General features: G+C 44.5%; 49 protein-coding genes, 3 tRNA genes, 3 rRNA genes and 1 pseudogene (1 of these 56 running past the window's edge). 44 read left to right on the top strand and 12 right to left on the bottom strand.

Going from position 1 to position 57671, the window contains the following annotated elements:
* The 8 genes from AB8613_RS05755 to AB8613_RS05720 all read left to right on the top strand — a co-directional run.
* Positions 1-667: ribosomal RNA gene (locus AB8613_RS05755) — 16S ribosomal RNA — on the top strand; it begins 888 nt to the left of the window's first position.
* A 76-nt stretch (positions 668-743) separates the two neighbouring features.
* Positions 744-819, top strand: a tRNA-Ala gene (locus AB8613_RS05750).
* A 357-nt stretch (positions 820-1176) separates the two neighbouring features.
* A 23S ribosomal RNA gene (locus AB8613_RS05745) occupies positions 1177-4070 on the top strand.
* Between the two features lie 131 nt (positions 4071-4201).
* Positions 4202-4317, top strand: a 5S ribosomal RNA gene (rrf, locus tag AB8613_RS05740).
* Together the 16S, 23S and 5S rRNA genes with 3 tRNA genes alongside form the textbook arrangement of a ribosomal RNA operon.
* Before the next feature lie 80 nt (positions 4318-4397).
* Positions 4398-4474, top strand: a tRNA-Asp gene (locus AB8613_RS05735).
* Positions 4475-4509: 35 nt separating this feature from the next.
* Positions 4510-4586: transfer RNA gene (locus AB8613_RS05730), tRNA-Trp, on the top strand.
* A gap of 439 nt (positions 4587-5025) precedes the next feature.
* Entirely contained in the window at positions 5026-5865 is an 840-nt protein-coding gene (gene mepA / locus AB8613_RS05725) for a penicillin-insensitive murein endopeptidase (RefSeq protein WP_372384639.1), read from the top strand.
* A 274-nt stretch (positions 5866-6139) separates the two neighbouring features.
* Positions 6140-6448 carry a hypothetical protein gene (locus tag AB8613_RS05720; RefSeq protein ID WP_060983276.1) on the top strand — a complete coding sequence of 103 codons (309 nt, stop codon included), beginning with the start codon at positions 6140-6142 and terminating at the stop codon, positions 6446-6448.
* 41 nt (positions 6449-6489) lie between these two features.
* Here the strand turns inward: AB8613_RS05720 and AB8613_RS05715 are convergent, their stop codons facing one another.
* The 3 genes from AB8613_RS05715 to rdgC form a co-directional block, all read right to left on the bottom strand.
* A complete protein-coding gene (locus AB8613_RS05715; RefSeq protein WP_004740368.1) occupies positions 6490-6744 on the bottom strand; it encodes a YfhL family 4Fe-4S dicluster ferredoxin in 255 nt (84 codons plus the stop codon).
* Positions 6745-6776: 32 nt separating this feature from the next.
* Entirely contained in the window at positions 6777-8180 is a 1404-nt protein-coding gene (gene yegQ, locus AB8613_RS05710; protein ID WP_285954972.1) for a tRNA 5-hydroxyuridine modification protein YegQ, read from the bottom strand.
* Between the two features lie 204 nt (positions 8181-8384).
* Positions 8385-9299 (bottom strand): recombination-associated protein RdgC, encoded by a 915-nt coding sequence (gene rdgC / locus AB8613_RS05705; RefSeq protein WP_017062534.1) that lies wholly within the window; start codon positions 9297-9299, stop codon positions 8385-8387.
* A 193-nt stretch (positions 9300-9492) separates the two neighbouring features.
* Between rdgC and phoB the strand changes: the two genes are divergently transcribed.
* The 3 genes and pseudogenes from phoB (at position 9493) to AB8613_RS05690 (ending at position 12487) form a co-directional block, all read left to right on the top strand.
* Positions 9493-10182 (top strand): phosphate regulon transcriptional regulator PhoB, encoded by a 690-nt coding sequence (gene phoB, locus AB8613_RS05700; RefSeq protein WP_372384638.1) that lies wholly within the window; start codon positions 9493-9495, stop codon positions 10180-10182.
* A 33-nt stretch (positions 10183-10215) separates the two neighbouring features.
* Positions 10216-11513 (top strand): annotated as a pseudogene (phoR, locus tag AB8613_RS05695) (phosphate regulon sensor histidine kinase PhoR).
* Positions 11510-12487 (top strand): PstS family phosphate ABC transporter substrate-binding protein, encoded by a 978-nt coding sequence (locus AB8613_RS05690; protein ID WP_372384637.1) that lies wholly within the window; start codon positions 11510-11512, stop codon positions 12485-12487. Before phoR ends, AB8613_RS05690 begins: the two are co-directional and overlap by 4 nt.
* Positions 12488-12565: 78 nt before the next feature.
* Here AB8613_RS05690 and ppx read toward each other — a convergent pair whose 3' ends face one another.
* Positions 12566-14077 carry an exopolyphosphatase gene (gene ppx / locus AB8613_RS05685; protein ID WP_372384636.1) on the bottom strand — a complete coding sequence of 504 codons (1512 nt, stop codon included), beginning with the start codon at positions 14075-14077 and terminating at the stop codon, positions 12566-12568.
* On the bottom strand, positions 14068-16164 hold the full coding sequence (gene ppk1 / locus AB8613_RS05680) for a polyphosphate kinase 1 (protein WP_146537670.1): 2097 nt from the start codon (positions 16162-16164) through the stop codon (positions 14068-14070). The genes ppx and ppk1 overlap by 10 nt, the downstream gene beginning before the upstream one ends.
* A gap of 200 nt (positions 16165-16364) precedes the next feature.
* Here ppk1 and AB8613_RS05675 point away from each other — a divergent pair, with 200 nt between their 5' ends.
* The 4 genes from AB8613_RS05675 (at position 16365) to phoU (ending at position 21993) form a co-directional block, all read left to right on the top strand.
* Complete coding sequence (locus tag AB8613_RS05675) at positions 16365-18581, top strand: ABC transporter permease subunit (RefSeq protein ID WP_372384635.1); 2217 nt, start codon at positions 16365-16367, stop codon at positions 18579-18581.
* A gap of 110 nt (positions 18582-18691) precedes the next feature.
* The gene (gene pstA / locus AB8613_RS05670; RefSeq protein ID WP_146537671.1) at positions 18692-20401 is read left to right on the top strand and encodes a phosphate ABC transporter permease PstA; all 1710 of its coding nucleotides are present in this window, start codon (positions 18692-18694) and stop codon (positions 20399-20401) included.
* Positions 20402-21220, top strand: a complete 819-nt coding sequence (gene pstB / locus AB8613_RS05665) for a phosphate ABC transporter ATP-binding protein PstB (RefSeq protein ID WP_146489663.1) — start codon at positions 20402-20404, stop codon at positions 21218-21220. It abuts the gene before it with no gap.
* 74 nt (positions 21221-21294) lie between these two features.
* A complete protein-coding gene (gene phoU / locus AB8613_RS05660) occupies positions 21295-21993 on the top strand; it encodes a phosphate signaling complex protein PhoU (protein ID WP_146489664.1) in 699 nt (232 codons plus the stop codon).
* Between the two features lie 8 nt (positions 21994-22001).
* On the opposite strand, the gene AB8613_RS05655 is transcribed toward phoU, so the two are convergent.
* A complete protein-coding gene (locus tag AB8613_RS05655; RefSeq protein ID WP_372384801.1) occupies positions 22002-22493 on the bottom strand; it encodes a hypothetical protein in 492 nt (163 codons plus the stop codon).
* 375 nt (positions 22494-22868) lie between these two features.
* On the opposite strand from AB8613_RS05655, the gene AB8613_RS05650 reads away from it, so the two are divergent.
* Positions 22869-23564: a hypothetical protein gene (locus tag AB8613_RS05650; RefSeq protein WP_285954976.1), complete on the top strand. Its 696-nt coding sequence runs from the start codon at positions 22869-22871 to the stop codon at positions 23562-23564.
* Between the two features lie 91 nt (positions 23565-23655).
* Here the strand turns inward: AB8613_RS05650 and AB8613_RS05645 are convergent, their stop codons facing one another.
* The 4 genes from AB8613_RS05645 to AB8613_RS05630 all read right to left on the bottom strand — a co-directional run bounded on the left by AB8613_RS05645 (position 23656) and on the right by AB8613_RS05630 (position 27036).
* Positions 23656-24213 carry a porin family protein gene (locus AB8613_RS05645; protein WP_327784205.1) on the bottom strand — a complete coding sequence of 186 codons (558 nt, stop codon included), beginning with the start codon at positions 24211-24213 and terminating at the stop codon, positions 23656-23658.
* Positions 24214-24327: 114 nt separating this feature from the next.
* Complete coding sequence (locus tag AB8613_RS05640) at positions 24328-25266, bottom strand: LysR family transcriptional regulator (protein ID WP_372384634.1); 939 nt, start codon at positions 25264-25266, stop codon at positions 24328-24330.
* Positions 25267-25359: 93 nt separating this feature from the next.
* Positions 25360-26112, bottom strand: a complete 753-nt coding sequence (locus AB8613_RS05635) for a copper homeostasis protein CutC (protein WP_146489705.1) — start codon at positions 26110-26112, stop codon at positions 25360-25362.
* A 315-nt stretch (positions 26113-26427) separates the two neighbouring features.
* A complete protein-coding gene (locus AB8613_RS05630; RefSeq protein WP_004740353.1) occupies positions 26428-27036 on the bottom strand; it encodes a peroxiredoxin C in 609 nt (202 codons plus the stop codon).
* A 210-nt stretch (positions 27037-27246) separates the two neighbouring features.
* Between AB8613_RS05630 and AB8613_RS05625 the strand changes: the two genes are divergently transcribed.
* Positions 27247-28152 (top strand): hydrogen peroxide-inducible genes activator, encoded by a 906-nt coding sequence (locus AB8613_RS05625; RefSeq protein WP_146489667.1) that lies wholly within the window; start codon positions 27247-27249, stop codon positions 28150-28152.
* Positions 28153-28222: 70 nt separating this feature from the next.
* On the opposite strand, the gene AB8613_RS05620 is transcribed toward AB8613_RS05625, so the two are convergent.
* Entirely contained in the window at positions 28223-28669 is a 447-nt protein-coding gene (locus AB8613_RS05620) for a CBS domain-containing protein (protein WP_017070674.1), read from the bottom strand.
* Between the two features lie 335 nt (positions 28670-29004).
* On the opposite strand from AB8613_RS05620, the gene queA reads away from it, so the two are divergent.
* The 5 genes from queA (at position 29005) to secF (ending at position 34668) form a co-directional block, all read left to right on the top strand.
* A complete protein-coding gene (gene queA / locus AB8613_RS05615) occupies positions 29005-30057 on the top strand; it encodes a tRNA preQ1(34) S-adenosylmethionine ribosyltransferase-isomerase QueA (protein ID WP_285954980.1) in 1053 nt (350 codons plus the stop codon).
* 194 nt (positions 30058-30251) lie between these two features.
* Complete coding sequence (gene tgt, locus AB8613_RS05610) at positions 30252-31388, top strand: tRNA guanosine(34) transglycosylase Tgt (protein WP_017056177.1); 1137 nt, start codon at positions 30252-30254, stop codon at positions 31386-31388.
* Positions 31389-31499: 111 nt separating this feature from the next.
* Positions 31500-31829 carry a preprotein translocase subunit YajC gene (gene yajC, locus AB8613_RS05605; RefSeq protein ID WP_010440492.1) on the top strand — a complete coding sequence of 110 codons (330 nt, stop codon included), beginning with the start codon at positions 31500-31502 and terminating at the stop codon, positions 31827-31829.
* Between the two features lie 20 nt (positions 31830-31849).
* Complete coding sequence (secD, locus tag AB8613_RS05600; protein WP_081090147.1) at positions 31850-33706, top strand: protein translocase subunit SecD; 1857 nt, start codon at positions 31850-31852, stop codon at positions 33704-33706.
* Positions 33707-33720: 14 nt separating this feature from the next.
* Positions 33721-34668 carry a protein translocase subunit SecF gene (secF, locus tag AB8613_RS05595; RefSeq protein WP_372384633.1) on the top strand — a complete coding sequence of 316 codons (948 nt, stop codon included), beginning with the start codon at positions 33721-33723 and terminating at the stop codon, positions 34666-34668.
* Positions 34669-34926: 258 nt separating this feature from the next.
* Here the strand turns inward: secF and suhB are convergent, their stop codons facing one another.
* Complete coding sequence (suhB, locus tag AB8613_RS05590; RefSeq protein ID WP_017062836.1) at positions 34927-35730, bottom strand: inositol-1-monophosphatase; 804 nt, start codon at positions 35728-35730, stop codon at positions 34927-34929.
* Positions 35731-35911: 181 nt separating this feature from the next.
* Between suhB and trmJ the strand changes: the two genes are divergently transcribed.
* The 22 genes from trmJ (at position 35912) to urtA (ending at position 57527) form a co-directional block, all read left to right on the top strand.
* Complete coding sequence (trmJ, locus tag AB8613_RS05585) at positions 35912-36640, top strand: tRNA (cytosine(32)/uridine(32)-2'-O)-methyltransferase TrmJ (protein ID WP_123301608.1); 729 nt, start codon at positions 35912-35914, stop codon at positions 36638-36640.
* Positions 36641-36756: 116 nt separating this feature from the next.
* On the top strand, positions 36757-37278 hold the full coding sequence (gene iscR, locus AB8613_RS05580) for a Fe-S cluster assembly transcriptional regulator IscR (protein WP_010440512.1): 522 nt from the start codon (positions 36757-36759) through the stop codon (positions 37276-37278).
* A gap of 27 nt (positions 37279-37305) precedes the next feature.
* The gene (locus AB8613_RS05575) at positions 37306-38520 is read left to right on the top strand and encodes an IscS subfamily cysteine desulfurase (RefSeq protein ID WP_327784199.1); all 1215 of its coding nucleotides are present in this window, start codon (positions 37306-37308) and stop codon (positions 38518-38520) included.
* 33 nt (positions 38521-38553) lie between these two features.
* Positions 38554-38931: a Fe-S cluster assembly scaffold IscU gene (iscU, locus tag AB8613_RS05570; RefSeq protein ID WP_004735094.1), complete on the top strand. Its 378-nt coding sequence runs from the start codon at positions 38554-38556 to the stop codon at positions 38929-38931.
* Between the two features lie 98 nt (positions 38932-39029).
* A complete protein-coding gene (gene iscA / locus AB8613_RS05565) occupies positions 39030-39353 on the top strand; it encodes an iron-sulfur cluster assembly protein IscA (RefSeq protein ID WP_010440519.1) in 324 nt (107 codons plus the stop codon).
* Between the two features lie 84 nt (positions 39354-39437).
* Entirely contained in the window at positions 39438-39953 is a 516-nt protein-coding gene (gene hscB, locus AB8613_RS05560) for a co-chaperone HscB (RefSeq protein WP_146489672.1), read from the top strand.
* A gap of 22 nt (positions 39954-39975) precedes the next feature.
* On the top strand, positions 39976-41826 hold the full coding sequence (hscA, locus tag AB8613_RS05555; RefSeq protein WP_372384632.1) for a Fe-S protein assembly chaperone HscA: 1851 nt from the start codon (positions 39976-39978) through the stop codon (positions 41824-41826).
* A gap of 20 nt (positions 41827-41846) precedes the next feature.
* Positions 41847-42185: an ISC system 2Fe-2S type ferredoxin gene (fdx, locus tag AB8613_RS05550; protein ID WP_017629863.1), complete on the top strand. Its 339-nt coding sequence runs from the start codon at positions 41847-41849 to the stop codon at positions 42183-42185.
* Between the two features lie 117 nt (positions 42186-42302).
* Positions 42303-42503, top strand: a complete 201-nt coding sequence (gene iscX, locus AB8613_RS05545; protein WP_004740335.1) for a Fe-S cluster assembly protein IscX — start codon at positions 42303-42305, stop codon at positions 42501-42503.
* 206 nt (positions 42504-42709) lie between these two features.
* Entirely contained in the window at positions 42710-44005 is a 1296-nt protein-coding gene (gene pepB, locus AB8613_RS05540) for an aminopeptidase PepB (RefSeq protein ID WP_146489674.1), read from the top strand.
* A gap of 106 nt (positions 44006-44111) precedes the next feature.
* Positions 44112-44546 (top strand): nucleoside-diphosphate kinase, encoded by a 435-nt coding sequence (gene ndk / locus AB8613_RS05535; protein ID WP_016797173.1) that lies wholly within the window; start codon positions 44112-44114, stop codon positions 44544-44546.
* 291 nt (positions 44547-44837) lie between these two features.
* Positions 44838-45980: a bifunctional tRNA (adenosine(37)-C2)-methyltransferase TrmG/ribosomal RNA large subunit methyltransferase RlmN gene (locus AB8613_RS05530; RefSeq protein WP_060983298.1), complete on the top strand. Its 1143-nt coding sequence runs from the start codon at positions 44838-44840 to the stop codon at positions 45978-45980.
* A gap of 444 nt (positions 45981-46424) precedes the next feature.
* Positions 46425-47381 carry a cytoskeleton protein RodZ gene (gene rodZ, locus AB8613_RS05525; RefSeq protein ID WP_372384631.1) on the top strand — a complete coding sequence of 319 codons (957 nt, stop codon included), beginning with the start codon at positions 46425-46427 and terminating at the stop codon, positions 47379-47381.
* Between the two features lie 7 nt (positions 47382-47388).
* Positions 47389-48510, top strand: a complete 1122-nt coding sequence (gene ispG / locus AB8613_RS05520) for a flavodoxin-dependent (E)-4-hydroxy-3-methylbut-2-enyl-diphosphate synthase (protein WP_048658835.1) — start codon at positions 47389-47391, stop codon at positions 48508-48510.
* A gap of 70 nt (positions 48511-48580) precedes the next feature.
* A complete protein-coding gene (hisS, locus tag AB8613_RS05515) occupies positions 48581-49849 on the top strand; it encodes a histidine--tRNA ligase (RefSeq protein ID WP_017062514.1) in 1269 nt (422 codons plus the stop codon).
* Positions 49850-49928: 79 nt separating this feature from the next.
* Positions 49929-50543, top strand: coding sequence for a YfgM family protein (locus AB8613_RS05510; protein WP_061019465.1), 615 nt, complete (start codon positions 49929-49931; stop codon positions 50541-50543).
* 10 nt (positions 50544-50553) lie between these two features.
* Positions 50554-51714, top strand: a complete 1161-nt coding sequence (gene bamB, locus AB8613_RS05505; protein WP_060983301.1) for an outer membrane protein assembly factor BamB — start codon at positions 50554-50556, stop codon at positions 51712-51714.
* A 158-nt stretch (positions 51715-51872) separates the two neighbouring features.
* Entirely contained in the window at positions 51873-53354 is a 1482-nt protein-coding gene (gene der, locus AB8613_RS05500) for a ribosome biogenesis GTPase Der (RefSeq protein WP_017062511.1), read from the top strand.
* A gap of 133 nt (positions 53355-53487) precedes the next feature.
* A complete protein-coding gene (locus AB8613_RS05495; RefSeq protein ID WP_372384630.1) occupies positions 53488-54390 on the top strand; it encodes an alanyl-tRNA editing protein in 903 nt (300 codons plus the stop codon).
* A gap of 289 nt (positions 54391-54679) precedes the next feature.
* Positions 54680-55681: a sensor domain-containing diguanylate cyclase gene (locus tag AB8613_RS05490; RefSeq protein WP_372384629.1), complete on the top strand. Its 1002-nt coding sequence runs from the start codon at positions 54680-54682 to the stop codon at positions 55679-55681.
* A 36-nt stretch (positions 55682-55717) separates the two neighbouring features.
* Positions 55718-55945, top strand: a complete 228-nt coding sequence (locus AB8613_RS05485) for a zinc ribbon domain-containing protein (RefSeq protein WP_372384628.1) — start codon at positions 55718-55720, stop codon at positions 55943-55945.
* A gap of 295 nt (positions 55946-56240) precedes the next feature.
* Positions 56241-57527, top strand: coding sequence for an urea ABC transporter substrate-binding protein (urtA, locus tag AB8613_RS05480; protein ID WP_372384627.1), 1287 nt, complete (start codon positions 56241-56243; stop codon positions 57525-57527).
* The last annotated feature ends 144 nt before the right edge of the window (positions 57528-57671 follow it).

Here is a 57671-nt window from a genome sequence, read left to right as displayed (position 1 = left end):
CCGCCTGGGGAGTACGGTCGCAAGATTAAAACTCAAATGAATTGACGGGGGCCCGCACAAGCGGTGGAGCATGTGGTTTAATTCGATGCAACGCGAAGAACCTTACCTACTCTTGACATCCAGAGAAGCCAGCGGAGACGCAGGTGTGCCTTCGGGAGCTCTGAGACAGGTGCTGCATGGCTGTCGTCAGCTCGTGTTGTGAAATGTTGGGTTAAGTCCCGCAACGAGCGCAACCCTTATCCTTGTTTGCCAGCGAGTAATGTCGGGAACTCCAGGGAGACTGCCGGTGATAAACCGGAGGAAGGTGGGGACGACGTCAAGTCATCATGGCCCTTACGAGTAGGGCTACACACGTGCTACAATGGCGCATACAGAGGGCAGCAAGCTAGCGATAGTGAGCGAATCCCAAAAAGTGCGTCGTAGTCCGGATTGGAGTCTGCAACTCGACTCCATGAAGTCGGAATCGCTAGTAATCGTAGATCAGAATGCTACGGTGAATACGTTCCCGGGCCTTGTACACACCGCCCGTCACACCATGGGAGTGGGCTGCAAAAGAAGTGGGTAGTTTAACCTTTCGGGGAGGACGCTCACCACTTTGTGGTTCATGACTGGGGTGAAGTCGTAACAAGGTAGCCCTAGGGGAACCTGGGGCTGGATCACCTCCTTATACGAAGATATTCACGATAAGTGTCCACACAGATTGATGGTTTAATAAGTTAAGAGTAGGAAATACTTTTCCAGATGGGGCTATAGCTCAGCTGGGAGAGCGCCTCGCTGGCAGCGAGGAGGTCTGCGGTTCGATCCCGCATAGCTCCACCATCTTTAAGTGTTCTTCCTTAAGAATCTTTAAAAATGGTTATTTCTTTAATTAGAAAAATCTAGCTCTTTAACAATTTGGAAAGCTGACTGATTGATTACTTACGAGTAATTCAATCAAATTTAAAAGTTCTCAATGTTTATCTGCTCTTATTTAATAAGAACGGTATAAACACAACAAACACATTCAAGTGTCTTGTATTCGAATCAATGTCTACATTGATTCACAATTGAGTCCGGCAAACAGTCATCGAGAATTAACCCTTCTTGATGACAACCAAAAACCTTGGTTAGTTGCCATACGCTTATTTGTCTTCACTTTTTAAAGTGAAAGCAAATAGAAACCCTTTCGGGTTGTATGGTTAAGTGACTAAGCGTACACGGTGGATGCCTTGGCAGTCAGAGGCGATGAAAGGCGTAATAACTTGCGATAAGCCCAGATTAGGTAGTAATAACCTTTTGAGTCTGGGATTCCTGAATGGGGAAACCCACTTACATAAGTAAGTATCCTGTTGTGAATACATAGCAACAGGAGGCAAACCGGGGGAACTGAAACATCTAAGTACCCCGAGGAAGAGAAATCAACCGAGATTCCGAAAGTAGCGGCGAGCGAAATTGGATTAGCCCTTAAGCTTTTAATGAGACAGATGAAGGCTCTGGAAAGTGCCGCAATAAAGGGTGATAGCCCCGTAATCGACATCTCATCATCAGTGAAAACGAGTAGGGCGGGACACGTGATATCCTGTCTGAATATGGGGGGACCATCCTCCAAGGCTAAATACTACTGACTGACCGATAGTGAACCAGTACCGTGAGGGAAAGGCGAAAAGAACCCCTGTGAGGGGAGTGAAATAGAACCTGAAACCGTGTACGTACAAGCAGTAGGAGCACCTTCGTGGTGTGACTGCGTACCTTTTGTATAATGGGTCAGCGACTTAATTTTAGTAGCAAGGTTAACCGTTTAGGGGAGCCGTAGGGAAACCGAGTCTTAACTGGGCGTACAGTTGCTAGGATTAGACCCGAAACCAGGTGATCTAGCCATGGGCAGGTTGAAGGTTGAGTAACATCAACTGGAGGACCGAACCGACTAATGTTGAAAAATTAGCGGATGACTTGTGGCTAGGGGTGAAAGGCCAATCAAACCTGGAGATAGCTGGTTCTCCCCGAAAGCTATTTAGGTAGCGCCTCGGACGAATACTACTGGGGGTAGAGCACTGTTAAGGCTAGGGGGTCATCCCGACTTACCAACCCTTTGCAAACTCCGAATACCAGTAAGTACTATCCGGGAGACACACGGCGGGTGCTAACGTCCGTCGTGGAGAGGGAAACAACCCAGACCGCCAGCTAAGGTCCCAAAGTATAGCTAAGTGGGAAACGATGTGGGAAGGCTCAGACAGCCAGGATGTTGGCTTAGAAGCAGCCATCATTTAAAGAAAGCGTAATAGCTCACTGGTCGAGTCGGCCTGCGCGGAAGATGTAACGGGGCTAAGCTATACACCGAAGCTGCGGCTACGTACCTTAGGGTATGTGGGGTAGGGGAGCGTTCTGTAAGCCGTTGAAGGTGGTCTGTAAGGGCTGCTGGAGGTATCAGAAGTGCGAATGCTGACATGAGTAACGATAAAGGGAGTGAAAAACTCCCTCGCCGGAAGACCAAGGGTTCCTGTCCAACGTTAATCGGGGCAGGGTAAGTCGACTCCTAAGGCGAGGCCGAAAGGCGTAGTCGATGGGAAACAGGTTAATATTCCTGTACTTCTTACAATTGCGATGGGGGGACGGAGAAGGCTAGGTGGGCCTGGCGACGGTTGTCCAGGTTCAAGTACGTAGGCGGGTGGTTTAGGTAAATCCGGACCGCTACTAACGCTGAGATACGATGTCGAGCTACTACGGTAGTGAAGTCATTGATGCCATGCTTCCAGGAAAAGCCTCTAAGCTTCAGATTGTAAGGAATCGTACCCCAAACCGACACAGGTGGTCGGGTAGAGAATACCAAGGCGCTTGAGAGAACTCGGGTGAAGGAACTAGGCAAAATGGTACCGTAACTTCGGGAGAAGGTACGCTCTTATCAGTGAAGTCCCTTGCGGATGGAGCAGACGAGAGTCGCAGATACCAGGTGGCTGCAACTGTTTATTAAAAACACAGCACTGTGCAAAATCGTAAGATGACGTATACGGTGTGACGCCTGCCCGGTGCCGGAAGGTTAATTGATGGGGTTAGACTTCGGTCGAAGCTCTTGATCGAAGCCCCGGTAAACGGCGGCCGTAACTATAACGGTCCTAAGGTAGCGAAATTCCTTGTCGGGTAAGTTCCGACCTGCACGAATGGCGTAATGATGGCCACGCTGTCTCCACCCGAGACTCAGTGAAATTGAAATCGCTGTGAAGATGCAGTGTACCCGCGGCTAGACGGAAAGACCCCGTGAACCTTTACTACAGCTTGGCACTGAACATTGAACCTACATGTGTAGGATAGGTGGGAGACTTTGAAACCGCGTCGCTAGATGTGGTGGAGTCGTCCTTGAAATACCACCCTTGTAGTTTTGATGTTCTAACGTTGGTCCCTGAATCGGGATTACGGACAGTGCCTGGTGGGTAGTTTGACTGGGGCGGTCTCCTCCCAAAGAGTAACGGAGGAGCACGAAGGTGGGCTAAACACGGTTGGACATCGTGTGGTTAGTGCAATGGCATAAGCCCGCTTGACTGCGAGAATGACAATTCGAGCAGGTGCGAAAGCAGGTCATAGTGATCCGGTGGTTCTGAATGGAAGGGCCATCGCTCAACGGATAAAAGGTACTCCGGGGATAACAGGCTGATACCGCCCAAGAGTTCATATCGACGGCGGTGTTTGGCACCTCGATGTCGGCTCATCACATCCTGGGGCTGAAGTCGGTCCCAAGGGTATGGCTGTTCGCCATTTAAAGTGGTACGCGAGCTGGGTTTAGAACGTCGTGAGACAGTTCGGTCCCTATCTGCCGTGGGCGTTGGAAAATTGAAAGGGGCTGCTCCTAGTACGAGAGGACCGGAGTGGACGAACCTCTGGTGTTCGGGTTGTCATGCCAATGGCATTGCCCGGTAGCTAAGTTCGGAATCGATAACCGCTGAAAGCATCTAAGCGGGAAGCGAGCCTTGAGATGAGTTTTCCCTGACGCTATAAGCGTCCTAAAGGGTTGTCGTAGACTACGACGTTGATAGGCAGGGTGTGTAAGTGCTGCGAGGCATTGAGCTAACCTGTACTAATTGCCCGTGAGGCTTAACCATACAACACCCAAGGGGTTTTGTGGACTCAAAGACAGACCTTGAATGAGTTTGAAGAGAATAACTTTTAGATAAGCTTTCCAGATTATTTTGCCTTCAGCTTTTTAAAAAGCTGAAAGTAAAAGCAAAATTTGCTTGGCGACCATAGCATTGTGGACCCACCTGATTCCATGCCGAACTCAGAAGTGAAACACAATAGCGCCGATGGTAGTGTGGGGCTTCCCCATGTGAGAGTAGGACATCGCCAGGCTCCAAATTTATTTTCACTTTTCAAAAGTGAAGACAAAAGTGTTATGAACGACTTGTCAGCGACGACAAGTAGTCCACTGCGGAGTGGTAGTTCAGTTGGTTAGAATACCGGCCTGTCACGCCGGGGGTCGCGGGTTCGAGTCCCGTCCACTCCGCCACTTATTCAGAGTTTCAGCTCTTTAAAACTGAAAATAGGGGTGTAGCTCCAATTGGCAGAGCAGCGGATTCCAAATCCGCGTGTTGGGAGTTCGAATCTCTCCACCCCTGCCATATTTAAGGCTCTAGCAGAAATGCTAGAGCCTTTTTGCTTTCTGAATCTAATATACGCAATTAGCAAAGCAGCGGATTCCCCGACTTACCAAAACAGCGCGTGTTGGGAGTTCGAATCTCTCCACCCCTGCCATATACGAAGCCTCAGCAGAAATGCTGAGGCTTTTTTGCATTTGTTGCTTCTACTAAGCAATGTTGGGAGCTGGATCGCCAGCCCGGTCGAATCTCCGGAGTGCCGGCTCAGTCTCCCCTGCTATATTTAAGGCTCTAGACTTGCGCGCCCCGGCAGAAATGCTCGAGCCTTTTGCTTTCTATGATTTGAACATTACCCTCTCTCCAAATGAAAATCCCTCTTTATCTTCAAAATATCATCCTCGATATGCACCTATTTCCTAATGACGACTAGTATGAAAATAGAGATCATTTATTTGGAATTGTTATGAGGTTATTTTGTACATCAGCTCTTATCTTTTGTTCGTTTTACGTATCGGCAACCCCATGGGAAAAAGAAAAGAGCCCGACAAGAAATTCAACCTCATCTATCGGTAGTTACGCTAATGGCTGTCTAGACGGTGCGCAGGCTTTGCCAATTGACGGTCAAGGTTACCAAGTGATTCGTCCTCAGAGAGAGCGCTACTATGGACATACAGAGGCCATTCAGTTTATTGAAAGGCTAGGTGTGACCGCGAGCGAACAGCTCAACACTAATTTATTGGTTGGTGATATTTCTCTACCTCGAGGAGGGCGCTTTTCGTCTGGTCATTCAAGCCACCAGACTGGCTTGGATATTGATATATGGTTAAGGCTCACCGATAAGAGGCTGTCCGAAAATGAACTCGCTGTTCCTAAGCCAATCAGCGTTGTCGATCTCACCAACTACAAATTGCGTAAATCGAATTGGACTGATGATCACTTCCAAGTCATTCGCTATGCCGCGAAAGATGAAAAAGTGGTACGTATTTTTGTTCATCCAGTGATTAAGCAAACCCTTTGTGAACAAGAAAGCTCTGACGCTAATGATAGAGCTTGGTTAGGCAAAATAAGGCCTTGGTGGGGGCATCATTCACATTTTCACGTTCGTTTAAAGTGTCCTGAAGGCAGTTCAAATTGTATAGCTCAAGTAAACCCTCCTCAAGGTGATGGCTGTGGAGATGAACTTGCCAGTTGGGCTCCAAAGACCATTCCAGTTCCACCTCCCCCAAAAGTAGCGAAAAATAAGAAAAAGAAAAAAGTTAAAGTGATGCCAAGTCAGTGTTTGGCCTTGATATCGAATAAGTAATCCTGTTAATCGAGGCTTTTTACAGTGGTACAGCCACTGGTTTTCTCGACTCTAAAACTGGAGAAATATCACACTTTTGTCTAGTGTTTATAAACACGAGATTAAGAACATCGTTTGATATTAATAAAACTAATAACGCTATCAGCAAGGGCGATGACGAATTTGACACGGCTTGGTCAAGGGTGGAGTGTTTTTGGGGTGAAAGATGCGGCTTATATGCAGTATGTAAAATCAGAGTCTGATACCCGTAGATAGATAATTCAAGGATAAGACTATGACTATGATTTGTGCAAAGGAATTTTCAGGATGGTTAAGACATAGGTTCAACGCTGAAAGTTCGGGTATTTCTATTTCGAGGGATGACATCACTCAATTGACGGGCAGACAACGTTTAGACCCTAGCTTCGTAAATGATGTGCACTATGAATTGATGCAGTATGGAATGGCATTTGTGACAGATACCAGCAGGGAAAACTTTTATCTTGTTCCTGTATCTCAGTCGATAAACTGGCGAGAGAGACTCGAGTACCAATTTGAAAAAGAGCTCTTCTGCAATATTTACCCAATCGAAAAATCAGGTTAAAAAAAAGGTTCAACTTATGGTTAAGTTGAACCTTTCTTCTTTTAGGTCAAGCCTTGAATGATAACAAACTTCTCTAGTAGCTCATCTTCAGTTTCAATATGGTTTGGATCAGTGATGATGCACTTGGTAATTGGGCATACAGACTGACACGTTGGCTTCTCATAGTGACCTTTACATTCAGTACATAAATCTGGGTCGATTTCGAAAATGCTGTCACCCATAGTTATTGCGCCGTTTGGGCATTCAGGGTCACACATATCGCAGTTTATGCACTTGTCAGTGATTAACAGAGCCATTGCTTTCTTCTCAGTTGAGTTTCTAAGTAAAGTTACTTACCTGAAGCGTTACGTGTATCTTGGCCTTCGCTCAAGTTACGCATCAGTAAGCCATACTCTAAGTCTAGATCTGCTGGTACCGGAATAAAGACAAAGTGACCGTTACCTTTTGCGTCTTCGACAGCTTCAGATTTACGGTTTTCCATAACTTCCAGTTTGAAAACAACGTTACCTTTCGGTGTCATCATTTCTAAGCTGTCACCAACTAGGAATTTATTCTTCACTTCTACTTCCGCTAGGTCACCGCGGCGCTTACCTGTGAATTCACCAACAAACTGTTGAGTGTCAGAGATAGAGTAACCGTACTCGTAGTTTTGGTAAGTGTCGTGAGTATGGCGACGTAGGAAGCCTTCAGTGTAGCCGCGGTGCGCTAGGCTCTCTAGTGTACCCATTAGGCTTTCATCAAATGGCTTGCCTGCTACGGCGTCATCGATAGCTTTACGGTAAACCTGTGCTGTACGAGCACAGTAGTAGAAAGACTTAGTACGGCCTTCGATTTTCAGTGAGTGAACACCCATCTTCGTTAGACGCTCAACGTGCTGGATTGCACGAAGGTCTTTTGAGTTCATGATGTAAGTACCATGCTCATCTTCAAACGCAGCCATTTTCTCTTCAGGCTTGTGTGACTCTGAAAGTAGAACCACTTCATCTGTTGGTTTACCTAGACCTAGTGTGTTGTCTGGACGTTCGTCTTGAACTTCAACATCCTGAATCTCAACACCAGTAGGGTTTGCTTCAACGATTTGACCGTTTTCGTCTTCTTTTGCCGCTTCTGTTTTGTATTCCCAACGACAAGCGTTAGTGCAAGTACCTTGGTTAGGATCGCGCTTGTTCATGTAACCAGAAAGTAGACAACGACCAGAGTACGCCATGCAAAGTGCACCGTGAACAAAGATTTCTAGTTCTGTTTCAGGACAGTGTTCGCGGATCTCTTCGATCTCTTCAAGTGATAGCTCACGAGATAGGATGACACGCTCAACGCCTTGTGTTGCCCAGAATTTTACCGTTGCCCAGTTTACAGCGTTAGCTTGAACTGAAAGGTGGATAGGCATTTCAGGGAATGCTTCACGAACCATCATAATAAGACCAGGATCAGACATGATAAGAGCGTCTGGGCCCATATCAACAACTGGCTTAAGGTCGCGAATGAAAGTTTTTAGTTTAGAGTTGTGTGGCTGAATGTTACATACAACATATAACTTTTTGCCTTGAGCATGAGCTTCATCGATACCGATTTGTAGATTTTCGTGGTTGAACTCATTGTTACGAACGCGAAGGCTGTAACGTGGCTGACCCGCGTAAACTGCATCTGCGCCGTAGGCGAATGCGTAACGCATGTTTTTAAGGCTTCCTGCCGGTGATAATAGTTCAGGTACAAATGGTTTTTGTGTAGTCATTGCTTCGTTCTCTAATCTGATCTCAAGTCAGGTTGATACCACCAAGTGATATCAAAGGGGCGAAAATTTTACGCTAAAATGAGTTTGGTTGATAGCCCTAAAGATAGCAATGATATTAAGAAGAGAGTGAAGGGATAAATATACAGCGGGAAATGTAGGGAAAATAAGCTCAGGCACGGTGCACCTGAGCTTTGAAGTTACTTATTAAGCGTTTGGTTGAGTTAAGCCACCTAGTGATTCGAACAGGTTCGGAAGGAACACGCTGAACTCACCACATAGCAATGAGAAATCTGCATCAAAGCGTGCAGCTTGGTCCTCACGAGGAATATCGTCGTTTTCGTCTTTTAGTTCATCACTGAATTTTAGGCGTTTGATACTGCCATCTTCTGCAAGAATGAATTCAATACGGTCTTGCCAGTTGATAAGAAGTTTCGTCACCATCTTATTGGCTTCGATGTGGTTCTTAATTTCATCCGCTTCTAGTTCTTGTTTCTTAACTCGAACAATACCGCCGTCTTCTTGGATAGACTTTAGCTCTGCTTCATCAAGCATAGTGATACCTTGAGGCGTATCGCCTGACTTAACCCATTCAGTTAACGTTGTTTCAATCGCTTGCTCTGGAATCGCAGGAACAACCGGTAGGCTGCCCATTGTCTTACGTAGCAATGCCAATACATCTTCTGCTTTTTTATAGCTGCTCGCATCAACTACGATAAAGCCTTCTTTTGGCATGATCAGCGCGTAAGTGAAGTTGCTGCGGCTGAATGCGCGAGGAAGTAGATCAATGATGATGTCTTCTTTTAGGCTGTCTTTCTCTTTCTTTTTCAGAGGTGTGCCAGACTCTGCCTCAAGCGTTTCTACTTTTGCGTTCAATGATTCTTTGATCACAGAAGCCGGTAGCATTTTCTCTTCTTTCTTTGCACAGATTAGAATGCGGTTTTCTGATACGTGCGTCATCATATCGCCATGTCGACCCATTGCGTGTACCCAACCAAATTTCTGTTTGTCTTGGCTACCACAAGGAGTAAAACGGAATTCTTCAAGTTGTTTCTCTAGCTGATCTGCGTTGAAATCAATATCACGGTTGAAGCGATAGACTAGGCAATTTTTAAACCACATAATTTTTCTCATACCTTTTTAGAAGTGCTTCATGATATGAGATCTAATTCGATTTGTCCTTAGCTCTGTATCAAAAGTTATAAAGTGAAATGTTTGAGACAGTTATATGAAAATTTGTTTTCAAAGGTCACAAAAGTGTCATAATTAACTCAGATAATGCAATGCGTTGATTAAATACAAAGGCTATTCAATTATGTCGAGAAGGATTCTGGTTGTTGAAGATGAAGCACCTATTCGTGAGATGCTGTGTTTCGTGCTTGAACAAAAAGGCTACCAAGCAGTAGAGGCTGAAGATTACGATGCAGCGGTAAACAAGCTATGTGAACCTTTCCCAGATCTAGTATTACTAGATTGGATGCTACCTGGTGGTAGCGGGATAAACTTTATCAAGCACATGAAGCGTGAAGAGTTAACTCGCAACATCCCAGTGGTGATGCTGACGGCTCGTGGCGAAGAGGAAGATAAGGTTCGTGGTTTAGAAGTGGGTGCTGATGACTACATTACCAAACCATTTTCACCCAAAGAGCTCGTCGCTCGTCTGAAAGCGGTTATCCGCCGTGTAACACCAACGGCATTGGAAGATGTGATTGATGTTCAAGGTCTTAAATTAGACCCAGTATCACACCGCGTTACCGCAAGCGAAGGTCCAGTTGATATGGGGCCAACAGAATTCAAAATGCTGCATTTCTTTATGACGCACCAAGAGCGTGTATACAGTCGAGAGCAGCTGCTTAACAACGTTTGGGGTACTAACGTTTACGTTGAAGACCGCACGGTTGATGTACATATTCGACGCCTGCGTAAAGCGCTTGAATCTGCAGGTCACGATAAGCTAATCCAAACGGTTCGTGGCGCTGGCTACCGTTTTTCTACAAAGGCTTAATGTGGCTTCGCTGCCCAGTTTACGGAGTCCTGAATGGTTGAAAAGTTAACCTGGAAAAAGCTGGCTTGGGAGCTGGCTTTTTTTACGCACCATGGGTTTTAGTCGGATGGATATTCGGTTATCTACCTTGGTTACTGCTGGCTGCTACGGTATTGCAGCTCGGCTGGCATCTACACAACCAAATGCGTTTGTCCGCGTGGTTGTGGGATGAGAAGCGTCTAACACCACCTTCAGGCTCTGGAAACTGGGAATCTTTGTTTAACGGTATTTACCGTATGCAGCAGAGACAGCGTCGCAAACGTAAAGAACTGACCAACCTTATTCGCCGTTTCCGCAACGGTGCAGAATCCCTTCCCGATGCCGTTGTGGTATTTCGTGGCGAAGGCAATATCGTTTGGTGTAACAAACTGGCTCAGTATTTGTTGGGCTTTCGTTGGCCAGACGATTCTGGACAACCGATCTCGAATTTGATCCGCACTCCAGATTTTATTAAGTACCTGAATAAGCAAGATTTCTCTGAGCCATTAGAGATGCCTTCTCCACTGAATGTGGAGCGTATGCTCGAACTGCGTATTGTGCCGTATACTGAGGGTGAACACCTGATGGTGGTGCGTGATGTCACTCAGCTTAAGCAGTTGGAGGGCATGCGTCGTAACTTCTTCGCTAACGTATCTCATGAGCTACGTACTCCAATGACCGTACTTCAGGGCTACCTTGAAATGACGGAAGATCCAGATATGATCGTTGGGCCTATGTGGCCTAAAGCTCATGGTGTGATGACCGAGCAATTGAATCGCATGAACAGTCTGGTTAATCAACTACTCACGCTTTCTAAAATTGAAGCTGCGCCAATGCATGAGCTCGATGAAGTGGTCAACGTTCCGGCGATGCTTGAGGTTCTTGAAAAAGAGGCTGCAAGCCTAAGTGGTGAGCGTGAGCATAAGCTGGAATTTGATATCGATAAGAGCCTACGAGTTTTAGCTGATGAAGATCAACTGAGGAGTGCGATATCTAACTTGGTGTACAACGCAGTGAAATACACACCACCGGGCGCTACGGTTAAGGTACGTTGGTATCAGACTAGTCAAGGTGCCTGCTTAGACGTGTCAGATACGGGAGATGGTATTGAACCTCAGCATTTACATCGACTCACAGAGCGTTTCTATCGTGTAGATAAAGCCCGTTCACGTGATACTGGTGGTAGTGGTCTTGGATTAGCTATTGTGAAACATGCGCTTAGTCACCATGACTCACATTTAGAAATTCAAAGTGAAGTGGGTGTCGGTAGCCGCTTCTACTTCACGCTTCCAAATCGATTGACTGTGTCATGATTTCTCTCATACGCAGGGTGCGTTTCCCCGTCAGTTCATTGTTAGCGTTGGCTTTGGTTAACTCTGTCCATGCAGAACAAGGTGTCGATTCTCTTCCTGATTATTCTAAGGTTCCAGGCATTTCCGGGAGTTTATTGTCGGTAGGTTCGGATACCTTGGCAGGCATGACAACGCTATGGGTGGAAGAGTTCAAGTCTTACTACCCGAATGTAAATGCTCAAGTCCAAGCATCTGGCTCTTCTACCGCTCCTCCAGCCTTAACCGAAGGTACTGCTCACTTAGGGCCAATGAGCCGACCGATGCGCCTAAGAGAAGTCGAAGCATTCGAAAGAGAGCATGGTTATAAGCCGACGGCACTGCGAGTTGCTATCGATGCCATTGGCATTTTTGTGCATCGTGATAACCCTATTGAAGGGCTCAATTTTCGCCAAATTGACGGTATATTTTCAGAGACACTGCGTTGCGGTGCAACGAAACAGCTAACCGATTGGCAAGATTTAGGAGTCGATCAGCCATGGGCAAAACATCGATTCCAACTGTTTGGTCGTAACTCCGTTTCGGGAACCTACGGCTATTTCAAACAAAACGCCTTATGCGGTGGTGACTTTAAGAACCGAGTCAATGAACAGCCAGGTTCTGCATCGGTTGTACAGTCGGTCGCTTCATCAATCAGCGGGATTGGCTATTCGGGTATTGGCTATCGAGTGGCTGGCGTTAAGTTAATTCCTATTACCGAGCATGGTTATGATTATGTAGAGCCGACTCGAGCGAATATCTTGAGTGGTGATTACCCTCTATCACGCTTTCTTTATGTATACGTGAACAAACACCCAGATAAACCGCTTTCTCCTGTTGAGAGAGAGTTCCTCACTTTTGTGTTCTCAAAGCAAGGGCAAGAACTGGTAGAGAAAGATGGCTATTTAGCGATACCGTCTGAGTTCGCAGAGCAAGAGTTGGCAAAAGTCGGGCTCTGATTGAGGCTACTACAAACTTAGAAAAGAAACATATGAACAGCTTGCGATGCCGCAGGCTGTTTTTATTTTGATGGTTCGTTATTTTAGCTTCAACAACCATCCAGCATTTTGCCAACGTCGTTGCTCTTCTCTGAGTTCACAATCAAGCAGTTGGTTATGGGCCAACCAATCGCTGTTAGATCCTTTCAATTCCCAGTTATCCTGTTGTTTTATAGTTAGCGATACGTCTGGGGCCTGTGCTTGATTTCGCTGACGGTTGAGTAAGATAGCGAGTCTCAATACACGAATCAGCAGGGTGATTTGTTGCAGGGTAAACAGAGAAAGTTCCGGCAAATCTTGTAGCTTGAGCGCTTTTCTTTGATAGCGAACCAATGTTGATATAAGACGTTGTTGCTCAGTATTAAAGCCTGGCATTGTCGTGTGCTTAAGTAGATAAGCCGAATGGCGATGATAGTCTTGGAATGCAATACTTTGTCCTACCTCATGAAGTAATGCAGCCCAGCTAAGCAGATCATACAGCTCATTAGTGACCGCCGTTGTCACTTGAGGTTGTATTTGTTTCAGCAATGAAAGAGCGAGTTCTTTCACTTTCTTGCCATGAATTACGTCTACATGGTATCGAGAGATGAGCGTTTCGGCAGTTCTTGTTCGAACACCTATATCTTTAAATCGATCCTCCATGTCATAAAGAACGCCTTCTCTCAGGGCTCCATCAGAAACATGTAACTCTTTGATGTCTAGCGTATCCATGGCTGCTGAAAGAATGGTAACGCCAGCAGCAAACACTGGCTTTCTCTCATCACTTAAACCTGAAAGATTTAAGGTTTTGGATGATGAAAATTCACATAAGTGATTCTTTAAATAGGACAGGCGTTGGGGCGTAATGAGGCCATCGGTAAACCCTAAGCCAATGAGTACCTCTTTTATTGATTTAGCCGTCCCTGATGAGCCAAAGGCGATTTCCCAAGGGGCTTTTGTATATTCTTCAATTAATGGCATCAATAGACGAGTAGCCGCGGTATTAGCATCTGAGAAGTGTTTTGAGGTTAGCCCTCCGTCAGCAAAGAAACGTTGAGTGAAACTGACGCATCCCATAGGTAAACTGCGCATAATTAAGGGAGTAAAACCTTGTCCTGCGACGAGTTCGGTACTCCCTCCACCAATATCAATAACCAATTTAGATTCTGAGGCGGTTTGAGTGTGTTCTACGCCGTTATAGATTATTCGAGCTTCTTCTTGACCGGAAATGATCTCGATTGGAAAAGGGAACAATGGTTTAGCTTGTTCTAAGAAGTCTTTAGCGTTTTTGGCTTTTCTTAGAGTATGAGTCGCAACAACTCTGACATCATCAAGTTCAAAATCTGCTAGTCGCTCTGCGAATACTTTAAGGCATTCTAGGCCTCGCTCGATAGCGCTTTCGGATAGGAAGTTACGTTCATCCAATCCATTACCTAATCTCACTTTCTGTTTGTGTCTGCTGACTAATTGCAGGTGTTGATCGAATACTCGGGCAACTACCATGTGAAAGCTGTTCGAGCCCAAGTCTATAGCGGCAATACATCGAGAATGTCTGTTATCAATTAGCGGCATGATTTCTTCTCTTGTTTGTACTTCTTGCGAGCAAGTTTCTCCATACGTTTAATATAGTGGTAAGTGGAGAGTTGTGACGTCGGGTAATCAAGTGGGTTAGCTGGTGGTTGTATGTAAGGGTTGCTCATCGATTGGTCTAACACTCGAGCTTTGTTACTGTCATCGAAATGAAACTCGGTGATATCGATAATGGTTTGCTTGATCTTTGGATCTAAAATTGGGGCTGCAACTTCGATGCGGTGATCAAAGTTTCGTGTCATCCAGTCAGCAGAGGAGATATAGACTTTCGGCTTTCCAGCGTTACTAAATATCATCACTCTCGGGTGTTCGAGAAAACGATCGACCACACTGACAATCTCAATATGGTCACTGATGTTGGGTATGCTAGGGACAAGAGAGCACATGCCGCGAATGACCATTCTCACTTTTACATTGGCTTGGCTGGCCTGATAGAGTTTTTCAATGATCTCTCGATCAACCAAGTTGTTGAGTTTTAGAGTGATGCTTGCGGGCTTACCTTCTATCGAATTTTGTATTTCATTATCTATCAACTGGTAGAGGCGTTTTCTTGTATTCTTTGGTGACACAATCAGTTGTTTGAACTGTGACTTTTGATAAGGGTTTTCAATATATTTAAAGACTTGTCTCACCTCTTGAGTCAAATCTTCATTCGCAGTGAGCAGAGAAAAATCGGTATACACGCGCGCTGTAACTTCATGAAAGTTACCGGTGCCAATATGGGTATAATACTCTGTATGCTTGCCTTCTTTTCGTTTAATGAGCAGCAGCTTGGAGTGAATTTTTAAGCTCGGGATGCCATGGATGACTTTTACACCCGCTTCTTGAAGTTTCTTGGTCCATTGAATATTGGCTTGCTCGTCAAAGCGGGCTTGCAGCTCGACAACCACGGTGACCTTTTTACCATTGTGCGCAGCGTCGATGATCGAGCTGAGGAGTTTTGAGCCTTCCGCAACACGGTAAACATTTATTTTGATGGAGGTTACCTTGGGATCAAAGGAAGCCTGCCTAACAAGTTCAGTGATGTGATTAAAGGTGTGATAAGGGTAATGGAGTAAGATGTCACGCGCTTTGATTGCTTCGAAATAGTTTGGGTAGTGGTTGAAATGCGCGCACTTAATCGCGGGTAGTGGGCGATTAACTAAATCACGTCGGTTAAGGCTTGGGAACTCAGAGAAATGTTTGAAATTATGATAACGACCACCAGCAATGACACTATCATAGTCAGACAATTTAAGCCTGATTTGTAAGAAGTTGAGCATTTCAGCTGGCATTTCTGATTCATAGATCAGACGTATCGGCAGTGCCGTTAAGCGCTGTTCTAAACCTAAAGACATCGATTCTAATAGGTTATTTTCATTGTCCTCTTGAAGGTCATAATCGGCATCACGCGTCATTTTTATCGCAAAACAACGCAATGAGTCATACTCAAAGAATCCTTTAAGCAAGTCACCCAAACAAAATCGAACTATATTATCTAACAAGATCAAAGTCATACGCTGCGAACCCGAAGCTTCCGGTAGCTTTACAAATCGAGGGAGTTCCTCTGATGGGATTTCGAGTAAGACATATTGAGAAGATGCCTCATGCCCGATGTCGATGGCTAAGTAGCTTTGTTCGTCTTTGAGAATATTGAGTAACTGGCTATCTTCGTTCAAGAGAAACGGAGTTAAGTGTGGTAGCACTTTTTTCTTAAAGTACTTTTTGATCCAGTCACTTTGCTCTTCGCTGATTTGCTGTTCGTTGACCAGAAAAATACGATTGCGCGCTAGTTCCAACAATAGGTCGTTATACAGGTCATGGAATTGAGCATCGAGCTTGCTCGCTTTACTCTGCATTTTAGTCAGTAAAGTTTTCGGCGAGTTGGAGAGTAGCTGTGGATCTTGAAGTAAGATCTTTCGCTTCACATCAGCAAATCGAACTTTGTAAAACTCATCGAGGTTTTTCGAGTAAATACCTAAAAAACGAACTCTTTCGATTAATGGTACTGACTTGTCTGCCGCTTCTTGGAGCACTCTTTCGTTGAACGATAACCAGCTAAGTTCTTTTGTGACATAGTCTTTTTCCATCGAGATGAGAATCCTTGAGTACTGGCTATAGAGCTGATTACTTTAATTTAGAATAGCAAAATGCACAAAATCTATGATCTTACTTTAAGAAATATGGCTAACAAACTTGTTATTAGTTTCAGTTGTTTAACGTAACTTGTAATATAATTGTCATCTAAGGTACATATTATGTCAGTAGCTAAAAAAAGGTAGATAAACAGATGGCTTCAGCCCAATTTTCATTGAAAGAGCGCGACAAAAAAAGATGGTTGAAAGATCGTCTCGTCCGTTTTTCGGTGACATGTGGTGCGGTCAGTGTTCTCGCTGCTCTGGTATTGATCTTTGTTTACTTGGCGATGGTCATTTTACCTGTGTTTTCTGACACTGGTTTAGATACTGACCAAGCCGTGAAGACCGTTGCCGTAGAAAAGCCTATCGTCTTATCAGTTGACGAATATGGTCAGCATGCATTTACTATCGAAAAATCCGGTTTGGTACAGTTTTGGGATTTAGAGGCCCAAAATACACACTCTTACTTTGAGCGTAATGTTGTAGCCAACCCAGTCGCCTTTTCTCGAAATACCCCATCTGAAAACTGGTTTGCTTTTGCCGACAGCGCTAGCAACCTTACTCTTTTCTATCCTGAGTATAGTGCGCCTGTGCTGAAAAAGGGCAGCGAAGCCGAACCTAAAATTGAGCAAATCGATCTCCCTGAACCATTTTTAAATGATGAATCCTCAAACGGGGCAACGATCGACAAATTTGCGTTCTCAAAAAATGGACGCGGTATTACGGTTGCTGCTCAGTTAAGTGACCAGCGAGTCTTGGTTAAGTGGTATCAGAGCGACCTTACTGGTCAGTATGTTTTTCAGCAGAGCCAATGGCTGTCGGATAAATTGGGCTTGCAGCAGCAACTGCTCGTCACACCTGATGGGCAAACTTTATATCTCCGAGCACAATCGGATTTGGTTGTTTTAAAACTATCAGATAACGGCTTTGGTGTTCGTGAAGTGATTGACCTTAGCTTAAACGATGCGAAGCATTCCGTAAAAAGCATCGATTTACTGTCTGGGGCATACTCGTTGTTGGTCACGCATGAGGACGGACAGGTTTCTCAGTGGTTCGATGTACTCAAAGATGAAAAGCGTAGTCTGACCCATATTCGAGATTTCCAACTTGCCGAACAAGTGCAATTTATCCTGCCCGATACTTATAGAAAGGGCTTTTACAGCTTCTATAAAAACGGCACATTACAAAGCCATTATACAACCAGTGAAAAGCTGTCGTTGTTTGAACGAGCGTTTGATAAGTCACCACAATTAGCCGCTATGTCTGCCAATGAACTGCATCTGGCGACGTTGATTGATGGCACTATCAGTGTGGCTAAAGTCGACAATGAATACCCACAAATATCATTCTCATCACTTTGGCAAAAGGTCTGGTATGAAAGTTACCCTGAGCCACAATACGTTTGGCAATCAACGTCGGCGAACGATGACTTTGAAGAGAAATTCAGTTTAGTACCTATCACGTTCGGTACCATTAAGGCCGCTCTGTTTGCGATGATGTTTGCCGTGCCGGTTGCTGTGCTCGGAGCCATTTACACTGCCTACTTCATGTCTCCACGAATGCGAAGAGTGGTTAAGCCTTCGATAGAGCTGATGGAAGCACTTCCGACCGTGATCATCGGATTTTTGGCCGGGCTTTGGTTTGCACCAATTGTTGAAACGCATTTAACTGCAGTCTTCTCATTAATAGTTTTATTACCACTAAGCACATTATTTACGGGGCTTGTTTGGTACTGCTTACCTAAAATAGTGACGAGTCGCTTCTCTAATGGCTGGCATGCTTTAATATTGATACCGGTATTGATGATTACAGTGGTCGCTGTGTTTGCTGGTGGAAACAGCATCGAAGCCTTGTTGTTTGGTGGTGATATTCGTACTTTTTTGGCTAGTTATGGCATCGATTTTGATCAACGTAATGCGCTGGTGGTTGGCTTTGCTATGGGCTTTGCGGTTATCCCGACAATCTTCACTATCGCCGAAGACGCTATTTTCTCTGTACCTAAACACCTATCAGATGGTTCATTGGCGTTGGGCGCAACAGCGTGGCAAACCCTTATTTATGTAGTGTTATTGACGGCTAGTCCGGGTATCTTTTCAGCCATCATGATGGGGTTAGGACGAGCGGTTGGCGAAACAATGATCGTCTTGATGGCTACAGGTAACACACCTATTCTCGATTGGAATATTTTGGAAGGGATGAGAACGCTATCAGCAACGATTGCAGTTGAACTGCCTGAATCAGAAGTTGGCGGTTCTCACTTCCGCTTATTGTTCTTAGCAGCATTGTTGCTGTTTATTTTCACGTTTGCGGTGAACTCAGTTGCAGAGTGGGTTAGACAAAGACTGAGAGATAAATATCGTGCGCTGTAGTTTTAAAGATTTACTTCAATATGCATCAATGACTGTTAGCTGTTTGACTAGCCTACCTCGTGGCATTTGCTGTTCCTTGAGTCCGCTCGTCAAGAGTAAGGTAGATCGTGATGAATAAATTTAAGTCATTAATACTTTGGTTTAGATCGGGCTCTCCGTGGATATGGCTAACGGGTGGGGCGGTGAGCATCAGTATGCTTTCTGTCCTTGGTCTCATGCTGTTGATTGGCTGGAAGGGCCTAACCTATTTTTGGCCAGCTCCTTTATACCAATGGCAAGTTGATTCCAAAGACTTATCGTTAGTGGTCGACCTTGACGAAACCGTATCAAAACAAGATTTATTGATTGGTCAGTTATATGAACGAAAGTACATTCCGATAGAGCAAGTTCCACAAGTCCATGACCTTCTGTCGCCTCAAAATTTGTCGACAGGGCTAATACAGCGCTTAAGCATCAAAGTCGCGAACAGAGAGCTGTACTCTGCGGACTTTGTTTCGATTCTGGATGTTAACTTACGTGAACCAACCACTCCACTTGATTGGGTTGTGATTGAACGAAGTCGAGGTGGTTATTTCTTTGGTAAGCCAGTGGGTTTTAAAACCGCTTCTGGCACATTTGATTCGAACATAGACCAAAAGCTCGAACAAGGTTTAGCGTTTGCCGATACGTTACGTAAAGAAACGTCGCGTGTTGTAAATCAAGAAATTCGCAATATCAGCTGGCAATTGGAAAACTTGCGTTTAGAAAAGCGTAAGCTTGAACTTAATGAATCAGTGAGCGATGAATATCTTAAAACCTATACTCAAACTAGACTGGAATTAAACCGCCAATTAGGTGAGGCTGAAGCAAAGCTCGAGCACTTGAGAACGCAGCTTAATGTAGAAAGCTTACTCGTTGAGGATATGACAGGAAAAGTGGTTGAAATTTCGCTCAGTCACATTCTGGATTATTGGTACCCGAATAATATGTCCTATCTTGAAAAGGTTGGGCATTGGGGCAAACAAGTTTGGAAGTTCTTATCTGAGAACCCACGAGACTCAAACTCTGAAGGCGGTGTGTTTCCTGCGATTTTCGGCACCGTGTTGCTGGTTATTCTTATGTCGATCGTAGTGATGCCTCTTGGCGTAGTTGCTGCAATATATCTTCATGAATATGCAAAAAACAATGCCCTGACGCGCTTGATTCGTATTGCCGTGATTAACTTGGCGGGTGTCCCTTCGATTGTATACGGCGTTTTTGGTTTAGGCTTTTTTGTATATACCATTGGTGGCTCGATTGACACGCTGTTTTATGCTGAGCGATTACCTGCTCCGACATTTGGTACCCCAGGCCTATTATGGTCTGCTCTAACCTTAGCGGTATTGACGCTTCCAGTAGTTATCGTAACCACCGAAGAGGGCCTAACGCGGATTCCTAGCTCTGTGAGGCACGGTTCATTAGCGCTAGGTGCGACTCAATTTGAGACGCTTTGGCGTATTGTTTTACCGATGGCAAGTCCTGCTATTATCACGGGTTTAATTTTGGCAATCGCGAGAGCCGCAGGGGAAGTGGCTCCACTAATGCTGGTGGGTGTTGTGAAATTAGCTTCAAGCTTGCCAGTAGATGGTCAGTTTCCATATCTACATTTAGACAGAAAGTTCATGCATTTAGGCTTTCATATCTATGATGTTGGGTTTCAAACCTCTAATATCGAAGCAGCACGACCTTTAGTGTATGCCACTTCATTTTTATTGGTTACGGTGATTGTTGGATTGAATTTAACAGCCATCAATATCCGTAATAACTTGCGTGAAAAATACCGAACCTTAGGACAAGATTAAATGTTCTCGATTAATGAAACCTTGGGTTACCAAGCACCACTAGATGTTCATAACCTGAAGGATGAGCAAGTTGCTATCTCAATTGAGGGGCTAAATCTTTATTATAAAGAGAGCCAAGCACTCGATGATATTTCAATGCAAATTCCGAAGGGGCAAGTGACGGCTTTTATTGGCCCATCAGGGTGTGGTAAATCGACCTTGCTGCGCTGCATTAATCGCATGAATGACTTAGTTGAAGGGTGTAAGGTTTCTGGGAAAGTGAAGCTTCATGGCAAGAATATCTATCACCCTGAGGTGGATGTTGCGACCTTACGGCGTCGTGTTGGTATGGTATTCCAGCGCCCGAACCCTTTCCCTAAATCTATCTATGAGAATGTAGTTTATGGTTTGAGGCTGCAAGGTGTTAGCAACAGCCGAGACCTTGATGATGCGGTTGAGCGCTCTCTTCGTGCTGCAGCGCTATGGGATGAAGTGAAAGATCGACTGCATGAGAACGCCTTTGGCTTATCTGGCGGCCAACAGCAGCGTTTGGTTATTGCTCGTGCGGTCGCGATTGAGCCTGAAGTACTCTTGTTGGACGAACCGACATCTGCACTCGATCCGATTTCTACTTTGACGATTGAAGAGCTGATCAACGATCTCAAAACACAATACACAGTGGTGATTGTCACCCACAACATGCAACAAGCCGCGCGTGTGAGTGATCATACTGCCTTTATTCATATGGGAAAATTGATCGAGTACTCAGATACGGACTCAATTTTTACGTCTCCATTGAAAAATCAGACGGAAGACTACATTACTGGTAGATATGGCTAACCTCTACAGAGGTGTCATCTAGAGCTAAGTCACTCTATAAAAATGGCTTTCTTCATTTCTTTCAAGGAGCAGGTATGCATTTCGGTCGCCACATTTCAGGGCAATTCAATGTCGAGTTAGAGTCGATCCGTACTCATGTATTGACCATGGGCGGGTTAGTGGAGCAACAACTCTCGTTTGCAATGCAGGCGCTTCATAAAGACGATGTTGAATTGGCTAAAAAAGTGATTCGTGACGACCATAAAGTGAATGCGATGGAAGTGTCGATTGATGAGGCGTGTACTCGAATCATTGCAAAGCGTCAGCCGACAGCGAAAGATTTGCGTCTGATTATGGCGATCATCAAAACGATTACCGATCTAGAACGTATTGGCGATGTTGCCTCTAAAATCGCTCAAGGTGCGATAGAGATCCCTTCGACCAAAGAACAAAAGTTCCATGTTTCGTTAGAGCCTCTTTGCCGTCAGGCTATCACCATGCTTCACCAAGTATTAGATGCTTTTGCTCGTATGGATGTCGATGCGGCGGCAGAAGTTCACAAGCTTGATGATAAGTTGGATGCGGAATACGAGGCTGTCATTCGTCAGTTAATGACTTATATGATGGAAGACCCTAATAACATCCCAAATATTTTACAGGTGATGTGGTCGGCTCGTGCGATTGAGCGAGTGGGGGATCGTTGCCAGAATATCTGTGAATACATTATTTACTTTGTGAAAGGGAAAGATGTACGCCATTTAGGCGATCAAAGCCTAGATGACGCACTGAAGTAAGGGACTCTTTAAAAGCTAAGAATTGCACCAAGATTGAAATTGATCGTCGTGTCGTAAGGCACAAAGGTTTTATTGTGATCAAAAATATTCATATCAACACCAGCACGCAGTCCAAGCATTGGTGTCGCTTGGTAAACGTAGGCACCGCCTAGGCTTAACCCGTGTGTTGTCTTTTCTTCTACTTCGCCTGAGCGTGTTTTTGTACCATCATAACTTGCCACACCTATCTCAGCCTGAAAGCCGTGGTTTTGGTTTCTTCCAAACATATTTTGGATACCAACACGATATGCATTGACAGTTTCATCATATCGATCGCTGTCATACCAAAGGTGAGAATAACTTAGGTAAACGGCACCTAAATTTGCCATATCAGTAACACCCGCCTGTAACCCGAAGCCATGATAAGAACCAATTTTTAGTTCAGGGGATAAATGAAGACCACTTGAAAATGCAGAGGTTGAGAATAAAGCCGAAGTTAGAAGAAGTGTTTTTAGTTTCATGGTACCACCGAAGTAATTTTTGCTCTCCTTAGCATTAGGTCGATCCATGAATGAACCCAGAGAATTAACTGGATAACGGTAATCATTATATGGACTTTGAAAGAGCAGGCTAATTCGCATTGGTTATCTCTGTAATAACGTGTACTTATCAGTGGTTGTTATCGTTATTTAGCGAGTGCTTTGTCTTACGTAGCCTTACAAAACGAGTTTGATAGATAAACGTCTACTTAACCTTATGTTATTTAGTGTATTTGTTCCGATGTAATGACGATAATGTCGATGTGGCTCATTAGTGTTTACTATATTCCGATTAATCTTTAATTTATTCTCTTGCTGAATTTATCCTCCACATTTATTTTTCAGGTAGATATCAGTATGAAAAAGTTTCTTTTAGTTTTGTCCCCTCTTTTCACGTTAACAGCGTGCGGCAGCGTTGCCATCATGGACAAATCAGAAGTGGTTAGTAAGCAACCGCAACTTATTATTAAAACAGATGGTGACTTCTGGGGATTGGGACAAGAAGGAACGTTTGATATTGCAGGTATGTATCAAGGCAAATACAGTCGAAACTCATCAAGTTCAACATGGTTTGATACTGTCTCTTTTAAAGACGGAGAGCTTGCAGCTGAGATCACTAGAAACGACAATGGTCAGGTGTGGAACTTAATTTGTTCTGGCGGTGGGACTTCAGTTAACTATATGGGTGTTGATTTCGGTGGCAATAAGCCTTATCGCTGCTCTGTAACCCAAAGGAATGAGAAAGTAGGAGAGTTCGTCTTAGAGCCTCAATCTGGGATGATTAAAGTTAGTTTAGAGAAGAAAGAAGCTGGCTACATACGAGTTGGGTCGAGTAAATATGATGTAGAAACTGTCCACTCAAGCAAAGACCTTTTGATGTCAGTTGAAAAACCTTTAGGGTATAGCTTTAAACAAGTTTCACAAGAGGTAGCAGCCGCTCAGACGAATGGAATGCTAACTTTACAGATGATGCCTGAACTTAATGATGATGAGAAAGATACGCTAGTTATTGGTACTATCGCGAGTGCACTGAGCTGGCGTCCGGAAGAGTAACTCACGAGACTCGAACAGAGACGGTGTTAATAATTTTGCTCACAATAAGAAGTGATTGTGAGCAAAATAGTGTGCTTGATGGCGAGAGAGGTTAGAACTTATAGCCAACAGTCAGAGACAGCTGTTCGATATCATAGTCATCCATCATGATGAAGTTGAATCGTAGATCGCTGTATAGGCCAAAATCAAAGTTTGCTCTTACTCCAGTACCAAGTAGGAGCGATGTTTCTGTATTTTTAAGAGTCATGCTATTCCCTGGCTCTTTTAAAGTAAGCTTATCCTCAACACGAGCAAGGCCAATAGCCCCGTAAGGTTTGATGCTAAACCCGTCTAAGAAAAACGCGTAGCCGATATCCGAGTCTAATTTGAAGGTTGAAACTTTAGAGTCGTATCCATATCCGGCGTAACTTTCGTCGTCCTTGCTTGTATCCATAGCAATGTTAACGCCAATAATTCGGTTAATATCGTAACCATACTCAAGCTTTAACCCATTGCCTAAGTCACTGTTAGAGTCGTTAGAATCTAGATTGTCGATTTCGCTAGATGTAACACCTAAACCAATACGGTGGCCCGAGAAATCTTGTTGAGCGAAGGCTGAGGAAGTAGAAGCAACTGCAATCAAGGTAAGTGTTTTTGTTAACATTTTCATATGACGCTCTTAATATCTAAGTTATTGCGTCCTGCACCAAAGTAGACTCCTTGTCGATGGAGTAGATACTAAACAGTGCCTTATCTTTAGGCTAAGTAGAGATTCGCATATGAATTATAAGTTCTGCTTATCGATCTGCTTTAATAAAGCTTTTTGTATCAGTTCAAAAAGCCAATTTGTTAGCAACGAGTTTCTATTCTTTGAATGAAAATGACAGTAAACAGGAGTTTTGGGAGGTTCGCCATCTATTAAAACGTCAATTCCACGTAGGTTCGGATAATTCTCTACTGGGAATAGGTTGGAATGGGGCATGTACATATCAGTATGTTGAATGACATCGATTAGAGCCATGACCAATTCGCTGCGGAAACCTATACTATGCTCGATGGAAAGGTCGGTTAGAATCTGAGACGCTAAGCTAAAATTGTCATTCCAACCTGGTGTGACTAATGAAGCGATATCGTACCCTGCCATATCATATGGAGTTACGGTATCTTGCTTTAAAGGGTGATCTTGCCTAACAAATATACGTCCTGTTAATTCAATGAGCTGCCTTGTATAGACTTCTTTACTTGTCTTTTCTCCTAAATAGCTTACTCCCATCAAAACCTCATCTTTTTGTATATCTGAGACAGACGAGTTTGACCATGGAACAAGCTTTAGTTTAGCGTTTGGTGCTTGTGCTCTTATATCTTTAAAAAGTGAGCCGGACAGACAAGAAAGTACCACTGGAGATAGGGCTATTTTCAACGTGTAGTCAATCTCTTTCGGGTCAAAAGCGTTCGATGCATTAATCGCGATAGATAGACCGTCCATGAACGGTTTGATTTGATTAGTGAGCTGTTCTGAGAAAGCGGTAGGCTGCAAACCTCCATGAACTTTAACGAAAAGGTCATCATTGAAGTGGTATCTTAGCTTCTGTAGGGCTTGGCTAACTGCTGGCTGAGAAACGAATAAACGTTCTGCCGCCTTTCTGGTGTTTTTTTCTTGATAAACAACCAGAAAGGTACGTAACAAGTTTAAATCGAGAGAGCTGAATAAGTCTTTAGCCATATCTGTCCATGAAAGGTTTACTGCGTTATTAAATCTAATATACGTCAGTCAGTTAGATTAGTCAGCGTGGTTCTTTTCGATTTTTGGTAGCGACTATTGTCCTAAAGCGGTAAGGGCAGCTCTTACATCGGATATCTTATTCGCATCAGTCACGGGGATCTGATAATCATCAATATCATCACTGCCCATTTGAGCACTTGAGTTGCTTTCCATTAGGCTCGGTCTTGTCGATTTACCTGAAAGATGAAGTGCAGGTACTTGGGTGGTGCTATGAATCATTTTCGCATTCGTTGCGTTGACGCCAGCCCCTGCCATGATGTCGACTCGACTATCGGCCTGTTTAACCATCTCTGCCAAGATATTGATGCCTTGCTCAGCATTAACAGCAAGCCCTGATGTCAGGATCCTTTCACATCCAAGTGCGATGACCTGTTCTAAGGTTGTTTGGTAATCAGAGCTTTGATCAATGGCTCTGTGAAACGTAATCCCAAGCTTTAATGAGTGCGCTTTGTCAGCCAGTTGCTGCATTTTTGGCATATCAATACTTCCATTAGGCGCTAACACGCCAAGTACGACCCCATTCAATCCTGCACTCGCACAAGCTTCAATATCTTCAAGCATACAGAGCATATCGTCATCATCGAAAATGAAGTCGCCCTGTCTTGGTCGTATCATAGCGTAGACAGGAACGGACGAAACTCTTGCCGCTTGTTTCATCATACCGAAGCTAGGAGTTAACCCGCCAAGTGCTAGTGAGGAGCAAAGTTCAATGCGATTTGCGCCGCCAGACAGCGCGTTGTGTAGAGATTCTAAGTTATCGATACAGACTTCAATTTCGATGTTCATCATGTTTATCCGTTTAAAAAGATACTGATGAAATCATAGCAATCTTGGGATGATTCTGAATAGGTAGAGATAGAGGAAAATAGAGGTAAAGTTTGGCTTTGCGGTTACCTCTATTCATAGTGGATATGAGCGAGGAATAAATCATTATTGAAGCAATAGATGCAAAAAGCCCGAAGCGTGAACTTCGGGCTTTGAATAAGACTTTACTTCTTAACTGATTGGCGGTGCGCTTTGCGCTATTAGCTTATGCTTTATTTCTCTTTATAGAGAGTCTTCCAACCATTAACCCGCGTTGAGTTCGGGCTTAAGAGGTAATTACTTGCTTAGGTCGTCAGCGTGCTCAGATAGGAATGCTGCAACACCTTTTGGAGATGCGTCCATACCTGATTTACCTTCTTCCCATTGTGCAGGACAAACTTCACCGTTCTTCTCGTGGAAATTTAGTGCGTCTACCATGCGTAGCATTTCGTCGATGTTACGACCCAGTGGAAGGTCGTTAACTACTTGGTGACGTACAAGACCGTCAGCATCGATTAGGAAAGAACCACGGAAAGCAACGCCTGCTTCTGGGTGCTCAACATCGTATGCTTTGCAGATCTCGTGCTTAACGTCAGCAACTAGAGGGTATTTAACTTGACCGATACCGCCATCAGCGATAGCAGTATTACGCCATGCGTTGTGAGAGAATTGAGAATCGATAGAAACACCGATTACTTCAACGCCTTTAGCTTGGAAATCTTCAAGACGGTTGTCGAAAGCGATTAGCTCTGAAGGACAAACGAAAGTGAAGTCTAGTGGGTAGAAGAAAACTACAGCTTTCTTACCTTTAGTGAATTCTGCGAAGTTGAAGTTATCAACGATCTCACCGTTACCTAGAACAGCTGCTGCAGTAAAGTCAGGGGCTTGACGACCTACTAGTACCATTTTGGAATCTCCTAAAAAATTAGTTGGCCCAACACATCTTTGTTTGGGCTCCGTTTCTACGCGACAAACTATAGTACAATCGGTACTATAGAAAAAAGCGAATTAAATAGATTAAGTTAATCGAAAAAAGCGATAAGCTTATTCTTTGTCCTGTTCTTAGGTCTCATGACCTTTACGTAACTTATCCTACTCATATTACAAAGTAATTTCATGAATAAATGGCCAAGTCTTAAGCAACTTCACTATCTTGTTACTCTTCACGAAACACGCCACTTTAGCGACGCAGCTGATCGCTGTTTCGTTAGCCAGTCTACTCTAAGTAAAGGTATTCAAAACCTAGAAGAGCTTATCGGTTGCCCTCTGTATGAAAAGAAAGATAAAAAGAGTCCGCTCGTTTTTACTCAAGCGGGAGAGTTGGTGGTGAAGCACGGTCGAGAGTTATTGGCGAAAGGACAAGACTTGGTTGAACTTGGAAATCTATGTAATGGAGATGCGATGCAAGGGCAGCTGCGAGTAGGGTGTATTCCTACCATTGCACCGTTCCTTTTGTGCGATTTGGTACAAGAAGCCAATCAACGTTTCCCTCAGCTAAATTTATTGTTACGTGAAGACACCACAACGAATTTGCTCGCAGCATTGCGTCATGGTGAGTTAGACGTGTTGATTCTGGCCCTGCCTGTCGATATCGACAACATGGAAAGCAAAGTTGTTGGGCAAGATCCTTTTAGAATGGTGATCAGTCGAACTCAAGCCGATGGTATTCGGGTACCGATTAAATATGATGACTTGCCAGATGAGTCTGTATTTTTGTTGGAGAACGAGCATTGTTTAACCGAGCACGCGGTGTCAGCTTGTAAGTTAACGGATAAAGAGAAGATAAACCCGTTTACAGCGACGAGTCTTCATACATTAGTGCAAATGGTAGCAAATGGTTTAGGGACCACCTTTATTCCGCAAATGGCGATTGATCACGGCTTGTTGGAAAATCAAAACCTAGTGGTGATTGATCCCCCAGGTCAGCAAGCGTATCGAGATATAGGCCTTGTTTGGCGTCCAAGCTCGTCACGTCGTGAAACCTTCCATCAATTAGCAGATGTGGTTTCTGAGCTTTTATAATAGTCCGTATCGACAAAAAATCCCTTCGAGCGGCTTAATTGGCCGCTCTTCTTTATATCACTTCCGAGCGTTACTCTACTTCCGCTTCTTCTGGCTCGACTTCTTCTTGTAGCTCTAACAAATTGATCGCTATCGTGACGAAATCGCTGTCTGTAATAATCCCCACTAGTTCATGGTTTTCTACGACAGGTAAACAGCCCACTTTGTGTTTCTGCATATAGATAGCCGATTCTTTCAATCCTGCACGAGGTTCTACAGACATAACACTTTTGTGCATGATGTCGTTGAGGGGGGTGGCAAGAGTAAAAGATTGAGCTTGTGGGATATTTTGTAGGCTGGATTCTTGAGCTGCGAGAACATCTCGCTGAGTCACCACACCAAGCAGCTTTCTGTCGGAATCAACGACCGGAATATGGCGGATATCAAGTGCTTCCATCATGTGCTTAGCATCGGCCAGTGAGTGTGAGCGCAATAGAGTATGAGGGTTGCGAGTCATCATATCTTCAACCTTGATCATACGAACCTCCTTCTTTTTTTATTTGTTACTATTACTATAGTTTTTTATCCCAAAAATAACTGAGATCTGACGCATTTTTGAGTGAGTTTTATGCAACTAATTTTTTAGTTTAAGGAGGTGAATCAGTAGCATTATTTTACGCCTCTTTACAATAATCCATTGCTGTAAACCTTGCTATTGCGGCTCGTGTGCCTATACTAGCCCACTGCGAAAATTTTAGTCGTGTTTGCGATGTGTTTCCGGTAACGATTGACTTACCGTAACCATTGTTCAGCAACTACGATTTATAGTTCGTTAATGGCACAAATCTCATCAACTAAGACAAGACTAGACACATGCAAGTTTCAGATTTTCACTTTGACCTACCAGATGAACTCATTGCTCGCTACCCTCAAGAGGAGCGTACAGCAAGCCGCCTGCTTAAATTAGATGGCAATAGCGGTAACCTAGCTGATGGTTCGTTTAAAGACGTTTTAGACTTGGTTGAGCCAGGCGATCTTGTCGTTTTCAATAACACTCGAGTAATTCCTGCTCGTGTATTTGGTCGCAAGGCATCAGGCGGTAAGCTTGAAGTGTTGGTTGAACGTATGCTTGATGAGAAAAGCATTCTTGCGCATGTTCGTTGTTCTAAATCACCGAAGCCGGGCACCAAGTTGTTCCTTGGTGAGAACGATGAGTATGAAGCTGAAATGGTGGCGCGTCACGATGCGTTATTTGAAATCCATTTCACATCTGATCAAAGCGTTTTAGAGATTCTTAACAGTGTTGGTCACATGCCACTGCCTCCTTACATCGATCGTCCTGATGAAGATGCAGATAAAGAGCGCTACCAAACTGTCTATAATGAAAAGCCGGGTGCGGTTGCAGCGCCAACAGCAGGTCTTCACTTTGATGACAAGCTAATGGCTGGTATGAAAGCTAAAGGTGTCGAGTTTGCTTACGTGACACTTCACGTTGGTGCTGGCACGTTCCAGCCGGTAAAAGTCGATAATATCAATGATCACCACATGCATGCTGAGTACGTTGAAGTACCGCAAGAAGTGGTTGACGCTGTAGCTGCAGCAAAAGCTCGTGGCGGCCGTATTATCGCTGTCGGCACAACATCTGTACGTTCACTCGAAAGTGCGGCTCAAGATGCACTGAAAAACGGCACTGAGTTAGTTCCTTTCTTTGGTGATACAGAAATCTTCATCTTCCCTGGTTATGAGTACCAGTTGGTGGATTGCTTGATTACCAATTTCCACTTGCCAGAATCAACGCTGATTATGTTGGTAAGTGCATTTGCTGGCTACGACCATGTGATGGGCGCATACGATCACGCGGTGAAGAGCGAATATCGTTTCTTCAGCTACGGCGATGCCATGTTCATCAATAAGAAAACGAGCTAATTTAAGCTGGTTATAAACGATATAAACAGAATTTACGGGTGCTAGCAGTAAGCTAGGAGTCGGGCAGGGTGTCTGTCTAATCTCTCGCAAGGAATACGCGACCGCTCCTCATAGAACCCACTAAACTGAACTTTTGTTTGGCTTAAGGTTCTGAATTAACAGTCAGATTGTTTCTCTGGCATATTGGAGGCTTCGTGAAATTAAAATACGAACTTAAAAAAACTAATAGCGGCGCACGTCGTGGTCAACTTCAGTTTGAACGCGGTACCGTTGAAACCCCAGCATTCATGCCTGTAGGTACTTACGGTACTGTAAAAGGTATGACACCTGAAGAAGTGAAAGACACAGGCGCTGAAATTCTATTAGGTAACACATTCCATTTATGGCTACGTCCTGGTCAAGAAATCATGAAAATGCACGGCGACTTGCACGATTTCATGAACTGGCACGGTCCTATCCTGACTGATTCAGGCGGCTTCCAAGTGTTCAGCCTAGGCGCAATGCGTAAGATCACTGAAGAGGGTGTTCACTTCCGTAACCCTGTAAACGGTGACAAGATCTTCATGGACGCTGAGAAGTCTATGGAAATCCAAAAAGACCTAGGTTCAGACATCGTAATGATCTTCGATGAGTGTACGCCGTACCCAGCGACACACAAAGAAGCAAAAGACTCAATGGAGATGTCTCTTCGTTGGGCTGAGCGTTCACGCAACCACTTCGACAAGCTTGAAAATCCGAACTCACTATTCGGCATCGTTCAAGGTGGTGTGTATGAAGACCTTCGTGATGTATCTGTTAAAGGTCTAACTGAAATTGGTTTTGACGGTTATGCAGTTGGCGGCCTAGCAGTAGGCGAGCCAAAAGAAGATATGCACCGCATTCTTGAGCACACATGTCCTCAACTGCCTGAAGATAAGCCACGTTACCTAATGGGTGTAGGCAAACCAGAAGACCTAGTTGAAGGTGTTCGTCGTGGTATCGACATGTTTGACTGTGTAATGCCAACGCGAAATGCACGTAACGGCCACCTGTTTGTGACTGAAGGTGTGATCAAGATCCGTAATGCGAAGCATAAAACCGATACAACACCACTAGATTCAGAGTGTGACTGTTACACTTGTAAGAACTACAGCAAGTCGTACTTACACCATTTGGATCGTTGTAACGAAATCCTAGGTGCTCGACTGAACACGATTCATAACCTGCGTTTCTATCAACGAGTAATGTCAGACATTCGTCAGTCTATCGATGAAGATCGCTTTGAAGAGTTCGTTGCAGAGTTCTACGCAAGAATGGGGCGTGAAGTGCCACCACTAGGTAAAGAATCTTAGTATTTCTTTTTTGCGAGCCCTATCTCTCTTCCGAGTGATGGGGCTTGAAAATAAAGGGATGCGACCCAATTAGACAAACAATTACGAAAATATAAATAGAGGATGTTTTAAATGTTTATTTCTCAAGCTCACGCAGCAGCAGAAGGTGCACCAGCAGGCGGCGGTTTCGAAATGCTTATCATGCTAGGTATGTTCGCTGTGATCTTCTACTTCATGATCTACCGTCCACAAGCTAAGCGTGTTAAAGAACACAAGAACCTTATGTCTTCTATGGGCAAAGGCGATGAAGTTCTTACAAGCGGCGGCCTAATCGGCAAGATCACTAAGATTGCTGAAGACAGCGACTACGTTGCTATCGAACTGAATGCAAACAACGAAGTAGTTATCAAGAAAGACTTCGTTACAGCAGTGCTACCAAAAGGTACTCTGAAATCTCTATAAACAGCTAGAGGATCCTCGCTGTGCTAAACCGTTACCCGTTATGGAAGTATTTGATGGTGGTGTTTGCCATCGCTATCGCTGCGTTGTACGCTCTTCCAAATATATACGGTGAAGATCCGGCAGTTCAAGTTACAGGGGCGCGCGGCGCCTCTGTAGATATGTCTACGCTGGATGCTGTCACCAATGCTCTTGAAGCAGAAAACCTTTCTACTAAATCCGTTGCTCTCGAAAACGGTTCCATTCTTGTTCGCTTTAACGACACAGATACGCAAATTAGTGCCCGTGATATCATCACAGAAGCACTAGGCGATGACGTTATCGTTGCTTTAAACCTAGCGGCTTCAACTCCTGATTGGCTTGAATCTATTGGCGCAGCGCCAATGAAACTTGGTCTTGACCTACGTGGTGGTGTTCACTTCTTAATGGAAGTGGATATGGACGCTGCGATGCAAAAGTTGGTTGGCCAACAAGAAGAAGCATTCCGCAGTGAACTTCGTGAAGAGAAAATCCGTTACCGTGCGATTCGCCCATCTGGTAAAGATGCGGTTGAAGTGATCCTACGTAACGAAGAACAGCTTGCTGAAGCCAAATCGCTACTGCAATCTAAGCACCAAGATATGACGTTCGTAGATTCTGAATCTAACGGTCGCTTCTCTTTGGTTGCAAGCTTTACAGAGGCTCGTCTTCAAGAAATCCGTAACTACGCGGTTGAGCAAAACATTACTATTCTACGTAACCGTGTAAACGAACTTGGTGTTGCTGAACCTTTGGTTCAACGTCAAGGTTCTAGCCGTATCGTAGTGGAATTGCCTGGTGTTCAAGACACGGCTCGCGCTAAAGAAATTCTTGGTGCGACTGCGACACTTGAGTTCCGTGAAGTGGATAGCAGTGCTGACTTAGCCGCTGCCGCTTCTGGTCGTGCTCCTGCGGGTAGCGAAATCAAGCAAGATCGTGATGGTCGCCCTGTGGTACTTAAGAAACGCGTTATTCTAGGCGGTTCGAGTATTACGGATGCAAGCTCAAGTGTTGATGAATATGGTCGTCCTCAAGTTAACATCTCGCTAGACAGCGAAGGTGGTAGCAAGATGTCTGCATTCTCTCGTCAGAATATCGGTAAGCTAATGGCAACGGTATTTGCAGAGTACAAAGACAGCGGTCGTAAAACACCGGAAGGTCGAGTTATCTTAAGTAAGCACGAAGAAGTAATTAACCAAGCGACGATTCAATCTGCGCTAGGCCGTAACTTCCGTATTACAGGTATCGACTCAACGGCTGAAGCTCATAACTTGGCACTTCTACTACGTGCTGGTGCATTGATTGCGCCTATCTCGATTGTAGAAGAACGTACGATTGGTCCATCTATGGGGCAACAAAACATCGATATGGGTATCATGGCGATGGTTTGGGGTATGGCTGCAGTAATGTTGTTTACTCTGCTTTACTACCGTACTTTCGGTTTGATTGCGAACGTTGCGCTAATGGCTAACTTGGTGTTGATTATCGGTGTTATGTCGATGATTCCGGGGGCTACCATGACCCTGCCAGGTATTGCCGGTATCGTATTAACGGTCGGTATGGCAGTTGATGCCAACGTTCTTATCTTTGAGCGTATACGTGAAGAACTTCGAGATGGACGCAGTCCACAACAAGCGATTCATCAAGGTTACGCGAACGCATTCAGCACAATCGCCGATGCCAACATCACCACACTACTAACAGCAATCATTCTATTTGCTGTGGGTACTGGTGCTATCAAAGGCTTCGCGGTAACGCTGTCTATCGGTATCTTGACTTCAATGTTTACAGCTATTGTCGGAACACGTTGTATCGTGAACCTGATGTATGGCGGTAAACGCGTTAAAAAACTGTCGATCTAAGGCTAGGAATTAATATGTTTCAGATTCTAAAAGCAGACAAAATGATCGACTTTATGCGTTGGTCAAAGGTTGCCTTTGTTTTTTCTATCTTGATGATTGGTACTGCTATCTTCACCCTAACAACGAAATCGTTGAACTGGGGGCTAGATTTTACTGGCGGTACTCTGATTGAAGTTGGTTTTGAACAACCGGCACATCTTCCTGATATCCGTAGTGCACTAGAAGCAGAAGGCTTTGGTGATGCAACGGTACAGAACTTCGGTTCAGCTCGTGATGTAATGGTTCGTTTACGTCCACGTGATGGCGTAGCGGGCGAAACGCTTGGTAACCAAATCCTTTCTGCGATTGAGAGCGGTACTGGTGAGCAAGTTGAAATGCGTCGTATCGAGTTCGTTGGTCCTAACGTGGGTGACGAATTAACAGAAGCGGGTGGCCTTGCTATCCTAGTTTCTCTTATCTGTATCTTGATCTACGTGTCAGCGCGATTCGAATGGCGTTTGGCGGCGGGTGCGGTATTAGCATTGGCGCACGATGTTATCATCACACTGGGTGTGTTCTCGATGATGCAAATCGAAGTGGACTTAACCATTGTCGCGGCATTGCTAACGGTAGTCGGTTATTCCCTCAATGATACCATCGTTGTATTTGACCGTATTCGTGAGAACTTCCGTAAGATGCGTAAAGGCGAAGCACCTGAAGTACTAAACAGCTCAATCACACAAACATTGAGCCGTACATTGATCACTTCTGGTACAACGTTATTCGTAGTTATCGCACTGTTCGTTCAGGGCGGCGCTATGATTCACGGATTCGCAACTGCACTTCTACTCGGTATTACTGTTGGTACTTACTCTTCTATCTACGTTGCATCTGCACTAGCAATGAAGTTGGGTATTACGCGTGAACACCTAATGCCACCACAAGTAGAAAAAGAAGGTGAAGAGTTTGACGAAATGCCTTAGGCCTTGGCTTAACAAGTTTCGCTAAACCAGAAAAACCGCTAGGTAACTAGCGGTTTTTTTATGCCTGCATTTTGTAGGAAAACTCAATACAAATTTTACGGTCGAAGTGAGTTGCACTTAATGTCTTAAGCGCTATTCTGCTCGCATATCAATCTCGCATCTCGCATCTTGGAATCGCAGATACAAAAAAGCCTCGCAATCGCGAGGCTTTAGAATTTCTACGCTCTGCTATAAGAGAGCTTTAACGTAAGGTCTGAATTACTTCAGCATACCTTCGTTAGCGTTCTCACGAACGTGCTTAAGAATAGACTTAACACCACGTGCGCTTGAAGCAACAACATTACCAGAAGTCATGTAATCAGTACCGCCAGCAAAGTCAGTCATGATAGCACCAGCTTCACGAGCGATTAGGTCGCCAGCTGCTAGATCCCATGGCTTAAGGCCAAGTTCTAGGTAACCATCAACACGGCCAGCTGCTAGGTAACATAGGTCAAGAGCAGGAGAACCTGTACGACGGAAATCAGCACAGTCAATGAATAGACCAGAGATGATCTTCATGAAAGATTCAGAGTGTTGTTTTTGCTTGAATGGGAAACCAGTCGCTAGAACAGTACCTTGAAGGTCTTTTAGTTGAGTAACACGCATACGAGCGTTGTTAAGTTGAGCGCCAGCGCCACGTTGAGCTGTAAATAGCTCGTTTAGCATTGGGTCATAAACACAAGCAACTTCTGTACGACCGTTCATACGAACAGCGATAGATACAGAGAAGTGAGGGAAACCTTTTACAAAGTTGTTGGTGCCATCTAGTGGGTCAACGATCCATTGTACGTCAGAGTCTTTACCTTCAGTCAGGCCTTTCTCTTCAGAAATAATGCTGTGCTCTGGGTAAGATGCTTTGATTGTCTCAATAATCATGTACTCAGCTTCTTGAGCAATGTTAGTAACGTAATCGTTGTTACCTTTTAGAGACGATTCGATCTTATCAGTTGTTTCTAGAGATTTAGCAATATGGTTGCCAGCTTTACGCGCAGCGCGTATCGCAATGTTTAGCATTGGATGCATATGGTTTTTCCCACAAGATGTTAAAGAACAATTTAAAGCGGCGGCGAGTATACCAAAGTTTTACCAAAAGGGAAGTGGTTATTTTTTGAACTCTTGGTTTCACATTCCGCGAAGGGTCTGACCATTTTACTTTGCTATGTGTTAATATCTCGCGATTATTTTTAAAGTGGTGTCATATAGCATGTTAGACAATGTAAAAGTCGTTCTGGTTGGTACGTCTCATTCGGGAAATATCGGATCAGCAGCTCGCGCAATGAAAGTGATGGGTTTGAGTCAATTAGTTCTTGTAGACCCTCAATGTGAAGTTGACGAGCAGACCTTAGCACTGGCTGCTGGTGCAGGTGACATCGCAGAAAACGCGACGATTGTTTCTACTCTTGAAGAAGCAGTAAAAGACTGTGGCTTGGTTGTTGGTTCAAGTGCTCGCTCTCGTACGCTTGAATGGCCAATGCTTGAGCCTCGTGAGTGTGGTGAAAAGTTTGCGGTTGAAGGTCAGAAGCACCCAGTAGCATTAGTATTTGGCCGTGAACGTACTGGCTTAACTAATGATGAACTTCAGAAGTGTCATTACCATGTATGCATTCCGGCTAACCCGGAATACAGCTCGCTAAACCTAGCAATGGCAGTACAGACACTCAGCTACGAAGTACGTGTTGCACACCTTGATATGGTGGCTAGCCAATATCAGCCACAGCAACAAGATGAGTACCCACGTCACGATGAACTAGAAATGTTCTATGAACACCTTGAAAAAGTGATCATCGATACCCAATTTATCTCTAAGGATAAGCCGGGTCAGGTGATGAACAAGCTACGTCGTCTATTTAGTCGTGCTCGTCCAGAACTGCAAGAAATCAACACGCTTCGCGGTATTTTGACTTCGATTGAGAAGAGCAAAAACGACAAATAAAGCCCATACAATAGTTAAGGGTGAATACCTGACTAAAATAGTCAACTAAATACTTGACCAATTTAGTCGGGTATGGGAAGATTCCAACCACATAAACAATGTGGATACGGTGTGATATGAAACTTACATCTAAAGGAAGATATGCGGTAACAGCTATGCTAGATGTAGCACTGCATTCGCAAAAAAGCCCAGTTCCTCTGGCTGACATTTCAGAGCGACAAGGCATCTCGTTATCTTACTTAGAGCAACTATTTTCTAAGTTACGTAAAGCTGGCTTAGTTGCTAGTGTTCGCGGCCCTGGTGGTGGTTACCGTTTAGGTGCTGAAGCGAGCGACATCGCTGTCGGAACTGTGATTGCAGCAGTAGACGAATCAGTGGATGCGACTAAGTGTCACGGTCGAGCAGATTGCCAAGGTGGTAGTCGTTGTTTAACTCACACTCTATGGCGTGATTTAAGCTCCCGAATCAGCAGCTTCTTAAACGACATTACGCTCGGTGAGCTAATGAAAGATAACGAAGTTTTAGAAATTTCTGATCGCCAAGATATCGATCTTGCGGTTAATAATGGTTTTGCACATAAAAATACGAGCACTACAACGATTAGTGCAGCACCTCACGGTGTTAATGCCCGCTCTTAGCGGTCAGTTTTTACATTGGAGTAGAAAATGAAACTGCCTATTTACTTTGACTATTCAGCTACATGCCCAGTCGATCCACGAGTTGCTGAGAAAATGGTTCAGTGCATGACGATGGACGGTAACTTCGGTAACCCTGCATCTCGTTCACACCGTTACGGCTGGCAGGCAGAAGAAGCAGTAGATAATGCTCGTGAGCAAATTGCTGACCTACTAAATGCAGACCCACGTGAAATTGTTTTCACTTCTGGTGCTACAGAGTCAGATAACCTTGCTATTAAAGGTGCAGCGCACTTTTACGAGAAGAAAGGTAAGCACGTAATTACGTGCAAAACAGAACACAAAGCGGTTCTTGATCCATGTCGCCAACTAGAGCGTGAAGGTTTTGAGGTAACTTACCTTGAGCCAGAAGCAAACGGCATCATCGATCTAGACAAGCTACAAGCTGCAATGCGTGAAGACACTGTTCTAGTTTCTATCATGCACGTTAACAACGAGATTGGTGTAATCCAAGATATCTCTGCAATCGGCGAACTATGTCGTTCACGCAAGATCATCTTCCACGTTGATGCGGCTCAGTCTGCGGGTAAAATCCCACTAGACGTACAAGAGATGAAAGTTGACCTAATCTCACTTTCAGCTCACAAAATGTATGGCCCTAAAGGTATCGGTGCACTTTACGTTCGTCGTAAGCCACGTATTCGTCTTGAAGCACAAATGCACGGCGGCGGTCATGAGCGTGGTTTCCGTTCAGGTACGCTTGCTACTCACCAAATCGTGGGTATGGGCGAAGCTTGTGCTGTTGCTAAGCAAGACATGCAGAAAGATTACGATCACGCACTAGCACTTCGTGAGCGCCTATTGAAAGGTGTTCAAGATCTAGAAGCGGTAACGGTAAACGGTGACATAGACCAACGTGTACCACACAACCTAAACGTGAGCTTTGCTTTCGTTGAAGGTGAATCTCTGCTTATGTCTCTAAAAGACCTAGCAGTATCATCAGGTTCTGCATGTACATCAGCAAGCCTAGAGCCTTCATACGTTCTTCGTGCTCTTGGTCTGAACGATGAACTGGCACACAGCTCAGTACGTTTCTCATTCGGCCGTTTCACAACGGAAGAAGAAATCGACTACGCGATTGCACAAATCCGTGTAGCGGTAAACAAATTACGCGACATGTCTCCTCTATGGGATATGTATAAAGAAGGGATTGATTTGAACACAGTTGAGTGGGCTCATCACTAATCTCACGGAAATAGAGGATTCGAGGTAACTATCATGGCATATAGCGAAAAAGTAATTGATCACTACGAAAACCCACGTAACGTAGGTTCGTTTGATAAAGAAGACCCAAGTGTAGGTAGCGGCATGGTTGGCGCACCAGCTTGTGGTGACGTAATGAAACTGCAAATCAAAGTATCTGCAGAAGGTATTATTGAAGACGCAAAATTCAAGACTTACGGTTGCGGTAGCGCAATCGCTTCTAGCTCACTAGTAACTGAGTGGGTTAAAGGTAAGAGTATTGATGAAGCAGCGGCTATCAAAAACTCTGAAATTGCAGAAGAACTAGAATTGCCACCAGTGAAAGTTCACTGTTCAATTCTTGCTGAAGATGCAATCAAAGCAGCAGTTGCGGATTACAAAAAGAAGCACTAATCGCTTCTACAACGTAATCACTTCAAAAAAGTAATATTTGGGAGCATCCTTTGTGCTCCCCCTGAGTTCTCAATTTATATAAAACACAAGGTTGTAGTATGGCCATCACCATGACAGATACGGCAGCAAGCCGAGTTCAAGCTTTCCTAGATAACCGAGGTAAAGGTATCGGGTTGCGCTTAGCGGTAAAAACTACTGGCTGTTCGGGTATGGCGTATGTACTGGAATTCGTTGATGAGCTTAACGAAGAAGACGAAGTGTTCGAGCATTCAGGTGTTAAGGTCATCATTGATCCAAAGAGCCTAGTTTACCTAGACGGTACTGAGCTTGATTACGTAAAAGAAGGCCTAAACGAAGGTTTTGAATTCAACAACCCGAACGCGAAAGGCGAATGTGGTTGTGGTGAGAGCTTCAATGTATAAACGCCTCAATCGTAGAGCGTTTATAGTGAGCGAAGAATAAAATTAGGCTCTGTTTAAAGAGCCTAAACTTAGGACCACCGTTACATGAATCATTTCGAATTATTTGGGCTACCACTTCAGTTTCAACTGGATGGTAGCCTTCTTTCTTCTCAGTTTAGAGATCTGCAACGCCAATTCCACCCTGATAAATTTGCCACAGCTTCTGAGCGTGATCGCCTATTAGCCGTGCAAAAAGCTGCGCAAATTAACGATGCGTACCAGGTGTTGAAGAATCCAATCAGCCGAGCTGAATACCTGTTAGTGCAACATGGTGAGGATATTCGCGGCGAGCAGCAGACCATGCAAGATCCTATGTTCCTAATGGAGCAAATGGAATTGCGTGAAGAGCTTGAAGAGATCGCCGACAGTTCTGAACCTGAAGATGCTTTGTTTGCATTTGAAGGAAAGGTTAGCAAAATGTATAAACAACAATTAAGCGCTATCCAACAAGAACTCGACAGCGAAGCTTGGTTAGAAGCTGCAGACCGAGTAAGAAAGCTTAAGTTTATTGCAAAATTAAAGAATGAAATCGAGTTAGTTGAAGATCGTCTGATCGGCTAGTTCGTATAACAAGGACACATCCATGGCACTACTTCAGATTGCAGAACCAGGGCAAAGCGCCGCTCCTCACCAGCACAAGCTTGCTGTGGGTATTGATTTAGGTACAACAAACTCATTGGTTGCGGCAGTGCGCAGTGGTGAGGCGAGCACACTGGTTGATCAACAAGGTCGCAGTATTCTTCCTTCCGTTGTTCACTATACGTCAGAGTCGTACACGACTGGTGATGAAGCTCGTGCAAATGCACAGACTGATCCTAAAAATACCATTATCTCAGTTAAGCGATTAATCGGTCGTTCATTGTCAGATATCCAACAGCGATACCCGTCTCTGCCATATCAGTTTGAAGAAAGTGATAATGGTCTGCCTGTGATTAGCACAGAACAAGGCAACAAGAACCCAATTCAAGTATCAGCAGACATTCTGAGAGCGCTAGGTCAACGTGCTGAATCAACACTTGGTGGCGAGTTATCTGGTGCTGTTATTACCGTTCCTGCTTACTTTGATGATGCACAGCGTGCTGGTACGAAAGACGCGGCGCAACTTGCTGGTCTTCACGTGTTACGTCTTCTTAATGAACCCACTGCAGCTGCGATTGCTTACGGCTTGGATTCAGGTAAAGAAGGAGTAATTGCTGTTTATGACTTAGGTGGTGGTACGTTTGATATCTCTATCCTACGCCTTTCTAAAGGTGTCTTTGAAGTTTTAGCAACAGGCGGCGACTCTGCATTAGGCGGCGATGACTTTGACCATTTAGTTGCGGATCATTTCCAAGAGCAAATGGGCTTATCAGAGCTAACTGCAGAACAGAATCGTATTCTTCTCGATGCCGCAACAGAAGCGAAGATTGGCTTATCTGAAACGGAAAGCGTTGAGGTTGACGTACTAGGTTGGTCTGGTTCATTAACTCGTGATGAGTTCGAAGCGATCATTAAACCTCTAGTTAAGAAAACACTGCTTTCATGCCGTCGTGCACTGAAAGATGCGGAAGTTGACGCGGATGAAGTACTAGAAGTCGTGATGGTGGGTGGTTCAACTCGTACATTGCTTGTACGTGAAATGGTGGGTGACTTCTTTGGTCGTATGCCATTAACCAGCATTAACCCTGATGAAGTGGTTGCGATTGGTGCATCGATTCAAGCGGATATCTTAGTCGGTAATAAGCCTGATTCTGAAATGCTGCTACTGGACGTTATCCCCCTGTCTCTTGGCATCGAAACCATGGGCGGCTTGGTCGAAAAGATCATCCCTCGTAACACCACAATCCCAGTTGCTCGCGCACAAGAATTTACCACGTTCAAAGACGGTCAAACTGCAATGACAGTGCACACCGTTCAAGGTGAACGTGAGATGGTTGATGACTGTCGTTCACTGGCTCGATTTGCTCTTAAAGGTATCCCGCCGATGACTGCTGGTGCGGCGCATATTCGTGTGACTTACCAAGTAGATGCAGATGGTCTACTATCGGTCACCGCTATGGAGAAGAGCACGGGTGTTCAAGCTGAAATCCAAGTTAAGCCTTCTTATGGCCTAAGTGATAACGAAGTAGCGAGCATGCTGAAAGACTCGATGACGTTTGCAAAAGAAGACATGCAAGCGCGTGCTCTTGCTGAGCAACGCGTAGAAGCGGATCGCGTTATTGAAGGCCTAATTGCTGCAATGCAAGCTGATGGCGATGAGCTGCTGGATGAGCAAGGCAAACAACAACTGGTTCAAGCGATTGAAGCACTGATTGAAGCGCGTAATGGCGATAATGCCGATGCCATTGAACTAGAAATTAAGAATACCGACAAAGCGAGTCAAGACTTTGCTTCTCGTCGTATGGATAAATCAATTCGTGCTGCACTGTCAGGTCAGTCAGTCGATAATATTTAATAGTTAGAGAATAGATAAACATGCCAAAGATTATTGTTTTACCTCACGAAGATCTATGTCCAGAAGGCGCTGTTTTAGAAGCAAAAACTGGTGAGACGGTTCTTGATGTTGCACTGAAGGCCGGTATTGGTATTGAACACGCATGTGAAAAATCATGTGCATGTACGACATGTCACGTTGTGATTCGTGAAGGTTTTGATTCTTTAGAAGAGAGTGATGATCTAGAAGATGACATGCTAGATAAAGCATGGGGCTTAGAGATGGAATCTCGCCTTGGTTGCCAAGCAAAAGTGGCTAATGAAGATCTTGTAGTAGAGATTCCAAAGTACACATTGAACCTAGCGTCTGAAGATCACTAAGAACTTCTCTATGGTCATGGTGGTTTCGCCATGACTGATATTACGGTTTAACAAAACTGGCCTAAAATATAGATCATAAAGGCGACCAAGCGTCGCTAATAAATATAAGGAAGTGTTATGAGCTTGAAGTGGATTGATTCGCGAGATATCGCAATTGAGCTATGTGATTTGTACCCTGATACTGATCCTAAAACGGTACGTTTTACCGATTTACACCAATGGGTATTAGACCTTGAAGAGTTCGATGACGAGCCTAACCACTCGAATGAGAAAATCTTAGAGGCTATTATTTTATGCTGGATGGATGAGATGGATTAATCCTCTTGTCTAATTACTTGGTCGCGGGTTGGTATCAGTCAAATATAAAACGCAGCCAAGTTAACAATTCTTACCAAAAAAAGCGGACCTTATGGTCCGTTTTTTTATCAAAATGACATTTTCCTCCTACATAATGCTAACATCAGTGCGCTAATAAAAAATAATCAGAATCACACACTCAAAGTGGTTCATGACAAGGAGAAATCATGTCTACACAGATGTCAGTATTTTTAAGTCAAGAAGCTGCCCAGCCTCAGTGGGGAGCAAGAGCTATTTTATCGTTCTCAGAAGCAGGAGCGACCATTCACATTGGTGAAGGCCACGATCTAGGCGCAGTTCAACGTGCTGGTCGTACGCTTGACGGACAAGGTATCGCATTCGTTTCACTTCGTGGTGAAGGTTGGGATCTAGAAAGCGTTTGGGCTTTCTACCAAGGCTACCGTGGACCAAAGAAAAAGAATGCATTGGAATGGGATGCTCTTTCAGAAGCTGATCAAACTGAGCTTGAAGCTCGTATTCGTGCAACTGACTGGACGCGTGACATTATCAACAAAACCGCTGAAGAAGTGGCGCCTCGTCAATTAGCGACGATGGCAGCTGAATACATCAAATCAGTGGCGCCAGCGGGCACAGTAAAAGCAAAAATCGTTAAAGACAAAGATCTCCTAACTGAAGGTTGGGAAGGCATCTACGCGGTAGGCCGTGGCTCTGAGCGTACATCAGCAATGCTGCAACTGGACTTCAACCCAACAGGCGATGAAAACGCACCTGTATTTGCTTGCTTAGTGGGTAAAGGTATTACGTTCGATTCGGGCGGCTACAGCATTAAACCAGGTCAATTCATGACAGCGATGAAGGCTGACATGGGCGGCGCAGCAACGATTACTGGTGGTTTAGGTCTAGCGATTGAACGTGGTCTGAATAAGCGTATCAAGCTTATTCTATGTTGCGCAGAGAACATGATCTCTGGTCGCGCATTGAAGCTTGGCGACATCATTACTTACAAAAATGGTAAGACAGTTGAGATCATGAATACCGATGCGGAAGGTCGCTTGGTACTTGCTGATGGTCTGATGTACGCAAGTGCACAAAATCCTGAGTTGATTATCGATTGTGCAACGCTAACAGGCGCAGCTAAAAATGCATTAGGTAATGATTACCACGCACTACTAAGCTTCGACGATGAGTTGTCTCACCAAGCGCTGACGGCGGCAAACCAAGAGAAAGAAGGCCTATGGCCACTGCCTCTTGCTGATTTCCACCGTGGTATGTTGCCTTCAAACTTTGCTGATCTGTCAAACATCAGCACGGGCGATTACACACCGGGTGCAAGTACAGCGGCTGCGTTCCTTTCTTACTTTGTAGATGACTACAAAAAAGGTTGGATTCATATGGATTGCGCAGGTACTTACCGTAAGTCAGCAAGTGACAAGTGGGCGGCAGGCGCAACGGGTATGGGCGTTCGCACACTGGCTCGTCTTCTTATCGACCAAGCAAAATAATAATAAGGGTGAGCGGTATTTTGTGCCGCTCATTCATAAAGCTAAGATCGAAAGATCTCAGTAATTTCAGTATTTAATAACAAAAAAATGAAGTGAAGGAATCCCTATGGCTCTAGAAAGAACGTTCTCAATTGTTAAGCCGGATGCAGTTAAGCGTAACCTTGTTGGTGAAATCTACCACCGTATCGAAAAAGCAGGCCTAGAAATTATTGCTGCTAAGATGGTTCGTCTTACTGAAGAGCAAGCGAGTGGCTTCTACGCTGAACACGAAGGTAAAGAGTTTTTCCCAGCTCTTAAAGAGTTTATGACTTCTGGACCTATCATGGTTCAAGTGCTTGAAGGCGAAAACGCGATCGCTCGTTACCGTGAACTAATGGGTAAAACTAACCCAGAAGAAGCGGCGTGCGGCACTATCCGTGCTGATTACGCAATCAGCATGCGCTACAACTCAGTACACGGCAGCGACAGCCCTGAGTCTGCAGCTCGCGAAATCGAATTCTTCTTTCCAGAATCTGAAATTTGCCCACGCCCAGCTCAATAAGCGACACAGCAAATGATTCTAAAGGCTTCACTTCGGTGAGGCCTTTTTTGTAAGTGAGTTTTACGTTCTCGATAATCAATTTAGTCGTCATTCCTGAAAGCGACGAAGGAGCGTAGTCGGGAATCTTTTGTTTAAATGGGGTAATCTCAGGCTAATAAATATATTTGTTCAAATTTTAATCGCTTAAGTTTGAATGTCTTAATAAACACAGGGTTTTACAATGCTTGTTGAAGTTGCGTAAAGCCTGTACAATTCGCGCCCTTAATTATTGTTCCGTCATTGAGAGGCATCATGACCACAGCTAAAGTCAATCTACTCGATTTTGATCGTAAAGGTCTTCGTAAATTTTTCACAGAAGAACTGAATGAGAAAGCGTTTCGAGCAGAGCAAGTGATGAAGTGGATTTATCACTTCGGTGTCGATGACTTCGAACAGATGAACAACATCAACAAAAAGTTACGTGAGAAACTTCAACGTCGCTGTGAGATTGTTGCACCTGTTGTTTCTGAAGCTCAACACTCTTCAGATGGCACAATTAAATGGGCGATGAGCGTTGGCGATCAAGACGTTGAAACGGTATACATCCCAGATGGTGACCGTGCGACGCTGTGTGTGTCTTCACAGGTTGGTTGTGCACTTGAATGTAAGTTCTGTTCTACAGCTCAACAAGGCTTTAACCGTAACCTAAAAGTTTCAGAGATTGTTGGCCAAATCTGGCGTGCATCTCGCGAAATCGGTCTAGAAAAAGAAACCGGTCGTCGTCCAATTACTAACGTTGTAATGATGGGTATGGGCGAGCCTCTATTGAACATGAAGAACCTAATGCCATCATTAGAAATCATGCTTGATGATCTAGGTTTCGCACTGTCTAAGCGTCGTGTAACCGTATCAACTTCTGGTGTTGTATCTGGCCTTGACCAAATGACAGACAACATCGATGTAGCATTGGCTATCTCTCTACACGCGCCAAACGATGCACTACGTAGCCAAATCATGCCGATCAACGACCGTTGGGATATCCAAGACTTCCTAGCATCTGTTCGTCGTTACATTGCATCTTCAAATGCTAACCGCGGTAAAGTAACGGTTGAGTACGTGTTATTGGACCATGTGAATGATGATATGGACCATGCACGTGAACTTGCAGAGCTAATGAAAGAGACGCCTTGTAAGATCAACTTGATTCCATTCAACCCTTACCCGGGGTCGCCTTATAAGAAGCCAAGCAACTCTCGTATTGATCGCTTCCAAAAAACGCTGATGGAATATAACTACACAGTAACGGTTCGTAAAACTCGTGGTGATGATATTGATGCCGCGTGTGGTCAGTTAGTCGGTGATGTTATTGACAGAACCAAGCGCACTAAAATGCTTAAAGCAGCCTCTGAAGCGAACTTGATTGCCGGTGATGTTATTGAAGTAAAAGCGGTATAAAACGCGATTAGAACCTAAACAAGCCAGAAGTCTTACTTCTGGCTTGTTGCTTTTCTGGGGTACAGTTTTTGATTTTTTGGACTTCTTGCCCACGCTTTCTTACATTTTTCGTCAAATTTTGGACAAAACCATGAGCTGACGGTAAATTTTGTCTAAAGTGTTTTTGCCTTGTAATGGCATTAGCTTATGATTAACTAATCTTAAATTAAATTAATTTAAGTGCTCGCTTGCTACTGATCGTCAATATGTCTATTTAGGTTGGCTACTTGATAAACTAGCTTCCTGAGAAGGTCATCCATAATAAATGAATGATGTTCGCCTTTAAGGGTTGATGATTTAGATAGCAGGAAAAATTCCACATAACGTGGGCTGTTAGATTGAGCTTAAACGACAATAAAAAACGCTCTCCTCAACCTGCGATAATACTTTAGAAGTTCACTCTCTATGAACACAGAACAAGATACACAGACGCAAGAAACCGTAGCTCCAGCTTTGGAAGCAGGAACACTGCTTAAGAACAAGCGAGAATCTCTTGGTTTAACGCAAAAGCAGATTTCTGATCGCTTAAAACTTCGCGTTACGCTGATCCAACAAATTGAAGAAAACCAATTCGAGTCAGATCAAGTGGCGACGTTTATGCGTGGCTACATTCGTTCATATGCGAAATACGTCAATCTTGACGAAAAAGTCGTATTGAGTGCTCTGCATCATGCCGGTGATGCTCAGCATCAAGAGCAAGAAATGCTGAGCTTTTCTCGTAAGACTAAAACCGAGAAGCACAACAGCCGTATTATGATCCTGACTTGGAGCATTTTTGCGGTCATTGCGGGTATCTCCTCACTTTGGTGGTGGCAGAACCAACAGCAAGACACTCTATCTCAATCTTTAGCGAATACTGAAAGCTCAGAAGAGCTAGCGGTAGAAGAATCACTTGCCCCTGAATTCAACTCTTTAGAAGTGATTGAAGCTGAACAAAACGAAGCGGGTGCTTCTGTTGTTGAAGGTACTGAAGACCTTGCTGCGATAAGCGATGCGGAAGATACTTCTGATGCAGTTACTCCAGCTGACGAAACTCCTGAACAGCAAGCAACAGAGATAGAACCAACTGCTGAAGTTACTGCAAATGCAGAAGCTGTTGAAGCAAACACAACTCCTGAAGCTGTGACTAAAGAATTAGTGATGCAGTTTTCTGCTGATTGCTGGATCCAAGTAAAAGATGCAACGGGTAAAACCTTGTCGACTGGCATTAAAAAAGCAGGTCAGTCGCTAAATCTTTCAGGAACTGCGCCATATAAAGTGATTCTAGGTGCGCCAGAGGGCGTATCAATGACATTTGCAAGTGAACCTGTCGACCTTTCTGGGTATACTTCAGGCAAAGTAGCTAGAATAACCTTACCTTAGAGTTAATATGCAACACGAATCTCCTATTATTCGTCGCAAATCAACCCGTATTTATGTGGGTGATGTGCCGATCGGTGATGGTGCACCAATTGCTGTGCAATCCATGACCAACACAAGAACAACAGATGTAGCCGCTACCGTTGCTCAAATTAGAGCTCTGGAAAAAGTTGGCGCTGATATCGTTCGCGTATCCGTACCGACTATGGATGCCGCTGAAGCCTTTAAGCTAATCAAGCAGCAGGTCTCTGTTCCTTTGGTTGCTGATATTCACTTCGACTACCGTATCGCACTTAAAGTGGCTGAATACGGCGTTGACTGTCTGCGTATCAACCCAGGCAACATCGGTAACGAAAGCCGTATCCGCTCAGTTGTTGATTGCGCACGTGATATGAATATTCCGATTCGTATTGGTGTTAACGGCGGTTCTCTAGAGAAAGAGATCCAAGAGAAATACACAGAACCTACAGCAGAAGCGCTTGTTGAATCAGCAATGCGTCACGTAGATATCCTCGACCGTCTGAACTTTGATCAATTCAAAGTCAGCGTTAAGGCGTCCGATGTATTCCTTGCCGTCGGTTCTTACCGCTTGCTTGCTAAGCAGATTGACCAACCTCTTCATCTTGGCATTACCGAAGCGGGTGGTGCGCGTGCTGGTTCTGTGAAGTCCGCGGTAGGTTTAGGTATGCTTCTTTCTGAAGGTATCGGCGACACGCTGCGTATCTCGCTAGCGGCTGATCCTGTTGAAGAGATCAAAGTTGGTTTTGATATTCTTAAATCTTTGCGCATTCGTTCGCGTGGCATCAACTTCATTGCGTGTCCGAGCTGTTCTCGTCAAGAGTTCGATGTTATTAACACTGTTAATGCCCTTGAAGAGCGCTTAGAAGACGTGATCACTCCAATGGATGTGTCAATCATCGGTTGTGTGGTTAACGGCCCAGGTGAAGCTGAAGTGTCTCATTTAGGTCTTGCAGGTAGTGCACGCAAGAGTGCTTTCTACGAAGACGGTAAGCGTCAGAAAGAGCGATTCGACAACGATGACCTTGTCGACAAACTTGAAGCTAAGATTCGTGCAAAAGCATCAGTGCTTGATCAAGCAAATCGCATTGATGTAGAAAACTTAGAAGATTAATACAACGCGATGGGGTGTGATTGTCTATTCGCACTAACACCTGGTCGTGAGAAATTACGGAATAAATACTGTGGCTAAAAATATCCAAGCAATTCGAGGCATGAACGACTGCCTTCCAACTCAATCACCACTGTGGCAGAAAGTAGAAAGCGCAGTTAAAAACGTGGTGAGTGCATACGGTTACAACGAAGTACGTATGCCTATTGTTGAAGAAACAAATCTATTTAGCCGTGCAGTTGGTGAAGAAACTGACGTTGTTTCTAAAGAGATGTACACCTTTGATGACCGCAATGGCGATAGCCTAACGCTGCGTCCTGAAGGCACAGCTGGTTGTGTACGTTCATGTATTCAAAATAGCCTTATTAACCGCGATGAACAGCGCCTGTGGTATATGGGTCCAATGTTCCGTCACGAGCGTCCTCAAAAAGGTCGTTACCGTCAATTCCACCAATGTGGTGTTGAGGTGTTTGGCCTAGACGGTCCAGACGTTGACGCAGAACTTATCATGATGACAGCACGTCTATGGCGTGAGCTAGGTATCGATAAGCACGTTCGCCTAGAGCTAAACTCAATCGGTTCTCAAGAAGATCGCGTAAGCTACCGCACTGCGTTAGTGGCTTTCCTTGAGCAACACATTGATGTGCTAGATGAAGACTGTAAACGTCGCATGCACACTAACCCTCTACGTGTACTTGATACTAAGAACCCTGATGTTCAAGCTATCTTAGGTGACGCACCTCGACTATCTGAATATCTAGGTGAAGAATCGAAGCAACATTTTGCTGGTTTATGTGAACTTCTTGACGCTGTTGGTATCGAATACCAAGTTAATGAGCGTCTAGTTCGTGGCCTAGATTACTACAACCGCACCGTATTTGAGTGGATCACTGATAGTCTTGGTGCTCAAGGTACAGTATGTGGCGGCGGCCGTTACGATGGTCTTGTTGAGCAACTAGGCGGCAAAGCAACCAATGCAGTTGGCTTCGCAATGGGTCTAGAGCGTCTGGTTCTGATGATGGAAACGCTAGAGCTAACAGAAGTTCGCCGTAGCGTTGATGTATACGTAGTTGCTGCTGGCGAAGGTACTATGATCGCGGGCATGCAGTTAGCGAATCAATTACGCGATACCGTTGAAGGCGTACGCGTAATGAACCACTTCGGTGGTGGTAACTTTAAGAAGCAATTCAAGCGTGCTGACAAAGTAGGTGCTGTTGTAGCACTGGTACTTGGTGAGAACGAAGTTGCTGACAATACAGTTGTGCTAAAAGATCTGGTTGGCGGCGAGCAAGAAACCGTGTCTCAAACGGAAGTTGCAGAGAAAGTTGCTGCGCTAATCTAATTAGCCATTGAGCAAACGCTCATAATGAATACTAACGTCAGCACTATGCTGGCGTTTAAAGAATTAAAGAGGACAGGAAGTGGAACTTTACGATAGCGAAGAGCAACAAGTTGAAGCCATTAAAGATTGGTGGAAAGAGAACGGTAAAGCCGTAATCTTTGGTGCGGTTATTGGTTTAGGTGGTCTATTTGGCTGGCGCTATTACCAAGATTCAGTCGTTGAAGCGCGTGAAGCTGCTTCAGAAAGCTACACCTCTGTAATTTCAGCTCTTGATGCTAAGGGCGTTGATGCTCAATCTGATATTCAAGCTTTCATCGACGCAAACAAAGATGCTGAGTACTCAGTACTTGCTGCTATGCAATTAGCAAAAGTACAAGTACAAGCGGGTGAGCTAGCAGCTGCACTTGAACAGCTAGAGTGGGCAAAATCGGCAACTAAGGACGCGGCACTTGCGCCACTACTTACTTACCGTGTTGCACGTATTAAAGCTGAGCAAGGTGAATTTGACGCAGCACTGGCTGATCTTGCTGCTATGACAGATGAATCTTGGAAAGGCCGTGTTGCCGAACTGCGTGGTGATATCTCACTTCGTAAAGGCGACACTGACGCAGCATACAGTGCTTACACAGAAGCACAGCAAGCTGTTGACGCTAGCCAAACGCTTCAAATCAAACTTGACGACCTAGCTAAATAAGGCGCTTTGAATGAAGAAGATGTTTCCAAAAGCGGCGTTGTGTGCGATTGCTCTTGGCCTACTAGCTGGCTGTGCAGGTGAAGAAGACACCGTAATCATGGCTCCAGTACCAACGGTAAACAGCGAGTTCACTCCTAGTCAGGAATGGTCTACGTCGGTTGGTGATGGTGTTGGTCACTACTTTTCAAAACTATCGCCAGAATTGGCTTACGACAAAGTGTTTGTTGCGAGCCGTGAAGGTATGGTTAAAGCGCTTGACCCTGAAACAGGTAAAGAGCTGTGGAAAGTCGATCTTGAGAAAGACGTACTGGCTCGTTTATCGGGTGGTTTAACGGCGGCTTACGGCAAAGTATTTGTTGGTTCTGAAAATGGCGAAGTGATCGCGATGGATGAATCAACCGGTGAAGAGCTGTGGCGTGTATCAGTGAATGGCGAGGTGCTTGCATCCCCTGCAACTGATAGCAACATGGTTATTGTTCATACCAGTCGCGGTATGTTGATCGCGTTAGATCAAGTAAGCGGCGAACAAAAATGGACCATCAGTACTGAAGTACCAAGCCTAACACTTCGTGGCGATAGCTCGCCTGTTGCGGTTTCTGGCGGTGTATTCTGGGGAACTGCAAATGGTCGTCTAGCTGCAGCTATCGTTGACCGTGGTCAGCTTATTTGGCAACAGCCAGTAGGTACGCCAAAAGGCGCAACGGAAATCGATCGTTTGGTTGATGTTGATGCATCTCCAATTGTTCTTGGTGGAACCCTGTATACTGTAGGTATCAACGGTCAGCTGATTGCAATCGATCTTCGTTCTGGTAAGCCAATTTGGAAACGTAACTATTCGTCAGCGATTGATTTAGCAAGTGATGGCAGCCGTTTGTTCGTTGTTACCGACAAAGACCATGTGGTTGCAGTTGATGCTCGTAGTGGTACTGAACTTTGGAGCACTCCATTGTTAGAAAACCGCTTACTGACAGCTCCTGCTATTATTAATGGGTATGTAGTCGTGGGTGATACAGAAGGTTATCTGCACTGGTTAGATCGTTCATCGGGTGAGTTTGTTGCTCAACAGCTTGTCGATGATAGCGGCTTTGCGGTTGCACCAATTGAACTGCCTGAAGGCTACTTAGTGACGACTCGCAATGGCGATGTAAAGAAACTAACGATTAGCCAATAAAAGCGTGATATAATTCACAGTCGGCTCCTGGTTGGTAACAGCCAGGAGCCGTTTTGTTGTTAAAAATTAATAAACCGTGTGGTTATAGGTAAGAGTTTAAACTTGCGAACAAGTGCTTACCTATAACTACATTTAGAGAAGAAATTGTAGAGGTTGTTATGGTACCTGTTGTTGCTCTAGTAGGGCGTCCGAACGTAGGTAAATCTACGTTATTTAACCGATTGACTCGAACTCGTGATGCATTGGTTGCGGATTTCCCTGGCTTAACGCGTGACCGTAAATACGGTCATGCTCATTTTAGCGAGCATGACTTTATTGTTATTGACACTGGCGGTATCGACGGTACTGAAGAAGGTGTTGAAACTAAAATGGCTGAACAGTCGCTAGCGGCGATTGATGAAGCTGATGTCGTTCTATTTATGGTAGATGGCCGTGCGGGTCTAACACCTTCAGACGTGGCGATTGCTAAGCACCTACGTCAACTAGAAAAGCCTTCAATGCTAGTAGTAAACAAGGTTGATGGTATCGACCCTGATGCTGCAAGTGCTGACTTCTGGCAACTAGGTGTAGAAGACATGTACCAAATCGCTGCGGCGCACGGTCGTGGTGTTACAGCACTTATTGACCTTGCTCTTAACCCATTCGCAGAAGCGCTAAAAGCTGAGAATGGCGAAGTAAGCGATTTGACTGAGTTTGAAGACGAAGAAGAAGAGCAGGTTGAATTTACAGAAGAAGAAGCTGAAGCAGAATTCAAGCGCCTTCAAGATCAACCGATCAAGCTAGCGATCATTGGCCGTCCTAACGTAGGTAAATCAACGCTAACTAACCGTATTCTTGGTGAAGAGCGTGTGGTTGTTTACGATATGCCAGGCACAACTCGTGACTCTATCTACATCCCAATGCAACGTGATGAGCGTGAATACGTTTTAATCGATACTGCGGGTGTTCGTCGTCGTAAAAACATCAACGAAACGGTAGAAAAGTTCTCAGTGGTTAAAACACTGAAAGCGATTGAAGATGCTAACGTTGTATTGCTGCTTATCGATGCTCGCGAAAACATCTCTGATCAAGATCTAAGCTTGTTAGGCTTTGCGTTGAACGCTGGTCGTTCAATTGTTATTGCTGTAAACAAGTGGGATGGCCTAGATAATGACGTTAAAGAACGCGTTAAGAAAGAGCTAGATCGTCGCTTAGGCTTTGTTGATTTCGCACGTATTCACTTTATCTCTGCACTTCACGGTACAGGTGTTGGTCACTTATTTGAGTCTGTACAAGAAGCTTACAAGTCAGCGACGACTCGTGTTGGTACTTCTGTTCTAACTCGTATCATGAAAATGGCAACTGATGATCACCAACCGCCTATGGTTCGTGGCCGTCGTGTGAAACTGAAATACGCGCACGCTGGTGGCTATAACCCACCGATTATCGTTATCCACGGTAACCAAGTACGTAACTTGCCAGATTCATACAAACGATTCTTGATGAACTACTACCGCCGTTCACTAGAGATTATGGGTACACCAATTCGCATTCAATTCCAGAACAGCGAGAACCCATTTGAAGCTAAGACTAACAAGCTGACAATCTCTCAAGAGCGTAAACGTAAGCGTATGATGAGCATGGTTAAAGGCCGTAAATAGTCCTTTCCAATAGATTTGATACCCGAGCCTGTCTCGGGTATTTTTTTAAGCAAAATTCACGTTAATCCACAACGGCACATTTTTGTTTCGCTGTGGCTTAACGAATCAGACTAGATTCCAAAAGAAGAACGATATGACCACTAGCGATTTGATTACACAAGCTCAAGCAATCACGCCAACCATTACTCAATTCTGTCATCAAGCGTGGCAACTGACGGCGAAAGCGTTGTATGTAGAAAGTGACAGCAGTAAAACCTACCTGATCAATGATGTGACGCCTTTTCACCCTGTAAGTCATATTTGGCCTGATCACCCGGCAGACCAAGGGTTTGTGACTGTTGGTGACGTTCAATATTCAGTGGAAGACTGTCTTGTTGGTGCAATAGAACAATCTACTGGCAAGCTTCATATCGCAGCAGATATTCCTGTTAAGCGTGATGCGGAAGGCTGGGCGTTTGTGGTTGTCCACCAGCTACCCGCATCTGCTTCTATGATTAATGTTAACGACGAAGTGGTGTTGTCGGTAGATAAAGAGTATCAAGCAAGCTTGAGTCGTGGTCACAGTGCGGGGCACATTGCTTTCTTAGCGTTGAATAAAGTATTGGCTGAGAGCTACTGGCGTAAAGATGCCGACAGAAAAGATCCGCTCGGAAGTTACGACTTTAATAGCTACGCACAAGTGACCAGCTTTGTGACTCCTGAGCTATGTACTGATAAGTATCGTTTGGGTAAAACTCTGAAGAAGCGCGGCTTGAACGTTGCAGACATGCTTGCAAACCTTGAAGGTATCGAAGCCGACATTAACCAGATGATTTCAGGTTGGCTCACACAGTCGACTCCAGTCGCGATGAGACTAGAAGGTGAGGCACTCACTGACTCTCGTTACTGGGAATGGCAACTGGATGCTGAGACGTTGGTGTCGATTCCGTGTGGTGGTACTCACATAGAGAACACCTCAGAGCTTAATGCATTATCGGTTAAATTAACCCAGCTAGATGACCAACACATTGAAATGCTGACGCATGTAATTCGATGATTTAGGTTACAGATCGAAATAACTTGTGCTGTTTATTTTGTTTTTGGATGTCATTTTTAATATAAATGACTATTTAAAATTGAAATGCAGCACATGTAACTTATGCTTTCGGTGTGTGGTGATATAAATATTCTTTTTGGGGTAGATCGCTGATCAAAATAGATAAAGCGAAAGATCAACCTATGATCTTCGATTGTGTGTGGTACTAATTTAGTGTGTTATTATTAACCAATAACAAGCTTGCATAAGAACAAGCTGTACCCGATTACACAATTGAAAGCCTTAGTGAATGGAACAACAATTTTTATTAGAAGGCCATCGAGCCGTTAATAGTTTGCTGCGGAAGCTTGCTCTTGGGATGGATCGCAAAGATTTAAATCACAAGATTATTCAGCTTACCGAGCAGCTTTTTGGGCAGCGTATGGCTTCAATCTTGCTGCTCAACTCAGAATCTAAAACTCTACACCTTGAATATGCCCCTAACCTGCCTGATTTTTACAATCAACAGATAGAAGGGGTGGGAATTGGTGCTGGGATTGGTTCCTGTGGTGAGGCCGCTGCGCTTAAGAAAGCAGTGATGGTCTCCAATATAAATGCACACCCAAACTGGGCACCTTTCTTAGTGTTAACCAACAAAGCTAACTTGCATGCTTGTTGGTCGGTGCCAATTATCTCATCGCGCGGTAATGTATTAGGTACCTTTGCCATTTATAGCCAGTACATCTCAGAGCCACATGAATTTGAGCTCGAGATCTTGGAACTATTGGCTTCCCTATATTCGGTAGCACTAGAAAAGTTTGAGTTGGAGAATCAGCTTAACTTTTTCGCCAATCGTGATTCTCTTACCCATTGCTTGAATCGTCGGGCACTGTTCAATGAAGCCGAAAAAGTATTGGCTAAACGATGTTTTGCACAGAAGGTGATGGCGTGTCTGTTTGTCGATGTCGATAAATTCAAATTAATTAATGACACCTACGGTCACAGCTTTGGTGATGATGTGCTATTGGCGGTTGCTAGAGTGCTTGATGATGCTACTACGGCGTGTGCCAAGATAGGCCGTTATGGTGGTGATGAGTTTGTGGTGTTCTCTTGTTTTGATGATCAAGAAAGCGTTGTTAACTTTTACCACAGCTTAGAGAAAGCACTACAGCAAGCGCTTTACATTAATGATGTGCAGTTCTCAGTGAGTGTTGGCCTTGCTTGTGAAAAAGATCCTCAAGGATTAGACCAGTTGATCGCACAAGCTGATAAGAACATGTATCAAATCAAGCAAGCTAAGTCTCAGCAGTAGTAGATTGTCGAAATAGTAGTGAATTAGGAAATGCTAATGAGTGAAAATATCTGCCCTAAGTGTCAGTCAGAGCTAGCTTGGGATGGCAAGTATCACTGTGAAAGTTGTCAGGCTCACTTTACTAAAGTTGGGTTTTGCCCTGAGTGCAGCAGCCAACTTGAGAAGCTTCAAGCCTGTGGTGCCGCGAGCTATTTTTGTAATGCTGACTGTAACGAGCTTAAGTCTAAATCGAGAGTAAAGTTCGAGTTCCAAGCTGCGGACTAACTTGAGAGCGATAACAGTAAGTATCGTAACCATAGCTTTCATTAAGAGGCCCAATACCTATATATTGGGCCTTTTTTGTGCTCACTCTGGGGTTATGTATCATCTTGGGTCATTCTTATTGTCACTGCACCAGTATGAAACATAGTGACATGGTTGCTATGCACGCTATTGGTGTGGTCTGTTTTTAAATCCATTTAATACAATCACTTATGTTTTTAATGGTTACTTATTGAGTTTGGCACTCTTCTTGTAACTCTGTAATTGAATAACAAAAATACAATTATGGAGTACTATCATGAACAAGGTGTTCAATTTATCGCTAGCTGCACTGTGTACAACACTTTCATTTTCTTCTGTATCAGTGTTTGCGGCTGACGAGACCATAAAGGTCGGCGTCCTACATTCACTATCTGGCACCATGGCGATCAGTGAAACCACACTGAAAGATACCGTGTTAATGCTCATCGAAGAGCAGAACAAAAAGGGCGGCTTGCTAGGTAAAAAGCTTGAGCCTGTAGTCGTTGACCCTGCGTCAAACTGGCCTCTATTTGCTGAAAAAGCGCGTGAGCTTATCGAGAAAGAGAAGGTCGACGTGGTTTTCGGTGGTTGGACATCGGTATCTCGTAAATCCATGCTGCCGGTATTCGAAGAGCTCAACAGCATCCTTTTCTACCCAGTTCAGTATGAAGGTGAAGAGTCTTCTAAAAACGTTTTCTACACGGGCGCAGCGCCAAACCAACAAGCGATTCCTGCCGTGGATTACTTAATGGAAGAGCTGGAAGTTGAGCGTTGGGTACTAGCAGGTACCGATTACGTTTACCCACGTACGACCAATAAGATCCTTGAAGCCTACCTAAAAGATAAAGGTGTCGCAGAAGAAGACATCATGATCAACTACACGCCATTTGGTCACTCTGACTGGCAATCTATTGTTTCAGACATCAAAAAATTCGGTGAAGCAGGTAAGAAAACCGCAGTGGTTTCTACTGTGAACGGCGATGCGAACGTCCCTTTCTACAAAGAGCTTGGCGCTCAGGGCATTTCATCTGAAGACATCCCAGTTATTGCATTCTCTGTTGGTGAAGAAGAATTGTCAGGTATGGATACTGAACCACTGGTTGGTCACCTAGCGGCTTGGAACTACTTCATGAGCGTTGATACCGAAGCCAATGAAGAGTTCGTTGAAACGTGGCAGTCATTCATCAAGAGTGAAAAGCGTGTCACCAACGACCCAATGGAAGCGCACTATGTTGGCTTCAACATGTGGGCGCAAGCGGTAACCAACGCAGGCACAACCGATCCTGAATCTGTACAAGATGCCTTGATTGGCGTGTCTGTTCCTAACCTTTCTGGCGGCTACTCTACCATGCTGCCAAACCACCACATCACCAAACCCGTCCTGATCGGTGAAATCCAAGACGATGGTCAATTCGATATCGTTTGGGAAACCACAGGCCTTGTTGCGGGTGATGCTTGGTCTAGTTACTTACCTGAATCAGCGAAGCTGTTCTCTAGTTGGTCTAAGCCATTCTCATGTGGTGCGTTTAACGTCGAAACCAAGAAGTGTTCTGGCGGTAACTAGAGCGTTAATTTAGGAATATTGAGCCTTCTTGTTTGGGAAGATCGCCTTTGTTTAAGAGGTGAAGTAAGCGGAAGGCTCATCGTTTCAACTAACAATAATTCTCCACATGTCCACCGAGTAAAAATAACAATATCTAGCTAGGTG

It is taken from the genome of Vibrio sp. BS-M-Sm-2 (assembly GCF_041504345.1).
In the GTDB taxonomy this organism is placed as follows: domain Bacteria; phylum Pseudomonadota; class Gammaproteobacteria; order Enterobacterales; family Vibrionaceae; genus Vibrio; species Vibrio satsumensis.
The sequence above is the reverse complement of the archived record's forward strand: the minus strand, read 5'-3'. Positions and strand labels throughout refer to the sequence as shown.

Excerpts from the sequence above, each read along its gene's own strand:
- mepA (WP_372384639.1), top strand. The coding sequence starts at position 5,026 with ATGAGGTTATTTTGTACATCAGCTCTTATCTTTTGTTCGTTTTACGTA.
- AB8613_RS05720 (WP_060983276.1), top strand. The coding sequence starts at position 6,140 with ATGACTATGATTTGTGCAAAGGAATTTTCAGGATGGTTAAGACATAGG.
- AB8613_RS05715 (WP_004740368.1), bottom strand. The coding sequence starts at position 6,744 with ATGGCTCTGTTAATCACTGACAAGTGCATAAACTGCGATATGTGTGAC.
- yegQ (WP_285954972.1), bottom strand. The coding sequence starts at position 8,180 with ATGACTACACAAAAACCATTTGTACCTGAACTATTATCACCGGCAGGA.
- rdgC (WP_017062534.1), bottom strand. The coding sequence starts at position 9,299 with ATGTGGTTTAAAAATTGCCTAGTCTATCGCTTCAACCGTGATATTGAT.
- phoB (WP_372384638.1), top strand. The coding sequence starts at position 9,493 with ATGTCGAGAAGGATTCTGGTTGTTGAAGATGAAGCACCTATTCGTGAG.
- AB8613_RS05690 (WP_372384637.1), top strand. The coding sequence starts at position 11,510 with ATGATTTCTCTCATACGCAGGGTGCGTTTCCCCGTCAGTTCATTGTTA.
- ppx (WP_372384636.1), bottom strand. The coding sequence starts at position 14,077 with ATGCCGCTAATTGATAACAGACATTCTCGATGTATTGCCGCTATAGAC.
- ppk1 (WP_146537670.1), bottom strand. The coding sequence starts at position 16,164 with ATGGAAAAAGACTATGTCACAAAAGAACTTAGCTGGTTATCGTTCAAC.
- AB8613_RS05675 (WP_372384635.1), top strand. The coding sequence starts at position 16,365 with ATGGCTTCAGCCCAATTTTCATTGAAAGAGCGCGACAAAAAAAGATGG.
- pstA (WP_146537671.1), top strand. The coding sequence starts at position 18,692 with ATGAATAAATTTAAGTCATTAATACTTTGGTTTAGATCGGGCTCTCCG.
- pstB (WP_146489663.1), top strand. The coding sequence starts at position 20,402 with ATGTTCTCGATTAATGAAACCTTGGGTTACCAAGCACCACTAGATGTT.
- phoU (WP_146489664.1), top strand. The coding sequence starts at position 21,295 with ATGCATTTCGGTCGCCACATTTCAGGGCAATTCAATGTCGAGTTAGAG.
- AB8613_RS05655 (WP_372384801.1), bottom strand. The coding sequence starts at position 22,493 with ATGAAACTAAAAACACTTCTTCTAACTTCGGCTTTATTCTCAACCTCT.
- AB8613_RS05650 (WP_285954976.1), top strand. The coding sequence starts at position 22,869 with ATGAAAAAGTTTCTTTTAGTTTTGTCCCCTCTTTTCACGTTAACAGCG.
- AB8613_RS05645 (WP_327784205.1), bottom strand. The coding sequence starts at position 24,213 with ATGAAAATGTTAACAAAAACACTTACCTTGATTGCAGTTGCTTCTACT.
- AB8613_RS05640 (WP_372384634.1), bottom strand. The coding sequence starts at position 25,266 with ATGGCTAAAGACTTATTCAGCTCTCTCGATTTAAACTTGTTACGTACC.
- AB8613_RS05635 (WP_146489705.1), bottom strand. The coding sequence starts at position 26,112 with ATGAACATCGAAATTGAAGTCTGTATCGATAACTTAGAATCTCTACAC.
- AB8613_RS05630 (WP_004740353.1), bottom strand. The coding sequence starts at position 27,036 with ATGGTACTAGTAGGTCGTCAAGCCCCTGACTTTACTGCAGCAGCTGTT.
- AB8613_RS05625 (WP_146489667.1), top strand. The coding sequence starts at position 27,247 with ATGAATAAATGGCCAAGTCTTAAGCAACTTCACTATCTTGTTACTCTT.
- AB8613_RS05620 (WP_017070674.1), bottom strand. The coding sequence starts at position 28,669 with ATGATCAAGGTTGAAGATATGATGACTCGCAACCCTCATACTCTATTG.
- queA (WP_285954980.1), top strand. The coding sequence starts at position 29,005 with ATGCAAGTTTCAGATTTTCACTTTGACCTACCAGATGAACTCATTGCT.
- yajC (WP_010440492.1), top strand. The coding sequence starts at position 31,500 with ATGTTTATTTCTCAAGCTCACGCAGCAGCAGAAGGTGCACCAGCAGGC.
- secF (WP_372384633.1), top strand. The coding sequence starts at position 33,721 with ATGTTTCAGATTCTAAAAGCAGACAAAATGATCGACTTTATGCGTTGG.
- suhB (WP_017062836.1), bottom strand. The coding sequence starts at position 35,730 with ATGCATCCAATGCTAAACATTGCGATACGCGCTGCGCGTAAAGCTGGC.
- trmJ (WP_123301608.1), top strand. The coding sequence starts at position 35,912 with ATGTTAGACAATGTAAAAGTCGTTCTGGTTGGTACGTCTCATTCGGGA.
- iscR (WP_010440512.1), top strand. The coding sequence starts at position 36,757 with ATGAAACTTACATCTAAAGGAAGATATGCGGTAACAGCTATGCTAGAT.
- AB8613_RS05575 (WP_327784199.1), top strand. The coding sequence starts at position 37,306 with ATGAAACTGCCTATTTACTTTGACTATTCAGCTACATGCCCAGTCGAT.
- iscU (WP_004735094.1), top strand. The coding sequence starts at position 38,554 with ATGGCATATAGCGAAAAAGTAATTGATCACTACGAAAACCCACGTAAC.
- iscA (WP_010440519.1), top strand. The coding sequence starts at position 39,030 with ATGGCCATCACCATGACAGATACGGCAGCAAGCCGAGTTCAAGCTTTC.
- hscB (WP_146489672.1), top strand. The coding sequence starts at position 39,438 with ATGAATCATTTCGAATTATTTGGGCTACCACTTCAGTTTCAACTGGAT.
- hscA (WP_372384632.1), top strand. The coding sequence starts at position 39,976 with ATGGCACTACTTCAGATTGCAGAACCAGGGCAAAGCGCCGCTCCTCAC.
- fdx (WP_017629863.1), top strand. The coding sequence starts at position 41,847 with ATGCCAAAGATTATTGTTTTACCTCACGAAGATCTATGTCCAGAAGGC.
- iscX (WP_004740335.1), top strand. The coding sequence starts at position 42,303 with ATGAGCTTGAAGTGGATTGATTCGCGAGATATCGCAATTGAGCTATGT.
- pepB (WP_146489674.1), top strand. The coding sequence starts at position 42,710 with ATGTCTACACAGATGTCAGTATTTTTAAGTCAAGAAGCTGCCCAGCCT.
- ndk (WP_016797173.1), top strand. The coding sequence starts at position 44,112 with ATGGCTCTAGAAAGAACGTTCTCAATTGTTAAGCCGGATGCAGTTAAG.
- AB8613_RS05530 (WP_060983298.1), top strand. The coding sequence starts at position 44,838 with ATGACCACAGCTAAAGTCAATCTACTCGATTTTGATCGTAAAGGTCTT.
- rodZ (WP_372384631.1), top strand. The coding sequence starts at position 46,425 with ATGAACACAGAACAAGATACACAGACGCAAGAAACCGTAGCTCCAGCT.
- ispG (WP_048658835.1), top strand. The coding sequence starts at position 47,389 with ATGCAACACGAATCTCCTATTATTCGTCGCAAATCAACCCGTATTTAT.
- bamB (WP_060983301.1), top strand. The coding sequence starts at position 50,554 with ATGAAGAAGATGTTTCCAAAAGCGGCGTTGTGTGCGATTGCTCTTGGC.
- der (WP_017062511.1), top strand. The coding sequence starts at position 51,873 with ATGGTACCTGTTGTTGCTCTAGTAGGGCGTCCGAACGTAGGTAAATCT.
- AB8613_RS05495 (WP_372384630.1), top strand. The coding sequence starts at position 53,488 with ATGACCACTAGCGATTTGATTACACAAGCTCAAGCAATCACGCCAACC.
- AB8613_RS05490 (WP_372384629.1), top strand. The coding sequence starts at position 54,680 with ATGGAACAACAATTTTTATTAGAAGGCCATCGAGCCGTTAATAGTTTG.
- AB8613_RS05485 (WP_372384628.1), top strand. The coding sequence starts at position 55,718 with ATGAGTGAAAATATCTGCCCTAAGTGTCAGTCAGAGCTAGCTTGGGAT.
- urtA (WP_372384627.1), top strand. The coding sequence starts at position 56,241 with ATGAACAAGGTGTTCAATTTATCGCTAGCTGCACTGTGTACAACACTT.